51 protein-coding genes and 1 tRNA gene (2 of these 52 only partly in view) are annotated in these 57,671 nt (G+C 54.2%); 23 read left to right on the plus strand and 29 right to left on the minus strand.

Features of this window, described 5'->3' with window-relative positions:
- The 3 genes from ldtD to U869_RS0113905 form a co-directional block, all read left to right on the plus strand.
- Nucleotides 1–927: the 3' portion of a L,D-transpeptidase gene (gene ldtD / locus U869_RS0113895; protein WP_025119401.1), read on the plus strand. The gene continues 921 nt to the left of window position 1, outside the view; only the last 927 of its 1,848 coding nucleotides appear in the window; its start codon lies off the left edge, out of view; the stop codon is at nt 925–927.
- A 176-nt stretch (nt 928–1,103) separates the two neighbouring features.
- On the plus strand, nt 1,104–1,652 hold the full coding sequence (locus tag U869_RS0113900; protein WP_025119402.1) for a YcbK family protein: 549 nt from the start codon (nt 1,104–1,106) through the stop codon (nt 1,650–1,652).
- 68 nt (nt 1,653–1,720) lie between these two features.
- Nucleotides 1,721–2,368, plus strand: coding sequence for an MBL fold metallo-hydrolase (locus tag U869_RS0113905; RefSeq protein ID WP_025119403.1), 648 nt, complete (start codon nt 1,721–1,723; stop codon nt 2,366–2,368).
- A gap of 63 nt (nt 2,369–2,431) precedes the next feature.
- Here the strand turns inward: U869_RS0113905 and U869_RS0113910 are convergent, their stop codons facing one another.
- The 5 genes from U869_RS0113910 to U869_RS0113930 form a co-directional block, all read right to left on the minus strand.
- A complete protein-coding gene (locus U869_RS0113910) occupies nt 2,432–3,622 on the minus strand; it encodes an amino acid aminotransferase (RefSeq protein WP_025119404.1) in 1,191 nt (396 codons plus the stop codon).
- A 247-nt stretch (nt 3,623–3,869) separates the two neighbouring features.
- On the minus strand, nt 3,870–4,970 hold the full coding sequence (gene ompC, locus U869_RS0113915) for a porin OmpC (protein ID WP_025119405.1): 1,101 nt from the start codon (nt 4,968–4,970) through the stop codon (nt 3,870–3,872).
- Between the two features lie 302 nt (nt 4,971–5,272).
- A complete protein-coding gene (asnS, locus tag U869_RS0113920) occupies nt 5,273–6,673 on the minus strand; it encodes an asparagine--tRNA ligase (RefSeq protein WP_025119406.1) in 1,401 nt (466 codons plus the stop codon).
- Between the two features lie 320 nt (nt 6,674–6,993).
- Entirely contained in the window at nt 6,994–8,199 is a 1,206-nt protein-coding gene (gene pncB / locus U869_RS0113925; protein ID WP_025119407.1) for a nicotinate phosphoribosyltransferase, read from the minus strand.
- Nucleotides 8,200–8,452: 253 nt separating this feature from the next.
- Entirely contained in the window at nt 8,453–10,153 is a 1,701-nt protein-coding gene (locus U869_RS0113930) for a GGDEF domain-containing protein (RefSeq protein WP_025119408.1), read from the minus strand.
- 344 nt (nt 10,154–10,497) lie between these two features.
- On the opposite strand from U869_RS0113930, the gene pepN reads away from it, so the two are divergent.
- The gene (pepN, locus tag U869_RS0113935; RefSeq protein WP_025119409.1) at nt 10,498–13,113 is read left to right on the plus strand and encodes an aminopeptidase N; all 2,616 of its coding nucleotides are present in this window, start codon (nt 10,498–10,500) and stop codon (nt 13,111–13,113) included.
- A 34-nt stretch (nt 13,114–13,147) separates the two neighbouring features.
- Here the strand turns inward: pepN and ssuB are convergent, their stop codons facing one another.
- The 5 genes from ssuB to ssuE are packed head-to-tail and all read right to left on the minus strand — an operon-like array spanning nt 13,148 to nt 17,453.
- Entirely contained in the window at nt 13,148–13,921 is a 774-nt protein-coding gene (ssuB, locus tag U869_RS0113940; RefSeq protein ID WP_025119410.1) for an aliphatic sulfonates ABC transporter ATP-binding protein, read from the minus strand.
- Nucleotides 13,921–14,712, minus strand: a complete 792-nt coding sequence (ssuC, locus tag U869_RS0113945; RefSeq protein WP_025119411.1) for an aliphatic sulfonate ABC transporter permease SsuC — start codon at nt 14,710–14,712, stop codon at nt 13,921–13,923. The genes ssuB and ssuC overlap by 1 nt, the downstream gene beginning before the upstream one ends.
- An 11-nt stretch (nt 14,713–14,723) precedes the next feature.
- Nucleotides 14,724–15,872, minus strand: coding sequence for an FMNH2-dependent alkanesulfonate monooxygenase (gene ssuD, locus U869_RS0113950; protein ID WP_025119412.1), 1,149 nt, complete (start codon nt 15,870–15,872; stop codon nt 14,724–14,726).
- Between the two features lie 15 nt (nt 15,873–15,887).
- Nucleotides 15,888–16,853 (minus strand): sulfonate ABC transporter substrate-binding protein, encoded by a 966-nt coding sequence (locus U869_RS0113955; RefSeq protein WP_025119413.1) that lies wholly within the window; start codon nt 16,851–16,853, stop codon nt 15,888–15,890.
- Between the two features lie 21 nt (nt 16,854–16,874).
- Nucleotides 16,875–17,453, minus strand: a complete 579-nt coding sequence (ssuE, locus tag U869_RS0113960) for an NADPH-dependent FMN reductase (RefSeq protein ID WP_025119414.1) — start codon at nt 17,451–17,453, stop codon at nt 16,875–16,877.
- Between the two features lie 478 nt (nt 17,454–17,931).
- Here ssuE and pyrD point away from each other — a divergent pair, with 478 nt between their 5' ends.
- A complete protein-coding gene (gene pyrD / locus U869_RS0113965) occupies nt 17,932–18,942 on the plus strand; it encodes a quinone-dependent dihydroorotate dehydrogenase (RefSeq protein WP_025119415.1) in 1,011 nt (336 codons plus the stop codon).
- Nucleotides 18,943–19,099: 157 nt separating this feature from the next.
- Nucleotides 19,100–19,648: a cell division protein ZapC gene (locus U869_RS0113970; protein WP_025119416.1), complete on the plus strand. Its 549-nt coding sequence runs from the start codon at nt 19,100–19,102 to the stop codon at nt 19,646–19,648.
- Nucleotide 19,649: 1 nt separating this feature from the next.
- On the opposite strand, the gene U869_RS0113975 is transcribed toward U869_RS0113970, so the two are convergent.
- Nucleotides 19,650–20,753: a YcbX family protein gene (locus U869_RS0113975; protein WP_025119417.1), complete on the minus strand. Its 1,104-nt coding sequence runs from the start codon at nt 20,751–20,753 to the stop codon at nt 19,650–19,652.
- A gap of 103 nt (nt 20,754–20,856) precedes the next feature.
- On the opposite strand from U869_RS0113975, the gene rlmKL reads away from it, so the two are divergent.
- The 6 genes from rlmKL (at nt 20,857) to rmf (ending at nt 28,906) form a co-directional block, all read left to right on the plus strand.
- Nucleotides 20,857–22,977: a bifunctional 23S rRNA (guanine(2069)-N(7))-methyltransferase RlmK/23S rRNA (guanine(2445)-N(2))-methyltransferase RlmL gene (rlmKL, locus tag U869_RS0113980; RefSeq protein ID WP_025119418.1), complete on the plus strand. Its 2,121-nt coding sequence runs from the start codon at nt 20,857–20,859 to the stop codon at nt 22,975–22,977.
- A 5-nt stretch (nt 22,978–22,982) separates the two neighbouring features.
- Nucleotides 22,983–24,887, plus strand: a complete 1,905-nt coding sequence (locus U869_RS0113985) for an ABC transporter ATP-binding protein (protein ID WP_025119419.1) — start codon at nt 22,983–22,985, stop codon at nt 24,885–24,887.
- 119 nt (nt 24,888–25,006) lie between these two features.
- The gene (gene pqiA, locus U869_RS0113990; RefSeq protein ID WP_029987231.1) at nt 25,007–26,281 is read left to right on the plus strand and encodes a membrane integrity-associated transporter subunit PqiA; all 1,275 of its coding nucleotides are present in this window, start codon (nt 25,007–25,009) and stop codon (nt 26,279–26,281) included.
- Complete coding sequence (gene pqiB, locus U869_RS0113995; RefSeq protein ID WP_025119421.1) at nt 26,268–27,914, plus strand: intermembrane transport protein PqiB; 1,647 nt, start codon at nt 26,268–26,270, stop codon at nt 27,912–27,914. Before pqiA ends, pqiB begins: the two co-directional genes overlap by 14 nt.
- Nucleotides 27,911–28,468 carry a membrane integrity-associated transporter subunit PqiC gene (gene pqiC, locus U869_RS0114000; protein WP_025119422.1) on the plus strand — a complete coding sequence of 186 codons (558 nt, stop codon included), beginning with the start codon at nt 27,911–27,913 and terminating at the stop codon, nt 28,466–28,468. The genes pqiB and pqiC overlap by 4 nt, the downstream gene beginning before the upstream one ends.
- A gap of 270 nt (nt 28,469–28,738) precedes the next feature.
- Nucleotides 28,739–28,906, plus strand: a complete 168-nt coding sequence (rmf, locus tag U869_RS30670; protein ID WP_071784464.1) for a ribosome modulation factor — start codon at nt 28,739–28,741, stop codon at nt 28,904–28,906.
- Nucleotides 28,907–28,977: 71 nt separating this feature from the next.
- Here rmf and fabF read toward each other — a convergent pair whose 3' ends face one another.
- From fabF to U869_RS0114020, 4 genes are all read right to left on the minus strand, one after another.
- Nucleotides 28,978–30,252, minus strand: a complete 1,275-nt coding sequence (fabF, locus tag U869_RS0114005; RefSeq protein WP_025119423.1) for a beta-ketoacyl-ACP synthase II — start codon at nt 30,250–30,252, stop codon at nt 28,978–28,980.
- The gene (locus tag U869_RS0114010; protein WP_025119424.1) at nt 30,249–30,773 is read right to left on the minus strand and encodes a helix-turn-helix domain-containing protein; all 525 of its coding nucleotides are present in this window, start codon (nt 30,771–30,773) and stop codon (nt 30,249–30,251) included. The genes fabF and U869_RS0114010 overlap by 4 nt, the downstream gene beginning before the upstream one ends.
- A 112-nt stretch (nt 30,774–30,885) precedes the next feature.
- Nucleotides 30,886–31,404 (minus strand): bifunctional 3-hydroxydecanoyl-ACP dehydratase/trans-2-decenoyl-ACP isomerase, encoded by a 519-nt coding sequence (fabA, locus tag U869_RS0114015; RefSeq protein ID WP_025119425.1) that lies wholly within the window; start codon nt 31,402–31,404, stop codon nt 30,886–30,888.
- Nucleotides 31,405–31,472: 68 nt separating this feature from the next.
- A complete protein-coding gene (locus U869_RS0114020) occupies nt 31,473–33,221 on the minus strand; it encodes a Lon protease family protein (RefSeq protein WP_025119426.1) in 1,749 nt (582 codons plus the stop codon).
- Nucleotides 33,222–33,429: 208 nt separating this feature from the next.
- On the opposite strand from U869_RS0114020, the gene matP reads away from it, so the two are divergent.
- Nucleotides 33,430–33,888 carry a macrodomain Ter protein MatP gene (matP, locus tag U869_RS0114025; RefSeq protein ID WP_025119427.1) on the plus strand — a complete coding sequence of 153 codons (459 nt, stop codon included), beginning with the start codon at nt 33,430–33,432 and terminating at the stop codon, nt 33,886–33,888.
- 65 nt (nt 33,889–33,953) lie between these two features.
- Here the strand turns inward: matP and ompA are convergent, their stop codons facing one another.
- Complete coding sequence (gene ompA / locus U869_RS0114030) at nt 33,954–35,036, minus strand: porin OmpA (protein ID WP_025119428.1); 1,083 nt, start codon at nt 35,034–35,036, stop codon at nt 33,954–33,956.
- A gap of 359 nt (nt 35,037–35,395) precedes the next feature.
- Entirely contained in the window at nt 35,396–35,902 is a 507-nt protein-coding gene (sulA, locus tag U869_RS0114035) for an SOS-induced cell division inhibitor SulA (protein WP_025119429.1), read from the minus strand.
- Between the two features lie 231 nt (nt 35,903–36,133).
- Between sulA and U869_RS0114040 the strand changes: the two genes are divergently transcribed.
- The gene (locus U869_RS0114040) at nt 36,134–36,790 is read left to right on the plus strand and encodes a TfoX/Sxy family protein (RefSeq protein ID WP_025119430.1); all 657 of its coding nucleotides are present in this window, start codon (nt 36,134–36,136) and stop codon (nt 36,788–36,790) included.
- A gap of 4 nt (nt 36,791–36,794) precedes the next feature.
- Here U869_RS0114040 and yccS read toward each other — a convergent pair whose 3' ends face one another.
- Both yccS and U869_RS0114050 read right to left on the minus strand, forming a co-directional pair.
- Nucleotides 36,795–38,930: a YccS family putative transporter gene (gene yccS, locus U869_RS0114045; RefSeq protein WP_025119431.1), complete on the minus strand. Its 2,136-nt coding sequence runs from the start codon at nt 38,928–38,930 to the stop codon at nt 36,795–36,797.
- Nucleotides 38,931–38,962: 32 nt separating this feature from the next.
- Nucleotides 38,963–39,409: a YccF domain-containing protein gene (locus tag U869_RS0114050; RefSeq protein WP_025119432.1), complete on the minus strand. Its 447-nt coding sequence runs from the start codon at nt 39,407–39,409 to the stop codon at nt 38,963–38,965.
- A 157-nt stretch (nt 39,410–39,566) separates the two neighbouring features.
- On the opposite strand from U869_RS0114050, the gene helD reads away from it, so the two are divergent.
- Nucleotides 39,567–41,621: a DNA helicase IV gene (gene helD, locus U869_RS0114055; protein WP_025119433.1), complete on the plus strand. Its 2,055-nt coding sequence runs from the start codon at nt 39,567–39,569 to the stop codon at nt 41,619–41,621.
- A gap of 34 nt (nt 41,622–41,655) precedes the next feature.
- On the opposite strand, the gene U869_RS0114060 is transcribed toward helD, so the two are convergent.
- Both U869_RS0114060 and U869_RS0114065 read right to left on the minus strand, forming a co-directional pair.
- The gene (locus tag U869_RS0114060; protein WP_025119434.1) at nt 41,656–42,114 is read right to left on the minus strand and encodes a methylglyoxal synthase; all 459 of its coding nucleotides are present in this window, start codon (nt 42,112–42,114) and stop codon (nt 41,656–41,658) included.
- Between the two features lie 127 nt (nt 42,115–42,241).
- A complete protein-coding gene (locus U869_RS0114065) occupies nt 42,242–42,901 on the minus strand; it encodes a DUF2057 family protein (RefSeq protein WP_025119435.1) in 660 nt (219 codons plus the stop codon).
- 240 nt (nt 42,902–43,141) lie between these two features.
- On the opposite strand from U869_RS0114065, the gene U869_RS0114070 reads away from it, so the two are divergent.
- Nucleotides 43,142–43,555, plus strand: a complete 414-nt coding sequence (locus tag U869_RS0114070; protein ID WP_025119436.1) for a CoA-binding protein — start codon at nt 43,142–43,144, stop codon at nt 43,553–43,555.
- A 52-nt stretch (nt 43,556–43,607) separates the two neighbouring features.
- On the opposite strand, the gene hspQ is transcribed toward U869_RS0114070, so the two are convergent.
- Both hspQ and rlmI read right to left on the minus strand, forming a co-directional pair.
- A complete protein-coding gene (hspQ, locus tag U869_RS0114075) occupies nt 43,608–43,925 on the minus strand; it encodes a heat shock protein HspQ (protein ID WP_025119437.1) in 318 nt (105 codons plus the stop codon).
- Nucleotides 43,926–43,986: 61 nt separating this feature from the next.
- The gene (gene rlmI / locus U869_RS0114080) at nt 43,987–45,177 is read right to left on the minus strand and encodes a 23S rRNA (cytosine(1962)-C(5))-methyltransferase RlmI (protein WP_025119438.1); all 1,191 of its coding nucleotides are present in this window, start codon (nt 45,175–45,177) and stop codon (nt 43,987–43,989) included.
- 92 nt (nt 45,178–45,269) lie between these two features.
- On the opposite strand from rlmI, the gene yccX reads away from it, so the two are divergent.
- Nucleotides 45,270–45,548 (plus strand): acylphosphatase, encoded by a 279-nt coding sequence (yccX, locus tag U869_RS0114085; RefSeq protein ID WP_025119439.1) that lies wholly within the window; start codon nt 45,270–45,272, stop codon nt 45,546–45,548.
- A gap of 7 nt (nt 45,549–45,555) precedes the next feature.
- Here yccX and tusE read toward each other — a convergent pair whose 3' ends face one another.
- Both tusE and yccA read right to left on the minus strand, forming a co-directional pair.
- Complete coding sequence (gene tusE / locus U869_RS0114090; protein ID WP_024485653.1) at nt 45,556–45,885, minus strand: sulfurtransferase TusE; 330 nt, start codon at nt 45,883–45,885, stop codon at nt 45,556–45,558.
- 110 nt (nt 45,886–45,995) lie between these two features.
- Nucleotides 45,996–46,655, minus strand: coding sequence for an FtsH protease modulator YccA (yccA, locus tag U869_RS0114095; RefSeq protein ID WP_021181987.1), 660 nt, complete (start codon nt 46,653–46,655; stop codon nt 45,996–45,998).
- 228 nt (nt 46,656–46,883) lie between these two features.
- Between yccA and U869_RS0114100 the strand changes: the two genes are divergently transcribed.
- A tRNA-Ser gene (locus U869_RS0114100) sits at nt 46,884–46,971 on the plus strand.
- A 140-nt stretch (nt 46,972–47,111) separates the two neighbouring features.
- On the opposite strand, the gene U869_RS0114105 is transcribed toward U869_RS0114100, so the two are convergent.
- The gene (locus U869_RS0114105) at nt 47,112–48,278 is read right to left on the minus strand and encodes an AAA family ATPase (protein ID WP_025119440.1); all 1,167 of its coding nucleotides are present in this window, start codon (nt 48,276–48,278) and stop codon (nt 47,112–47,114) included.
- A gap of 287 nt (nt 48,279–48,565) precedes the next feature.
- On the opposite strand from U869_RS0114105, the gene U869_RS0114110 reads away from it, so the two are divergent.
- The 5 genes from U869_RS0114110 (at nt 48,566) to U869_RS0114130 (ending at nt 53,946) form a co-directional block, all read left to right on the plus strand.
- Nucleotides 48,566–49,144 (plus strand): ATP-dependent Clp protease proteolytic subunit, encoded by a 579-nt coding sequence (locus tag U869_RS0114110; RefSeq protein WP_025119441.1) that lies wholly within the window; start codon nt 48,566–48,568, stop codon nt 49,142–49,144.
- 307 nt (nt 49,145–49,451) lie between these two features.
- The gene (locus tag U869_RS0114115; RefSeq protein ID WP_025119442.1) at nt 49,452–50,414 is read left to right on the plus strand and encodes an ABC transporter substrate-binding protein; all 963 of its coding nucleotides are present in this window, start codon (nt 49,452–49,454) and stop codon (nt 50,412–50,414) included.
- 80 nt (nt 50,415–50,494) lie between these two features.
- Nucleotides 50,495–51,397 (plus strand): ABC transporter permease, encoded by a 903-nt coding sequence (locus tag U869_RS0114120; RefSeq protein WP_025119443.1) that lies wholly within the window; start codon nt 50,495–50,497, stop codon nt 51,395–51,397.
- The gene (locus tag U869_RS0114125) at nt 51,394–52,188 is read left to right on the plus strand and encodes an ABC transporter ATP-binding protein (protein WP_025119444.1); all 795 of its coding nucleotides are present in this window, start codon (nt 51,394–51,396) and stop codon (nt 52,186–52,188) included. Before U869_RS0114120 ends, U869_RS0114125 begins: the two co-directional genes overlap by 4 nt.
- A 159-nt stretch (nt 52,189–52,347) precedes the next feature.
- Entirely contained in the window at nt 52,348–53,946 is a 1,599-nt protein-coding gene (locus U869_RS0114130) for an ABC transporter substrate-binding protein (protein ID WP_025119445.1), read from the plus strand.
- Between the two features lie 77 nt (nt 53,947–54,023).
- Here U869_RS0114130 and U869_RS0114135 read toward each other — a convergent pair whose 3' ends face one another.
- From U869_RS0114135 to fdhF, 3 genes are all read right to left on the minus strand, one after another.
- The gene (locus U869_RS0114135) at nt 54,024–55,223 is read right to left on the minus strand and encodes an O-antigen ligase (RefSeq protein WP_051588638.1); all 1,200 of its coding nucleotides are present in this window, start codon (nt 55,221–55,223) and stop codon (nt 54,024–54,026) included.
- Nucleotides 55,224–55,242: 19 nt separating this feature from the next.
- Nucleotides 55,243–56,412 (minus strand): putative lipopolysaccharide heptosyltransferase III, encoded by a 1,170-nt coding sequence (rfaQ, locus tag U869_RS0114140; protein ID WP_029987233.1) that lies wholly within the window; start codon nt 56,410–56,412, stop codon nt 55,243–55,245.
- 404 nt (nt 56,413–56,816) lie between these two features.
- Nucleotides 56,817–57,671, minus strand: partial view of a formate dehydrogenase subunit alpha gene (gene fdhF, locus U869_RS0114145; protein ID WP_081795919.1) — the 3' portion only. 1,290 nt of this gene lie beyond the right edge of the window; only the last 855 of its 2,145 coding nucleotides appear in the window; its start codon lies beyond the right edge, outside the window; its stop codon occupies nt 56,817–56,819.

The following is a 57,671-nucleotide window of genomic DNA, read 5'->3' on the forward strand; positions in this document are numbered from 1 at the left end:
CCGGTTTCGGTAACGGATAATCGTTACACGGATGATCTGGTGGAAGGGGTGAAACGCTTCCAGACCTGGCAAGGGCTGACGCCTGATGGCGTCATCGGTACCCGGACGCGTGAATGGCTGAACGTTTCGCCACAAACGCGGGCTTCACTGCTGGCGTTGAACATCCAGCGCCTGCGCATTCTGCCAGGGCATGTGGATACCGGCATTATGGTCAACATCCCTAACTACTCGCTCACCTATTATCTCAATGGTAACGAAGTATTGTCTTCGCGAGTGATTGTTGGCCGCCCAAGCCGCAAAACACCGCTGATGAGCAGCGCGCTGAATAACGTGGTGGTCAACCCGCCATGGAATGTGCCGACCAAACTGATCCGTGAAGATATCGTGCCCAAGGCAATGCGTGATGCCAGCTATTTCCAGAAACACGGCTACCGGGTGTTCTCTGGCTGGAGCAATGATGCAGAAGCTATCGATCCGGCCATGATTGACTGGGCGGTGGTTTCACCGCGTAATTTCCCTTACCGTATCCAGCAGGCTCCAGGGGCCACCAACTCATTGGGGCGCTTCAAGTTTAACATGCCAAGCTCGGATGCCATCTACCTGCACGACACGCCGAACCATGGCCTGTTCCAGAAAGATATCCGCGCGTTAAGCTCTGGCTGCGTACGCGTCAACAAGGCCTCCGATCTGGCCAATATGCTGTTGCAGGATGCTGGTTGGAATAACACGCGTGTCTCTTCCACACTGAAAGGCGGTAACACGACGTACGTGAACATCCGTCAGCGTATTCCGGTTCAGCTGTATTACCTGACCGCCTGGATTTCGGAAGACGGCAAACCGCAGTTCCGCACAGATATTTACAATTATGATGCGACAGTGAGATCCGGTGCACAAATTTTGGCTCAGGCCGAAAAATTGATGCAATAAATGCAGTAATTCTAGATAAATAACGGTCTGAATGTCTGGCTAGTTACCAGCACTCTTTTTGTGAGTGCTGGTAAACCACGGCGTATCGCGGGTTGACTCCGCATACGCTGGCGGTTATGGTTCGGGCAGTGCGCAGTTTTGTGCATATATTTTGACATTCTTGCCGGGTTTAAGTCATGGACAAAATTGATCATCATCGCCGTAAATGGCTGGCGTTAGGTAGCGCCGCCGTGGGTATCGCGCTGCTCCCAGGGCAGGCGTTGGCCAGTATTTCTACCTCTCGTCCACGTATTCTATTGTTGAACAACCTCAATACCGGCGAATCCATCAAGGCCGAGTTCTTCAACGGAAAAGGTTACAATAAAGAAGAATTGGCGCGCTTGAACCATATCTTCCGTGACTATCGGGCCAACAAGGTCAAGAGCATCGACCCGGCTCTGTTTGACCATCTCTATCGCCTAAAGGTGATGCTGGGTACCAGTAAACCGGTACAACTGATTTCCGGCTACCGCTCTATGGCGACCAATACCGAAATGCGTGAGCACAGCCGTGGCGTGGCCAAACAGAGCTACCACACCAAAGGCCAGGCGATGGATTTCCATATCGAAGGGATCCAACTGAGCAATATCCGCAAGGCCGCGTTAAAAATGCGTGCTGGCGGGGTAGGCTATTATCCACGTAGTAACTTTGTGCACATCGATACCGGCCCGGTGCGGACCTGGTAATCATTGTGCATCATGATCGGTGAATGGCACCCGTCCTTTGGACGCGGTGCCGTTGTCGTTGGAGTTTTATGAAATACCATATTATCCCCGTAACGGCGTTCAGCCAGAACTGTACGCTTATCTGGTGTGACGTGACCAAACAGGCGGCACTGGTCGATCCTGGTGGTGACCCGGAAAAAATAAAGGCTGCCGTTGCCGAAAAGGGCGTGCAGGTCAGCCAGGTCCTGTTGACGCACGGCCATCTTGATCATGTAGGTGCAGCGGCAGAAATGGCCGAGTATTATCAGGTGCCCATCTATGGGCCGGATAAAGAAGACGCCTTCTGGCTTGAAGGCTTGCCAGCGCAGAGCCGTATGTTTGGCCTTGATGAGTGCGCCGCTCTCACACCGACCCAGTGGTTGGAAGAGGGGGATAAAGTGCAGGTGGGCGAGATGTTGCTGAACGTGCTGCATTGCCCTGGTCATACGCCTGGCCATATTGTTTTTATCAACGAACAGTCACGCCTGGCGTTAGTGGGCGATGTATTGTTTAACGGTGGCGTTGGTCGCAGTGATTTCCCACGTGGTGACCATCAGGCGCTGATCGCTTCGATCCGCAACAAATTGCTGCCTCAGGGCGACGACATGGCGTTTATTCCAGGACATGGCCCGATGTCTACCTTTGGCCAAGAACGTCAAACCAATCCCTTCCTGCGCGAAGAACCGGCTATCTGGTAACGGAGTTTGGCTGTCAAAATAACAAAGGGGCGCTAATGCGCCCCTTTTCAATGCTAAATCCGCTTACAGCACGGCAACGATGGCTTCGCACAGCGGCGCCATATTGTCCGGCGTCATCCCGGCGACGTTAACGCGGCCGGAGTTAACGGCATACACGCCAAATTCATCACGGAGGCGCAGCACCTGCTCTTTGGTCAGGCCGCTGAAGGAGAACATGCCGTTCTGGTTGATGATAAAGCTGAAGTCCTGTTCTGCCCCTTTCTCTTGCAGGGTATTGACGAACAGCTGACGCATGCGGTGAATACGCTGGCGCATATCGGTCAGCTCTTGTTCCCAAATGGCGCGCAGCGCTGGGTTACCCAGGATGGTGGCAACGACTGCCGCACCGTGTGAAGGTGGGTTCGAGTAGTTGGCACGGATTGCGGCTTTCACCTGGCTGAAGGCACGATCGGCGGTTTCTGCATCGGCAGCCACCACGGTGCAGGCACCCACACGTTCGTTATACAGGCCAAAGTTCTTCGAGTAGGAGCTGGCAACAATCAGTTCCTGATGTTTGGCCGCAAAGATGCGCAGACCCTGTGCATCTTCTTCCAGGCCCTTGGCAAAGCCCTGGTAGGCGAAGTCGAACAGCGGCAACCAGCCCTTGGCAACGGACAGTTCAGCCAGTTGAGCCCATTGGGCTTCGGTTGGATCGATGCCGGTCGGGTTATGGCAGCAGCCGTGGAACAGCACCACGTCGCCGGCCTGAGCCTGGCTTAGGCTGGTGAGCAGACCATCGAAGTCCAGTGCATGGTTGGCCGCGTCGTAATAGTTGTATTCCAACACTTCCAGGCCAACGGCACCAAACACGTTCTTATGGTTCGGCCAGCTTGGGTTGCTCACCCAGATACGCTTGGCGCTGGTCTGGTTGGCAATAAAATCGGCCGCGACACGCAGGGCACCGGTACCACCAGGGGTTTGCGCCGTGCGGGCACGTTTGTCAGTGATGATCGGGCTCTGTTTGCCGAACAGCAGTTCTTGCGTGCAGCTGGCAAATTCAGGAATACCTTCAATGCCCAGGTAGTTTTTGGTGGTCTCATTTTCCAGCAGATACTGTTCAGCTTTCTTAACGCTGGTCAGCACCGGGGTTTTGCCGGTTTCGTCTTTATAGACGCCAATGCCTAAGTTGATTTTATTCTCACGCTTGTCCGCGCGGAAAATGTCGGTCAGACCCAGAATTGGATCGGCTGGTGCAGCGGTGATTTTTTCAAACATGTCAGATGCTTCCATGGCCTAGAGTTAAGCAGACAGAAACATCAGGGTAACGCCAGTTATCGCCTTTGCCAACCGTTTGCGAGAAAAACACCTCGATCTTGTGATGGCGGCAGATTCAGCACAAAAAATGACGGGGAAGGGCGGATTGGCAGAATAAAAAATGGTGGGAAGCGCTAAAAACAAAAACAGGGCCGAAGCCCTGTTTTTTTAACTTAGCTGACGGCGAACCGTCATCAAGTGCAACAACTTAGAACTGGTAAACCAGACCGGTAGCTACGATGTTGTCAGTAGCGATGCCGTTAGCACGAGTGAAGTCGTTGTCGTCCAGCAGGTTGATTTTGTAGTCAACGTAGGTAGACATGTTTTTGTTGAAGTAGTAGGTTGCGCCAACATCAACATATTTAACCAGGTCGTTATCGGTGCCGTTAGGGCCAGCCAAATCCTTACCCTTAGACTGCAGGTAAGCGATAGATGGACGCAGACCGAAATCGAACTGGTACTGAGCTACCACTTCGAAGTTCTGAGTTTTGTTAGCGATACCGTTAGGTGCTTTAGATGCGCTACCGTATGGAGTCATGTTGCGGGTTTCTGCATACATGGTAGCCAGGTAGACGTTGTTCGCATCGTATTTAGCACCCACGGTCCATGCATCAGCTACGTTACCGCCAGCAGTGCTGTTGTCTTTCTGGTCAATAGTACGGTTAGATGAAGAATAAGCCGCACCTAAGCTGACGCCACTGTCCAGAATTGCATAGGTGGTAGAAACACCAACGCCGTCACCGTTTTGTTTCTTGATGTCACGGTCATCGTTTTCGTTCTTGCCTTGGTATTGCAGAGCGAAGTTCCAGCCATCAACCAGACCGAAGAAGTTGTTGTTACGGTAAGTAGCAACGCCGTTAGCACGGCCAGTCATGAAGTTGTCGGTAGTGGTGTAAGTATCGCCACCGAATTCTGGCAGCATGTCTGTCCAGCCTTCAACGTCATACACAACGCCGTAGTTACGGCCGTAGTCGAATGAACCGTAGTCAGCAAATTTCAGACCTGCGAAGCCCAGACGAGTTTTAGTACCTTCGGTACCTTGTGACTCGGCGTGGTTAGCTTGCACGTTGTATTCCCACTGGCCGTAACCGGTCAGTTGGTCAGTAATCTGGGTTTCACCTTTGAAGCCAAAACGCACGTATGACTGGTCGCCATCGTTGCCTTTGTCGTTAGAGAAGTAGTGCAGGCCGTCAACTTTACCGTACAGATCCAGTTTGTTACCGTCTTTGTTGTAGATCTCAGCTGCGTTGGCTGCACCAGCTGCTAACAGAGCTGGGATCACTACTGCAAGAATGTTGCGCTTCATCATCATTATTACCCTCATTGGTTTTATTCGGACACCTTGCCACTGCCGCCAATAATTCTTTTGGAACTATTGTTGATAGATTGGTGTCGTCCTGTGTCTGCACGCAGTGTTCCATTCACGGGCAGGTTTATCTAGAACGAAAATGCTACCAATGTCGCAATCTGGTTTCAGAAAGCAACGATGTGTAACATTTTGTGTATTTTAGGGAACTTTGTGATGCAGGTCAATATTCAAAAATGCGAAAGGCCAGCTAAGCTGGCCTTGATTATGTAAAAAACAGGTTTAAATTATGTTTACTTTGATGCTTAGAAACTGGCGTTACGTGGTGTTCTTGGGAATGGGATCACGTCACGGACGTTTTGTACTCCGGTCACATAGGCGATTAAACGCTCAAAACCTAAGCCAAAACCAGAATGTGGCACGGTGCCATAGCGGCGCAGATCGCGATACCACCAATAATCTTCCTTATTGAGGCCCATCTCTGCCAGACGTTGATCCAACACATCGAGACGCTCTTCACGCTGTGAACCACCGATGATTTCACCGATGCCCGGCGCTAACACATCCATCGCCGCGACGGTTTTGCCATCTTCGTTCATGCGCATATAGAAGGCTTTGATGTCTTTCGGGTAGTTTTTCACGACTACCGGAGCCTTGAAGTGTTGCTCGGCCAGAAAGCGCTCGTGTTCAGACGACAGATCGATACCCCAGGAAACCGGGTTCTCGAAGGTCTGACCGGAAGCGATCAGGATCTCAACGGCTTCGGTGTAATCCACCTGGGCGAAATCAGAAGAGACAAAGCGCTTCAGACGGTCGATGGCGTCTTTATCTACCCGCTCGGCGAAGAATTGCAGATCGTCGGCACGTTCATCCAGAACCGCCTGGAAGACATACTTCAGCATGCTCTCGGCCAGCCCGGCAACGTCGTCCAGGGTGGCAAAGGCCACTTCCGGTTCGATCATCCAGAATTCCGCCAGGTGACGGCTGGTGTTCGAGTTTTCGGCACGGAAGGTTGGGCCAAAGGTATACACTTTTGACAGCGCACAGGCGTAGGTTTCGCCGTTCAACTGGCCGGAAACCGTCAGGAAGGCTTCTTTACCGAAGAAATCCTGGCTGAAATCGACGGCACCTTTATCGGTGCGTGGCAGGTTTTCCATATCCAGCGTAGAAACGCGGAACATTTCACCGGCACCTTCGGTATCTGATGCGGTGATCAGCGGGGTGGAAACCCAGAAATAACCGTTCTCATGGAAGTAGCGGTGGATCGCCTGTGCCAAAGTGTGACGCACGCGGGCAACCGCGCCAATCAGGTTGGTGCGCGGGCGCAGGTGAGCGACTTCACGCAGGTATTCGATGCTGTGGCGTTTGGCCGCCATTGGATAGGTATCCGGATCGTCAACCCAACCCACGACTTTGATTGCCGTGGCTTGCAGTTCGAAACTCTGGCCTTCACCCGGTGATGGCACCACGGTCCCGGTGACTTCAATCGAACAACCGGTCGTCAGGCGTAACACTTCGTCCTGATAATTCGACAGAGAATCATTAACAACGGCCTGTAACGGATTAAAGCAGGAGCCGTCATAAACGGCGAGGAAGGAGATACCAGCTTTAGAATCTCTCCGGGTACGTACCCAACCGCGCACGGTGACTTCACTGTCAACCGCAGCACGACCTTGCAGTACGTCGACTACAGGCACTACGCTCATAGATTTCTCTCTTATAAGTTTTGATTCAGAAATAGGCTAACAACCCAAGAATTTGGGGATATTGCTATGTTACTTGCCGCGTTGCAGAGCACAAGCAGAAATCATCAGAATGGGACAACATTTATTGCGGTGAGGTAAAAAGAGTCGCTATATAAAGGAAGAGATGAGCGTTAGGGGACCGATCTAGCTACAATTTGGCTCCCGCATCTGGCTTTAACACGGGCGCAGCATGAAGCGCCACTACGTAGCGTCACATTAGCAGCCAACGACGCTGAACGGGCTCCCTCTCCCAGTGGGAGAGGGTTGGGGTGAGGGGGACCTTAACTGGCTTTCTTGACCAGTGGCAGATCGAAGGCTTTGCGCAACGCCTTAACAAACGCGGGATCCTGGCAGATGGTTTTGCCTGGGCTATCGGACAGTTTGGCAACCGGCTTGCCTTTGCATTCGACCAGCTTGATCACAATATTCAACGGCTTGACGCCGGGGATATTGCAGGTCAGGCGTGTGCCGATGCCAAAGACCAGGTTGATGCGCCGATCAAAGTGGCGATACAGCGCCAGCGCCTTGTCCAGATCCAGATTGTCTGAAAACACCAGCGTCTTGCTCATGGGATCGATACCCAATTGCTGGTAATGGGCAATAGCTTTTTCACCCCATTCGATCGGATCGCCAGAATCGTGGCGCAGGCCTTGATAACGTTGGGCAAACTGCTGGCCGAAATCACGCAGGAACGCATCCATGGTGATGCAGTCGGTCAGCGCAATGCCGAGCTGATCGGGGTATTCATCCAGCCAGGCTTGCAAGGCGGCGCGCTGGCTGTTGGCCAGCACCGGGCTAATCTGTTGATGAGCCTGGAACCATTCATGAGCCTGGGTACCTACCGGGGTCAGATCCAGCCGATGTGCCAGATCGTAGTTACTGGTGCCGACCAGATACGGGAATTCGTCTTGCAACGTGCTGACGATGGCCTGTTGCACATCGCGCGAGAAGCGGCGGCGGCTGCCGAAGTCCATCAGCTTGAAGCGTGAGATATCAATATCCCCGCTCAGTTGCTTGAACTGCGCCAGGTTCTGGCGCAACTGGCGAATGGCCATCTCTGGTGTAGCCTGCGGCGAACGATGGCGATGCACCACTTCACTGATCACCGCCAACAACGGCACTTCCCACATAATCACTTCGCGCCAAGGGCCAGCGATGCGGATATGCAGTTTGCCACTGTCATTGACAATGGTGACCTGCTGCGGATCGTAACGGAACTCGCGCAGCCAGCTCAGGTAATCCTGATGGAAGAAAGGCAGGCTGGAGAGATAGCGGTATTCGGCTTCGGTCAGCGCCAACTCGCTCATCATGGCAACCTGCGCGCGGATCTCGTCGGCGTATTCGCCCAGCAGTTCGTCGCCACGGCAACGGAACTCCGCCGCAACGGTAATTGCGGGGTAGCGATGGAACACTGCTTGCTGCATATGAAGCTTGTAGGCATCAGTATCGAGCAGTGAAGTCAAAATCGGGGAAGCGTATAGAGTCATATCGCGTTACAGCATCCTCGTCAGGCGCGTGTCCAAATCCGGATAATCATAAAAGTGAGGGGAGTATACCCGGATTATCCTGTTATTGAAGCCACATCACACCACAAATGGCCGGAAGGGGTCGAGGATTAAACGTGCCTTTATGGTGTCAGAGGCGCGATGTCAGGCGGGAAATGCCAGATAATCCAATAAACTGAACAACTTAGTCTATTTACTCATAAAAATTATGAGGTTAATTATTTTAAACACAGTTTCAGATAAAGCCGGTTGGCGTATAGATGCTGACCCGGTTACGGCCGCTCTTTTTACAAAAATACAGTGCTTCGTCGGCCTGCTTGATGGCAGGGTGCAGCTCTGCCTGACTGCTCACGGCGGCAATGCCACAGCTGATGGTAAAGCGCACCCGTTTCCCGTTGAGCAACTCCAGGCACATCTGTTGGGTTTGCTCACGCAGTGCTTCCATCATGCTGCGGGCATTATCCAGTGAACAGTGGCCGAGCAGCAGGGCAAATTCCTCGCCGCCGTAGCGGCAAAAGATATCGCTGGAACGGAAGGTGTCAGTGAGCGACTGGGCGAACATCACCAGCACCCGATCGCCGATATCGTGGCCATAGGTATCGTTGAGACGCTTGAAGTTATCGATATCGATCAGGCAGAACGCCTGCGGGTAGCTACTCTGCGCAAGCATCTCGCACTCGAGGAAAAATTTACGGCGGTTATAAATGTTGGTCAGCGGGTCGAAGAACGACGAGACCTCCAGCTCTTTGATCAACTGCTGCTTTTCATTTTCCAGTGCAATCTTGACCTGATTGTAGTGTTTGAGTTGGGTGATGGCATCGCTGATGGCGATCAGCTCTTTACTATAAAACGGTTCATTTTCATCAATATCCATATCGCCTTTTGACAGGCGGAGAATATTTTTATGCGTTTTGGTCAGCCAGCGGGTGATGTTGGAACAGAAGATCATGGAAGGTAACAGGATAAACAGGGCAATCAGCCCACTCAGAGAGATCATGCCGTAGATGGCCGTCTGGCTGTCATACATTTTGGCCTGGGAGGCGGCCATCTCCAGCTCAAAGCTGCGCTCGTAAAGCCGTTGGGACAGCCGATCCATCTCTTCAATGTAGCCCGCGATCAAATTGATGTTATAGACGCTATTGTGGTTAATGGCCTGATATAACCCGTCTGAAATGCCGCTGATCCGCTCACTGGAGATGCTACGTAACATTTCTTCGACCAGCTCGGAGATCTGCGGGTCGTTATAGGCCAGTTTCAAAAAGGCCAAGCGGGTGCCGAGCGGGTTGAGCACCCCTGTCAACTGGATGGCTTTCAGGTAAGAATCCTTGCGTTCCTCACTGTTGAGGTTGACGTCGATAATCTGATCGATCAGCTCGGTCAGCGACATATTCAGCCGGTTATTGAGGCGAATAGCCTCCAAAAACAGGAAGGAGTCGGCATTGATCAACCGGGTATCGTAGGTGTAGCGGTAGAAGGCTTTGGTGGTCTGAACGATATAATAGGCGCTGTTGATATTGAACAGGTTGCTGCTGGTGCCATTCACTTGGGAAACCTGGAGCGAATCGTTATCCAGCAGCCTCTCCATCCAGTCGATCATGGACAGGATCGCAATCTTTTGCCGAATACCCAACTGCTGGGCGAGACCATTGTTGATATGGGATTTTACCTGCGCAATTTTATCCCGCGCCTGTTGGTCGGCGCTTTGCCATTCGGCCTCGGTGACGGATTTATCAACCAGCCCCAATCTTTTTAGCCGGTGAGCCAGCAGCGTGGCCTGAAAGGCTTCGGCGATCTCCTTGGTCCGACCGACCTTATACAGATTTTCCAGACTTTGCGCATAGCTGGCCTGCGCCTTGAACAGCCCATTGGCAATAAAAACGGCAAAGGAAAGCATGATGGCAAAGGTGAAGAAATAGATCAGGTATTTTACTTTCATGCTAATCCGTTTCTCCTACTGGCTCTAGCGCAATTATATCATCGGCTCTGTGGGTTTTCCTCAGGAATCATGCTGTCGAGCAGGCTGGGTCCGCGCTCAATTAAGCATAAAATGCTGAGTCTGACGTTCAGCAAAGCGCCATGCTGGCAACGGCAGCGTTAACCGCAGCGCATGTCTGCGCCTGATGTGTGATTTTATGGTGTGACTTGCTGCCATCTCTGGGTTTTTTTTATAGCTGTGATACAGTTTATTCACAATCGGGCCCTTGAGGTGCCGCGCCTTCCTTTACTGCGGTATGCTCCGAGCCCGGAACCTGTAACTCACTGAGACGTCAAAGGGTTTTTATGACACAACTGCCACAGGCGAAGTATCGCCACGATTATCGCGCCCCGGATTATACCATCACCGATATCGACCTGAATTTCGAACTGGATGCAGACACCACGCGCGTGACTGCCGTCAGCCAGATCAAACGGCAGGGTGCTGCCGATGCTTCGCTAACGCTGAATGGCGAAGACCTGACGCTGGTGAGTATTCAGGTGGATGGTCAGCCGTGGAGCGCTTATCACCAGCAGGAAAACCAACTGGTGATTGAACAGCTACCGGCTCAGTTTACCCTGACGATCGTTAACGACATCCATCCGGCCAAAAATAGCGCGCTGGAAGGGCTGTACCTGTCTGGCGAAGCGCTGTGCACCCAATGTGAAGCCGAAGGCTTCCGCCATATTACTTTCTATCTGGATCGCCCAGACGTACTGGCTCGCTTCACTACCCGCATCGTCGCTGACAAAGCGCGCTATCCGTTCCTGCTGTCGAACGGTAACCGGGTGGCTGAAGGGGATCTGGAGGATGGGCGTCACTGGGTACAATGGCAGGATCCGTTCCCGAAACCGAGCTATCTGTTTGCGCTGGTAGCGGGGGATTTCGACGTCCTGCGTGATAGCTTTACCACCCGTTCTGGCCGCAAAGTGGCGTTAGAGCTGTTTGTCGATCGTGGCAATCTGGATCGCGCCGATTGGGCCATGACCTCGTTGAAAAACTCAATGAAGTGGGACGAGACCCGCTTTGGCCTGGAATACGATCTGGATATCTACATGATCGTCGCCGTGGATTTCTTCAACATGGGGGCGATGGAGAACAAAGGGTTAAATATCTTTAACTCCAAGTACGTGTTGGCCAAAGCGGAAACTGCCACGGACAAGGATTACCTGAATATTGAAGCGGTGATCGGCCACGAATATTTCCATAACTGGACCGGTAACCGTGTCACCTGCCGCGACTGGTTCCAGCTCAGCCTGAAAGAAGGGCTGACGGTGTTCCGCGATCAGGAGTTCAGCTCAGACCTGGGTTCCCGTTCGGTCAACCGTATTGATAATGTGCGGGTGATGCGTGGTGCGCAGTTTGCCGAAGACGCCAGCCCGATGGCACACGCCATCCGGCCGGACAAAGTGATCGAGATGAACAACTTCTATACCTTGACGGTGTATGAGAAGGGTTCCGAAGTGATCCGCATGTTGCACACGCTGCTGGGGGAACAACAGTTCCAGGCGGGGATGCAGCTCTATTTCGAACGTCACGACGGCAGTGCGGCCACCTGCGATGATTTTGTGCAGGCGATGGAAGATGCTTCCAACGTCGATCTGTCGCTGTTCCGTCGTTGGTACAGCCAGTCTGGTACGCCGTTGCTGACGGTGCGTGATGACTATAGCGCCGAGCATCAGCAGTATCGTTTGCACGTTAGCCAGAAAACCGCACCGACGGCCGATCAGCCAGAAAAGCTGCCGTTGCATATTCCGCTGGATATAGAGCTTTACGACAGCGAAGGCAACGTAATTCCTTTGCAGAAAGATGGCTCACCGGTCAATAACGTATTGAACGTCACTGCCGCCGAGCAGACCTTTGTTTTTGATGGTGTCGCCCATAAGCCAGTTCCTTCACTGCTGCGTGAGTTCTCTGCGCCGGTCAAGCTGGATTACCCGTACAGCGATCAGCAACTGACCTTCCTGATGCAGCATGCACGCAATGAGTTTGCTCGCTGGGATGCCGCGCAGAGTCTGCTGGCCATTTACATCAAACTGAACGTCGCCAAGTATCAGCAGAAGCAGCCACTATCGCTGCCGCTGCATGTGGCAGATGCCTTCCGTGCGGTGCTGCTGGATGAGCAGTTGGATCCTGCTTTAGCGGCGCAGATCCTCACGCTGCCGTCGGAAAATGAAATTGCCGAGTTGTTCACCACCATCGATCCGGAAGCGATCTCTGCGGTACACGAAGCGATCACCCGTTGTCTGGCCAAAGAGTTGGCCGATGAGTGGCTGGCGGTGTATCACGCCAATAAAACGGAAGGTTACCGGGTTGAACACGGTGATATCGCCAAGCGTGCGCTGCGTAATACCTGCCTGCATTATCTGGCTTTCGGCGATGCAGAGCTGGCCGACAAGCTGGTGGTGCAACAGTTCCAGCAGGCCGACAACATGACCGATTCGCTGGCTGCATTGGCTGCGGCGATGGGGGCACAACTGCCTTGTCGCGATGCCTTGATGGCCGAGTTCGATGAACGCTGGCATCAGGATGGTCTGGTGATGGACAAATGGTTCATTCTCCAGGCCACCAGCCCGGCGGCAGACGTGCTCAGCAAGGTGCGTTCGTTGCTGCAACACCGCTCATTCAGCCTGAGTAATCCAAACCGTACCCGCTCGCTGATTGGTGGCTTCGCCTCGGCCAACCCGGCGGCGTTCCATGCGGCTGACGGCAGCGGCTATCAGTTCCTGGTGGAGATCCTCAGCGATCTGAACAAGCGTAACCCACAGGTTGCTGCGCGTTTGATTGAACCGCTGATCCGCCTGAAGCGTTACGATGCTTCTCGTCAGGCGTTGATGCGTAAGGCGCTGGAGCAGTTGAAAGGGTTGGAGAACCTGTCTGGCGATCTGTTTGAGAAGATCACCAAGGCATTAGACGCGTAAACTATTTAGCGGGACGGCATTTGCCGTCCCCTGATTAATTCGCCACCCGCCGGGATGTCTCAGCGGCCTGCGGTGGCGACAACACTCTTGTCAGCACTTCTGCTTCCAGCTCAGCCAGTTTTGCCGAACCTTTGCGGCGTGGCCGTGGCAAATCAATGGTCAGATCCAGTCCGATACGTCCCTCTTCGATTAACAGCACCCGATCGGCCAGCGCGATCGCCTCGCTGACGTCGTGAGTCACCAGCAGTACGGTGAAACCATGCTGTTGCCAAAGCGTTTCGATCAGTCCCTGCATTTCGATACGGGTTAACGCATCCAGTGCCCCCAATGGTTCATCCAACAGCAATAGTCTTGGGCGGTGGATCAATGCGCGAGCCAGTGCAACCCGCTGTTTCTGCCCGCCAGACAGGGCGGCTGGCCATTCATTGGCGCGATCGGCCAGCCCGACGGTGGCTAGCGCTTGCAATGCATCCTCACGCCAGTTACCGCGCAGCCCAAGCCCCACGTTGTCGATCACTTTTTTCCAGGGCAACAAGCGGGCATCCTGAAACATCAGCCGCGTATCGTCTTTGGCTTGGCTGAGTAGCGCATTACCGCTGAGCAGTGTTCCGCTGTTGGCCGTTTCCAACCCGGCAAGCAAACGTAGCAGGGTGCTTTTGCCACAACCGCTGCGGCCAACCACGGCTACAAACTGGCCTGCGGTGATGCGTAGATGCAGATTGTCCAACACGGTGCGGCTGCCATAACCTTTGCTGATGGCTTCCAGTGTGATGGGGGTGCCTTGTGGAATGCGAGTTGGCGTCGTCATTATGCTTCTCCTGATTTCAGTTGATAGGCCGGATGCCAACGTAGCCAGACGCGTTCGAGCAACTGTGCGCTGGCATCGGCCAGTTTGCCGAGCAGGGCATACAAAATAATGGCGACAACCACCACGTCGGTTTGCAGGAATTCACGGGCGTTCATCGCCAGATAACCGATACCCGAGTTGGCGGAGATGGTTTCGGCGACGATCAGCGTCAGCCACATAAAACCGAGGGCAAAACGCACGCCGACCATGATCGAAGGTAATGCACCGGGCAACACCACCTGCGTAAACAGACGAAAGCCGCCCAGGCCGTAGCTGCGCGCCATTTCCAGCAGGCCACGATCGATATTCTTGATGCCGTGATAGGTATTCAGGTAGATCGGGAACAGCGTACCCAGCGCCACCAGGAAGATTTTGGCGGACTCGTCGATGCCGAACCACAGGATCACCAGCGGGATCAGCGCCAGATGTGGCACGTTACGGATCATCTGCACCGAGCTGTCGAGCAGACGCTCCCCCCAACGGGACAGGCCGGTAATAAACCCCAGCACCAGGCCAATGCTGCCGCCAATACTGAAGCCAATCAGCGCCCGCCAACTGCTGATGGTCAGGTGTTGCCATAGTTCGCCGCTCTTGGTCAACGCCCAAAAGGCGGCCACCACGGCGCTCGGCGCTGGCAAGATACGGTTAGATAACCAGCCAGCCTCAACGGCGGTCTGCCAGCCAATCACCAGCGCTACCGGCAAAGCCCAGGGGGCCAGGCGGTGCAGAATTTGTTGTGCCCCGATCGCCATCCTCGTGCTCCTCAGCTTTGTGATACTTTTTGTGGAACATAGATATTGGCGACCACCTCGCCCTGAGGCTTGATCGCACGCAGTTGGGCCGGGAGTTCGCTGGTAGCCAGATCGAGATGCGGAAACAGCAGTTCACCGACGCGATAAGCCTCTTCCAGATGTGGGTAGCCGGAAAGGATAAAGGTATCGATGCCCAGATCGGCGTATTCCTGGATGCGTTGCGCAACGGTTGGGCCATCGCCCACCAAGGCCGTACCTGCGCCGCCACGCACTAGCCCGACGCCAGCCCACAGGTTAGGGCTGATTTCCAGATGGTCTTTCTTGCCACCGTGCAGGGCTGCCATACGCTGCTGGCCTACAGAGTCGAAGCGGGCGAAGGCTTTTTGGGCATCGGCAATGGTTTGCTCATCCAGATTGGCGATCAAACGGTCGGCTGCCCGCCAGGCTTCTTCGGTGGTTTCACGCACGATGACATGCAGGCGGATACCGAAGCGGACTTTACGGCCCAGGGCTGCCGCTTTGGCTCGCACCTCTTCTATTTTCTCTTTCACCTGAGCAGGGGGTTCTCCCCAGGTCAGATACAATTCGACCTGCTCGGCCGCCAAATCCTGAGCCGCCTCGGAGGAGCCGCCAAAATACAGCGGTGGGCGGGGTTGTTGCACTGGCGGGAACAACAGTTTGGCGCCTTTCACCTGAATATGCTTACCGGCGAAATCGACGGTTTCCCCTTCCAACACTTTGCGCCACACGTGAGTAAACTCGGCAGAGGCTTCATAACGCTCGGTATGATTAAGATGTAATCCTTCCGCTGCCAGTTCTTCCGGATCGCCACCGGTCACCAGATTGAACAGGGCGCGGCCATTGGAAAGTCGATCCAGCGTGGCGGCCTGTCTGGCTGCCAGCGTCGGGGAGATGATGCCAGGGCGCAGAGCCACCAGGAATTTCAACCGCTGGGTGACCGGAATTAATGACGCGGCAACCAGCCAAGAGTCCTCGCAAGAGCGCCCCGTTGGGATCAGCACGCCGCCGAAGCCAAGCCGGTCAGCGGCCTGGGCGATCTGCTGAAGGTAACCGTAATCGACTGCGCGTGCCCCCTCTGAGCTTCCCAGATAGTGGCCATCTCCGTGAGTAGGTAAAAACCAGAATACGTTAATGCTCATAGCGTGCTCTCCTGACTATTGTGCGGCTGGGTGCCAGATGCGTTGAGAAATATCGACCTGTACCGGAACCAACCGGTTGGCGAAAAAGAGATCGGCGGTTTTCTGCTGGGCGGCAATGGTGGTTTCGCCCAATGGCTTGATGGCCGTTGGTGGGCGATGATCCAGATAGCTGGCAATGACCGCTTCCGGTAAGCCCATCGCTTTGGCCAGCAGGGTGATGCTTTGTGCGCGATCGCTATGCGTCAGCGCATCGGCCTGGGTCAGCACCGCTAGCACCTGCTGGATGAACGGGCCGTTGGATTCGGTATAAGGGCGAGCGGCCAGATAGAAGGAGCCGGTCTGGTTCAATTGACTACCGTCGGTTAATACCCGCACTCCGCCTTGCAGCAACGCCGCAGAATAGTAGGGATCCCAAATGACCCAGGCATCGACGTTACCCTGTTGGAAGGCCGCTCTGGCATCGGCAGGCGTCAGATAAACCGGCTGAATATCGGTGAACTTCAGGCCATCTCTTTGCAGTGCGCGCAGCAGCAAGTTATGTGAGCTGGAGCCTTTCTGAAAAGCCACCTTACGGCCTTTCAGTTCGGAGACGCTGTGGATCGGACTGTTTTCCGGCACCAGGATCACTTCTGCCTTCGGTTTTGGTGGCTCGACACCGACGTACAACAGATCGGCGCCAGCGGCTTGGGCAAAGATCGGTGGGATATCGCCGGTGCTACCCAGATCGATGCTGCCGACGTTGAGGGCTTCGAGCATCTGCGGGCCTGCCGGGAATTCGATCCAGCTGATCTTGGTGGCGGGGAAGCGCTGTTCCAGAAGTTGATGGGTTTTGGCCAACACCAGGCTCACCGAGCCTTTTTGGTAGCCGATACGAAACTGAGCGGGCGCGTTATCTTGTGCGACGGCGGTATTGGTCAGTGCTAGCGCCATGATGGCGGCCAGCGCTCCGGTATTAAGCCAACGGCGAAAAGATAGTGGCATGGTGATTTCCTTATGGCATTTTCAGGCGGTTTGCCGGATTAACAGGGAGGCGGCGGTGGTGAGTACCGGCGGTTTACGGCGGCTGAGCGCCAGATAAAAACTGTCCAGTGCTTCGGTCAGGCGTTCAGCCACTCCACCAGATAACTGAGCCTGTTCACCGTTGAGCACTATCTGGCTGTCATCGGCAAACACGCCGTGCAGCACTTCCTGGGCCTTCAGCGCTGCCAGTACCGGTTTCAGCGCATAGTCCACTGCCAGCATGTGGCCGATGGAACCGCCGGTGGCTAGTGGTAACACCACTTTGTGTTCCAGCGCCCGTTCGGGAAGCAGATCGAGCAAGGTTTTCAACGCGCCGGAAAACGACGCCTTGTAAACCGGCGTGGCGATCAATAGGCCATCAGCGGCGGCCAGTTGCGCGGCGAACGCCTTGATGTCTGGGCTATTGAAATTGGCGCGCAGCAGATCGTCTGCCTGGAAATCGTGCAGGGTATAAGGGATCACCTCCACCTGCTGTTGTTGTAGCCAGCGTTGGCTCAGTTGTAACAGCGCCGCCGAGCGTGAGGGGGTTCTTGGACTGCCAGCCAGAGAGATAACGCGCATCGCCACTCCTTATATCAAAAAGTTATCAATGTTAATGTAATGTTCGTAAAGTGTTTTAAAGCTACCAGTAAAAAGGGGTGTTGGTTAAATCTCATTTTTTGATTTTGATATGCGTAAATGGGCAAAGGAGGGGAAATAACGGCATAGGAGGGAAACGATTGCGTTAAACGCGCTTTTTTTGCCTTTAATCAATTCCAATTGCTGAGGGGATACCGGATAATACGCCCCCGGTCGACAGGCCTATCCAAATTCATTGAAGTTGCTGCTGGTAATGCTGCTACAGGTGGGCATTATGCAGAACACCGACACGCCGTAAACCCGTCCCTGGGGGCTCGCAATCGCGCATCCATGCGCTCAACGGTCGGTTAACCTGCATAATGCCCACCCGCCTTAGGCTTCAGAGGTGCGGTATGAAAGGGCAATTAGCATCGTAGCGGCTTCATGTCAGCAGGATATCACCGGGAAATCAGGAGAGTACATGTACTACCCCATCGTCAGGAAAGCCTTGTTCCAGCTCGATCCCGAGCGCGCACACGAATTGACCTTCAGTCAACTGCGCCGAATTACCGGCACCCCATTAGAGTTTCTTATCCGTCAGTCGGTGCCGAGCAAGCCGGTGAGCTGCATGGGCCTCTCTTTTAACAACCCGTTAGGTTTGGCTGCCGGTCTGGATAAAGACGGCGAGTGTATCGATGCCTTTGGCGCGATGGGTTTTGGCTTTGTTGAGGTAGGAACCGTTACACCACGTCCGCAAGCGGGCAATGACAAACCGCGCCTGTTCCGTCTGGTCCCGGCCGAAGGGCTGATCAACCGCATGGGGTTCAATAACCATGGCGTAGACAATCTGGTTGAAAACGTTAAGAAATCCCATTTTGGCGGCGTGTTGGGGATCAATATCGGCAAGAATAAAGACACGCCGGTCGAGCAGGGTAAAGACGATTATCTGATCTGTATGGATAAAGTTTATCCGTATGCTGGCTATATCGCGATTAATATCTCCTCGCCCAATACCCCGGGATTACGATCCCTACAGTATGGTGAAGCGCTGGACGATCTGCTGGCGGCGATTAAAAATAAGCAGGCCGAACTGCACGCCCGCCATCATAAATATGTGCCGGTGGCGGTAAAGATCGCGCCGGATCTTTCAGAAGAAGAACTGATCCAAATAGCGGACAGTTTAGTGCGCCATAATATAGATGGCGTCATCGCCACGAATACCACGCTCGATCGTAAACTGGTTCAGGGGTTGAATTACTGCGATCAGGCGGGGGGATTAAGTGGCCGTCCGGTACAGTTACGCAGCACCGAAGTGATCCGTCGTCTGTCGCAAGAGCTGCAAGGACGCTTGCCGATTATCGGCGTGGGCGGAATTGACTCTCTGACGGCGGCACGGGAGAAAATGGAGGCTGGGGCATCTCTGGTGCAAATTTATTCCGGTTTTATCTTCCACGGACCACGTTTGATTAAAGATATCGTTACCCATATCTAATATTTTGCCTTTCATTTTCGACCGGGGGTTTATTTCTGCCCCCGGCTCGTCTATATTTTGTTCGGTAGCGGAATTATCCGATGTTTAAGCAACTTTTCTGGTGATAAAATCGCCTTTTGCGTAATAGCGTGTTGGCATGTGGTGAGAAGGATAAGCAATGAAGATAAAACCTGACGACAATTGGCGTTGGTATTTTGACGCTGAGCACGATCGACTGATGCTCGATTTAGCCAATGGTATGATCTTTCGTTCACGCTTTCCGGCAAAAATGCTCACCCCGGATGCCTTCGATGAATGCGCGTTCTGCGTCGATGATGCGGCGCTGTATTTTGATTATGAAGAGCAGTGCAAACAGATAAAGCTCAGCCATGAACAACGTGCCGAGCTGGTATTAAATGCGCTGGTCGCCTTTCGCTTTCTTAAACCCCTGATGCCCAAGAGCTGGCATTTTGCTCAGCAGCACTACCCGCTGCGCCCTAAAAATGGCGAGTTGGCGGCGGTGAAGGTGATGGATAGCGGTGTCGAGGCGCGTTTGCTGGTGGTTGAAGCCGGGGATAATGCCAGCCTGTGCCTGCTGGCACAAAATCAGCTGGCGGTGGCTGGGCGCACCATGGTGCTGGGGGATGCAATCAAAGTGATGCACGATCGCCTGAAGCCTTGCGCTACGGATGAACAGTCTGCCCCGGCCTACGACAGGGCAGTCTAGGCTACGCCAGCTTCAAATTACTTTTCGGGATGCAGCTGCAAGCAAGGATGGCGCCGTTGGCGGCCACCGCACTTTTCTTCAGCGGCGCGACCTCGCCCTCGACCAGGGTCATCTTGCAACTGCCGCACAGGCCAGCCCGGCAGGAGTAAGGAATGCGAATGCCTTGCTGCTCCAACTGTTCCAACAAGATCTGCTGGTTATTGCCGGCAAACACCTTCCCGTCATACTCGATGGTTACGCTGGTCGTGCTGTCCTGCGGTGCCTGCACGCTTTCGACCACTTTGCCAGCCCCATAAGGCCGTGGCGGTTTGGTTGACAACACTTCAACGCTGTCGCCGACGCGGATAATACCGCTGTTGCGGGCAATCATGTTTTGACCAAAGTCGACGTCGCCATTATCGGCAGTGCGGAACTGTTGCAGCGTGCTTAATGGCTCACCGTTCGGGTGTTTGCGGCCACGTTCGATGCTGACCGTGGTTAATACGCAACGGCTGCAAGGTTTGACTAAATCGAACATCACGTTGCCTACACGGATAACCTGCCAGCTATCTTCTGCCCAGGCCGGGCTGCCGGTCACCACCAGGTTCGGGCGGAACTGCTCCAGCCTGATGCTGCTTGGGCAACGCTGTTGCAGATCCTGGAATGAGGCTTCATTAATCAGCAGATAAGGGTAACCGTCGGCAAAGGAGAGGGGAATTTCCGGGTGTTTTTTTACCCTGCGGGTTAATTCTGGCCCCAGCCAGCGCAGCTGTACCTCGCGTTGGAAATATCCGCTCAGCCAACTATTGATTTCCGCTGGCGCGATCAGCGCGGTGAAATGGTTGCCCCACACTTCGGTCGGCTGTGCCTGCGGCGCAAAATCAATGAAACGGACCGCCGCGCTGTCACCGTCCGGCGCGGTCAGGAACAGGCCATCGGCTAACAACGCCGGGGTAAACAGCACCATCTGCGGATATTGGCGGGCGGTGATGAAGGTACCATCCGGCTCGGTGATCATAAAACTGCGGTCAAAAGCCAGGCCATGGCTGGCAACCTGGGCGTGAGAAAGCTGCAAACCCCGTAGTGATTTGACCGGATGAACGTAAAGTCGGGAAAGCGTGATCACCCTGCCTCCGTGCGATTAGAAAAATAGAAGGGAGCAACTTTATGACAAGCGGTCCGGATTAGCTATAATGCGCAACAATTTTCTTTTTGGTGATAAGCACGATATGAACACTCTGTTTGCCAGCACGGCGCGTGGATTGGAAGAACTGTTAAAAAGCGAACTGGAGCGGCTTGGCGCTCACTCCTGCAAAGTGGTGCAGGGTGGGGTACATTTTCAGGGTGACGATCGTCTTCTGTACCAAAGCCTGCTCTGGAGCCGTTTGGCTTCGCGTATTCTGCTGCCGCTGAATGAATTCCGCGTGCACAGCGATCTGGATCTGTACCTTGGTGTGCAGTCCATTGATTGGCCATCGATCTTTGGCCTGGATAAAACCTTTGCCGTGCACTTCAGCGGCCTCAATGAAGAGATCCGCAATAGCCAATATGGCGCATTGAAGGTTAAAGACGCCATTGTGGACAGCTTTACCCGCAAGCTTAACGATCGGCCAACGGTAGAGAAACAGCAGCCAGACATCCGCGTGAACGTCTTCCTGCAGCGTGATATGGCCAGCGTAGCGCTCGATCTGAGCGGCGAAGGTTTGCACCAGCGCGGCTACCGCGATCTTACCGGCCAGGCTCCGCTGAAGGAAAACCTGGCGGCGGCGATCGTCCAACGTTCTGGTTGGCAGCCAGGCACGCCGATGCTGGACCCAATGTGTGGTTCCGGCACGCTGTTGATCGAAGCGGCGATGATCGCTTCCGATCGTGCGCCTGGCCTGCATCGCCAGCATTGGGGCTTCACCGCCTGGAACGGCCATAATGCCGACCTGTGGCGTGAAGTGATCGCCGAAGCGCAAGTGCGAGCAAGCCGTGGTCTGCAAGAAACACCGTCACGTTTCTTCGGCTCGGATATCGATCGTCGCGTTATCGAAATGGCGAAGGGTAACGCCCGCCGCGCTGGCGTGGCCGAATTGATCACCTTCAACGTGAGTGACGTCAGCAAGCTGACCAACCCGCTGCCGGAAGGTCCGGTAGGCACAGTAGTCAGTAACCCGCCATACGGTGAACGTCTTGAGAGCGAACCGGCACTGATTGCGCTGCACAATATGTTAGGGCGCATCATGAAGAGCAACTTTGGCGGTTGGCAGCTTTCATTGTTCAGCGCCTCCCCGGAATTGCTCAGTTGCCTGCAACTGCGTGCCGAGCGTCAGTTCAAGGCGAAAAACGGCCCGCTGGACTGTGTGCAGAAAAACTACCAGTTGGCAGAAAACCCGCAGGGTGCTGGCGGCGTGCAGGTGGCGGAAGATTTTGCCAACCGCCTGCGCAAGAATCTGAAGAAGCTGGACAAGTGGGCGAAACAGCAGGGGATCGAATGCTACCGCCTGTATGATGCCGATCTGCCAGACTATAACGTGGCAGTCGACCGCTACGGCAGTAAAGTCGTGGTACAGGAATATGCGCCGCCGAAAACCATCGACGCACAGAAAGCCCGCCAGCGCCTGTTTGACGTGATTAACGCCACGTTGGCGGTGTTGGAGCTGCCTTCGAATCAGCTGATACTGAAAACCCGCGAACGTCAAAAGGGGAAGAATCAGTATGAGAAACTGGCGCAGAAGGGTGAGTTCCTGCTGGTGGAAGAGTTCAATGCCAAACTGTGGGTCAACCTGACGGATTATCTGGATACCGGCTTGTTCCTCGATCACCGCATCGCGCGTCGTATGCTGGGTGAGATGAGCAAAGGTAAAGACTTCCTTAACCTGTTTGCCTATACCGGCACCGCCAGCGTACACGCCGGGTTGGGGGGCGCACGTAGCACCACCACGGTGGATATGTCGCGTACCTATCTGGAATGGGCAGAGAAGAACCTGCGGGTTAATGGCCTGACCGGCAGACAGCATCGCCTGATCCAGGCAGATTGCCTGTCCTGGTTGCATAATGCCGACGAACAGTTTGACGTGATCTTTATCGATCCGCCGACGTTCTCCAACTCCAAGCGGATGGAGAACACCTTTGACGTACAGCGCGATCATCTGGCGCTGATGAAAGATTTACAACGGATACTGCGCCGTAATGGGACCATCATGTTCTCCAACAACAAACGCGGTTTCCAGATGGATCTGGCTGGTCTGAGTGAACTGGGTCTGGAGGCGAAAGAAATTACCGCCAAGACGCAGTCAGAAGACTTTGCCCGTAACCGTCAGATACACAACTGCTGGCTGGTCACCCACGCCGGCGAAGGAAAATAATTACTATGTCGTTAATCAGCATGTCCGGTGCCTGGCTCTCTTTCAGCGATGCACCTTTGTTAGACAACACCGAAATTCATATTGAAGATAATGAACGCGTCTGCCTGGTTGGGCGCAATGGGGCCGGTAAATCGACCCTGCTGAAGATCCTCGGCAAAGAGATCCCGTTGGACGATGGGCGCATCATTTACGAGCAGGATCTGATTGTGGCGCGTTTGCAGCAGGATCCTCCGCGCAATATCGGCGGCACGGTGTTCGACTTTGTGGCCGAAGGCGTGGCCGAGCAGGCGGAACACCTGAAGGCGTATCACGCCATCTCGCACCTGGTAGAGCTGGATCCGAGTGAAAAAAACCTGACGCGCATGGCGCAGGTTATGGAGATCCTCGATCACCAGGGTCTGTGGCAGTTGGATAGCCGCATCAGTGAAGTCTTGTTGCAGCTTGGTCTGGACGGTGATGCGGAACTTTCCTCACTCTCAGGCGGTTGGCTGCGTAAAGCGGCGCTGGGCCGGGCGTTGGTCAGTTCACCGCGCGTCTTGCTGCTGGATGAACCGACCAACCACCTGGATATCACCACCATCGACTGGTTGGAAGGGTTCCTGAAAGAGTTCCAGGGCAGCATCGTGTTCATCTCGCACGACCGTTCGTTTATCCGCAATATGGCCACGCGCATTGTCGATCTCGATCGTGGCAAGCTGGTGTCATGGCCGGGTAATTACGAGCTGTACCTGGAAAGCAAAGAAGAAGCGCTGCGGGTTGAAGAGCTGCAAAACGCCGAATTTGACCGCAAACTGGCGCAGGAAGAGGTTTGGATCCGCCAGGGCATCAAGGCTCGTCGTACACGTAACGAAGGCCGCGTGCGTGCCTTGAAGGCGTTGCGTAACGAACGTTCAGAACGCCGCGAAGTGATGGGCACCGCCAAGATGCAGGTAGAAGAGGCGGTCCGTTCGGGCAAGATCGTGTTCGAAATGGAAGACGTCAATTACCAGGTTGCCGACAAAGTGCTGGTCCGGGGCTTCAGCGCCCAGGTACAACGCGGTGACAAAATCGCGTTGGTGGGGCCAAACGGGTGTGGTAAAACCACCTTGCTGAAATTGATGCTCGGTCAACTGAAAGCCGACAGCGGGCGAGTGCACTGTGGCACCAAGCTGGAAGTGGCCTACTTTGACCAGCACCGCGCCGAGTTGGATCCGGAACGTACGGTGATGGACAACCTGGCAGAGGGCAAGCAGGAAGTGATGGTCAATGGCCGTTCGCGTCATGTGCTGGGCTATCTGCAGGACTTCCTGTTCCACCCTAAACGTGCGATGACGCCGGTCAAAGCGCTGTCGGGTGGGGAGCGTAACCGCTTGCTGCTGGCGAAATTATTCCTCAAGCCAAGCAATTTGCTGATCCTCGATGAACCGACCAACGATCTGGACGTCGAAACGCTGGAACTGCTGGAAGAGATGATCGATAGCTACCAGGGCACCGTACTGCTGGTGAGCCACGATCGTCAGTTTGTTGATAACTCAGTGACCGAATGCTGGATTTTCGAAGGCAATGGTGTGATCGACACTTACGTTGGGGGTTATTACGATGCCCATCATCAACGAGCCACCGCCAAGCCGATCCGCACGGTAGCCACCAGCCAGACCAAAACGGCAGTGGAGAAAAAAACCGAGCAGCCGAAGAAATCAGCGGCCAAACTGAGTTATAACCTGTTGCGTGAATTGGAGCAGTTGCCACAGCGCCTGGAACAGCTGGAAGTGGACATTGAAGCCTTGCAGGCCCAGGTAAGCGATGCAGGCTTCTTCTCCCGCCCGCATAGCGAAACCCAGCAGGTGCTGGCCGATCTTGCCACTGCGGAACAGGCGTTGGAACAAGCCTTTGCCCGTTGGGAAGAGCTGGAAGCAATGAAAAACGGCTGATAGGTAACACATTGCCCGCACGCTGCTGCTGCGGGCAATCCAGGCAGTTCCGATCGGCCATGCGGTTAAGGAGGAAAATGGTGTGTTCCCACGAAAGTCATAAGCAGCAGAGTCATGCGATGCATGGCGAACGTCAGCAGGATAACCGGATACTGTGCCCACAATGTGACATGCTGGTGGCGCTGCCGCCATTGCTATCGGGCTCCAAGGCCGTTTGTCCCCGTTGTAAAACCACGCTCAGCGCCCGCTGGGCAGAACCGCGTAAACAACCTATTGGCTTTGCCCTCAGCGCGCTGTTCATGCTGGTACTGGCCAATATCTTCCCGTTTATCAATATGCGCGTTGCCGGTCTTGGCAATGAAATCAATCTGATCCAGATCCCTCAGGTGATGGTGGCGGAAGACTATGCCAGCATGGCCACGCTGTTTATGGTGTTTGTGCAACTGATCCCGGCGTTTTGCATGGTGGCGATCATTTTGTTGTGCGCCAGGGTGCGGTTGCCGCGAGAATGGAAGGTCTGGATGGCCAAGGTGCTGTTCCAGTTAAAGACCTGGTGCATGGTCGAGATCTTCTTGGCTGGTGTGTTGGTTAGCTTCGTCAAGCTGATGGCTTATGGCGATATCGGCATTGGTGCCAGCTTTATTCCTTACTGCCTGTTTTGCCTGTTGCAGGTGCGAGCCTTCCAGTGTATCGATCGTCGCTGGCTGTGGCAGGATATCGAACCGGCTCCACCGATTGACCGCCCATTGCAGGTTGGCCGTACCGGCCTGCGCCAAGGCGTACGCTCTTGCTCCTGCTGCACGGCCATTTTGCCGGCAGAGCAGGCCAAATGCCCGCGTTGTCATACGGTGGGCTATGTCCGCCGTCGCCACAGCCTGCAATGGACCATGGCGTTATTGGTCACCTCGATCATATTGTATATTCCGGCGATGCTGATGCCGATTATGATCACCGAGGCGTTGGGCAACAAGATGCCTTCCACGGTCATGGCCGGGGTCGTGCTGCTTTGGGGCGAGGGGTCTTACCCGGTGGCGATGGTGATTTTCATTGCCAGTATTATGGTGCCCTCGCTCAAGATGTTGGCGATCGGCTGGCTCTGCCTGGATGCCAATGGCAAAGGCAAGGCCAATGCCGACAGTGAACGCATGCACCTGATTTATGAAGTGGTAGAGTTTGTTGGCCGTTGGTCAATGATCGACGTGTTTGTGATCGCCGTGCTTTCGGCGTTGGTACGTATGGGACAGCTGATGAGTATTTATCCAGACATTGGTGCGCTACTGTTCGCCATGGTGGTCATTCTCACCATGTTTGCTGCTATGACGTTTGATCCCCGTCTAACCTGGGATCGCGCAAATGAAACAATGAAGAAGGAGCCGCAAGGTGACGGAAAGTAATCATGGCGTCGCGGAAATTGAGAAGATCAAGCGCTGGTCACCAGTGTGGATCATTCCTATTGTCACCGCGTTGATCGGTGCGTGGATCCTGTTTTATCACTTCAGCCATCAGGGGCCGCAGGTGACGTTGGTCACGACTTCCGCCGAAGGGCTGGAAGCAGGAAAAACCAAAATCAAAAGCCGCAGTGTGGATGTCGGGACGGTGGAAACCGTCACTTTGAGCGACGATTTAAGTAAAGTGCTGGTGCAGGCTCGCCTGAATTCCGGCATGGAGAAACTGCTGCGTGATGATTCTGCCTTCTGGGTGGTGAAGCCACAGATTGGCCGTGAAGGCGTCTCCGGGTTGGGAACCTTGTTCTCCGGTGCCTATATAGAATTACAGCCGGGCAGCAAGGGCAAGACTGGCAAAGAGAATTATCAGCTGCTTGATGCCCCTCCACTGGCCTCACCTGACGCTAAAGGGCTACGTCTCGTCCTGGACAGTGACAAGTCTGGTCAGCTGAATGCTGGCGATCCCGTCCTGTTCCGTGGCTACCGCGTCGGTTCGGTGGAAACCAGCTATTTCGATCCCAAACTACGCTCCATGCGCTATCAGCTGTTTATTTCCGCACCTTACGATCAGTTGATCACCACCAACGTCCGTTTCTGGAAAGACAGCGGCGTGGCCTTTGATATGTCGGCGCAGGGTATGCGAGTGGAAATGGGCTCCTTGGCAACGCTGTTTGGCGGTGGCGTGAGCTTTGATGTGCCGGAAGGTTGGGAGCGTGGCGAACGGGTGAAAGAAAAAGCCGAGTTTGCCCTGTTCGATAGCCAGCGCAATATTCAGGACTCGCTGTACACCGAGCATATCGATTATCTGGTGTTCTTCTCCGAGTCGATCCGTGGCTTACAAGCGGGAGCCCCGGTTGAATTCCGTGGTATTCGCCTTGGGACCGTGGGCCAGGCGCCGTTCTATAAAGAAGGGATGCTGCAGCAGTTGGATAATGACTTCCGTATTCCTGTGCTGATCCGGATCGAACCTGAACGCTTTAGCAAAGAGATCGGTAATGGTTTCGATGTCGTGCAGCATTTGAAAGACGCACAGTCACGGGGAATCAGAGCCTCGTTGAAGTCCGCCAACTTGCTGACGGGTGCGTTGTATGTCGACCTGGACTTCTATCCTAATGAGAAGCCGTGGAAAGGGCCGCGCGAGTTGTTCGGTTATCCGCTGTTGCCAACCACCAACGGTGGCCTGGCGCAGATCCAGCAGAAACTGATGCAGACGCTGGACAAGATCAATTCGATACCGATCAATCCGATGATCAACGAAGCGACCAAAACGCTGGCCGAAAGCCAGAAAACCATGCGTGATACGCAGAAAACCATGCAGTCGCTCAATGACATCATCGGCAGTAAAGAGATGAAGGCATTGCCTGATGATATGCAGAAAACCCTGCAAGAACTCAATCGCAGTATGAAAGGGTTCCAACCAGGCTCGCCAGCCTACAACAAGATGGTGGGCGATATGCAACGTCTCGATCAGGTGCTGCGTGAGCTGCAACCGGTACTGCGTACCCTGAACGATAAGAGTAACGCCCTGGTATTTGAAGCCGCGGGCAGTAACGATCCCCAGCCCAAGAAGGCCAAAAAATGAATAAATGGATCCCGCTAGTCCTGGCGCTGTTGTTGAGTGCCTGTAGCAGTACGCCAAGCAAGACCTACTATCAGTTGCCGGCGTTGGGTACGCCGGCTCAGGTGAGCGGCAGCTCGGCATCGCGTCAACTGTGGCTGGAGCATGTCAACGTGGCGGATTTCCTGGCGCAGACTGGGGTGGTGTATCAGACCAACGATGTGCAGTTCGTCATTGGGCAAAACAACCTGTGGGCCAGCCCGTTGGATCAGCAACTGCAACAGACGCTGGTAACTAACCTGGGCAGCGCCTTGCCGGGTTGGGTGGTGTCATCACAACCGATGAGCAGCGATCAGGACGTGCTTAACGTCACCATCAGCGGTTTCCATGGCCGCTACGATGGCAAAGCGATCATTCGTGGCGAATGGGTACTGAACCATCAGGGGAAACTGATCAAGCGGCCATTCAACCTGGAATTGAAACAGGGCGAAGATGGCTATGATGCGTTAGTGCGTATCTTGGCCCAGGGCTGGTTGCAGGAAGCGCAAGAGATTGCGGCACAGGCGACTCGTCTTTAGTCATAACCTGTAATAAAACAATCTAACCCGATCCCGGCAAGGCAAATCATCAGCCTTGCCGGGATTTTTTTTCGTTTATTATCATAAAATTATAACCAATCCAGTCATATCAGCCAGTTAGCTTTTTTGCCGTGCATAGCTCACAAATATGACAACGGTATGAAATTTGAACATTGATCTTCCCGCCATTTAGGGCTATCTCTTAAAGGTGGCTGTATTCCATGCGGCCATTGTTTTCTTTCCACAGAGTCACAACGAGGGAAACGAGGCATGAAGAGACAGAAAAGAGATCGTCTGGAGCGGGCTGAATCACGTGGTTACCAAGCGGGTATTGCAGGGCGTTCAAGGGAACTTTGTCCCTACCAATCTTTAGACGCCCGGGCTAACTGGCTGGGAGGTTGGCGACAAGCCATGGAAGACAGGGCTGTGACCGCTTAAGCGGCTCTCTGTCATTGAATTAAGGAACGACCTCCGCCAAACAAGCGGAGGTTTTCGTTTTAAGCGTTAAATTATCCTTCCCAGCGTTTTAGCAAAATACTCGCGTTGACTCCCCCAAAACCAAATCCGTTCGACAGGGCATAGGTGATTGCCATCGGTTCCGCTTTGTTGGCCACCAGATGCAAACCGGCGGCGGCAGGATCTGGATTTTCCAGATTCAGGGTGGCCGGAGCGATTTGGTCGCGCAGCGCCAGAGCGGTAAAAATGGTTTCCAGGCCGCCTGCGGCACCCAACAGATGGCCGGTGGCCGATTTGGTGGAGGTGATGGCGATGTTGCCATCGGTGCCAAACAGGTGTTTGATGGCGTTGATTTCACCCAGATCGCCAACCGGGGTTGAAGTAGCGTGCGCGTTCAGATGCTGAACCTGATCGGGGGTGACTCCGGCCTGTTTCAGCGCAATCTTCATCGCACGATAGGCACCGTCGCCATCTTCGGCCCCCGACGTCATATGGTAGGCATCCGCACTGGTGCCGTAACCGACAATCTCCGCTAGTGGCTTGGCACCGCGCGCCAACGCATGCTCCAACGTCTCGATCACCAGCATCCCGGCACCTTCACCCATCACAAAACCGTCGCGGGCACTGTCGAATGGACGTGATGCTTTGGTTGCGCTATCCGCGGGGGCGGTAGACATGGCCCGGGCAGCGGCAAAGCCCCCCAGACTCACGGTATCGATCGCCGCTTCCGTTCCGCCGCACAAGGCAATATCGGCCTCATCGTTGCGGATCATGCGCACCGCATCGCCGATGGCCTGCACGCCTGCCGCACAGGCGGTGACCGGCGCACCGATCGGCCCTTTAAACTGATGCTTGATGGAGACATGACCGGCGGCCAGGTTAACCAAAAAGGAGGGAATGGTGAAAGGAGAGAGGCGTTTCGGGCCGCGGCTATCCGTGGTGCGCACTGCATGAGCGATAGCAGGGAAACCACCAATGCCGGATGCAATAACGGTGGCCGTCCGCTCCTGTTTCTCTTCGCTATCGGCGCTCCAGCCAGCCTGCTTGATGGCTTCGTCGGCTGCGGCCATCGCCAACAGGATAAAGCGATCCATTTTTTTCTGGTCTTTCGGGGCAACGCTAAGGTCTGGATTAAAACCGGCAACGGCATCCTGTTCCAGCGTGGGTACCTGGCCACCGATTTTGACCTGTAACTCTGCCACCATTGGCTCTGGCAGCGGGCTGATACCTGACTGGCCAGCCAGCAAACGTTGCCAGATCGGCTCTACGCCGCAACCCAAAGGAGAGACGGCCCCCATACCGGTGATAACTATACGACGACTGCTCATAGTGACTCCTTGGATGATTCATTATGTAAGGCGTAGCGATGCTGCATCAGAGAAGCTCGTTGTGACATGGCCTCTCCGGCCGTAGGACCTGCCGCTAAAGTGATGTGCTGTAGAGCGATAGGCTGCTGGGTTAATGCATCGATGAGTTGCGGCTGTATCGGTTGACCGCTGCGTCGATCGACCAGTTCCGCAGCGTTGTCCCCCTCAACCAGATGAGTATTTCCCCACTGGAACAGGGTGACCAGTACCGGGAAAAAATCCTTGCCGCGCTCGGTTAACAGATATTGATAGCGTACTGGGCGGGTTTGATAGCGTTGCTTATACAAAATGCCACTTTCCACCAGAAATTTCAGCCTGCGCGTCAGCAGCGTGGGGGACAGCCCCAGGCTTTGCTGAAACTCATCAAATTTGCTCAGGCCATGAAAGGCATCGCGCAGGATCAAGATGCTCCACCATTCCCCAACCTGGCCCAAGGAGCGGGCGATCGGGCAGGGAGTGGTTGCGAAACTGGTCTTTTTCATCACGACTCCTTTGTTGGTACATTTATTGTAGTTACTGGTTGGTAAGAGAGCGTTCGACTCAGTCATGATACAAAGGAAATTAACGGCGACCGGGGAAGGCCGCCATAGGGAGTTAGAACGCTGCGGCGTCCTTGAACAAGCCCACTTTCAGATCGCTGGCGGTATAGATCACTTTGCCATCGCAAAGTACTTCGCCGTCAGCCACGCCCATAATCAGCTTGCGGATGATCACGCGTTTGAAGTTGATGCGGTAGGTGACCTTCTTGGCGGTTGGCAGCACCTGGCCGGTGAACTTCACTTCGCCCACACCCAGCGCACGGCCTTTGCCTTCGCCACCCATCCAACCGAGGTAGAAACCGACTAACTGCCACATGGCATCCAGACCCAGGCAGCCAGGCATGACCGGATCGCCAATAAAGTGGCAATCGAAGAACCACAGATCCGGATTGATATCGAGCTCTGCTTCTACGTAGCCTTTATTGTGGCTACCACCGTCTTCGGTCATCTTGACCACGCGGTCCATCATTAACATGTTACCTGATGGCAACGGTGGGCCACCGGCACCAAACAGTTCGCCACGGCCAGATGCTTCGAGGTCTTCTTTCGTATAGGATTCGCGTTTATCTACCATGTTCTCAGTAAACCTTATTTTGATGAAGGACGCAGCTTAACTTACACGTGTACGCTGAACAAGTCCGATCAGCCACGGCCGAACCAATTAAGCCAGCGCAATGGCCATGGCAACGGACGCCGTTCTGGCAACATGGCCTGTGTAATCCGCTCCTGGATGGCGGCCAGCAGGCTTGGCTGTTGCTCATCGGCATACGGATAGCCGGTCAATAATGGCAAGGCCTCCGCAACGCTATCTACCGCCCACAGATGGAATTGTCCTTCGCGTACCGCTTCGACGACGTCTGGGCGCAGACAAAGGTGTCGCACGTTGCTGGCAGGCAGGATCACGCCCTGTTTGCCCGTCAGACCACGGCGTAAACAGACCTCGAAGAAACCCTCGATCTTTTCGTTTGCGCCGCCGATCGGTTGCACGTTACCAAATTGGTCAACGGAGCCGGTCACAGCGATCTGCTGGGTGATTGGCTGCTGTGACAATGCGCTGATCAGAGCACAGAGTTCGGCCAACGAGGCGCTGTCACCGTCAACTTCGCCATAGGATTGTTCGAAAACGATCGAGGCGGAGAAGGGCAGTTGCTGATCGAGATCCAGTTCGGAGATCAGGAACGCCTGCATGATCATCATACCCTTGGCATGGAGATTCCCGCCTAGCTCAGCCTTGCGCTCCACATCGGTGAATTCGCCATCGCCCAGGTGAACCACACAGCTGATGCGTGAAGGTTCCCCAAAGCTGCGTGGATGCCCTGGATAATCCAGTACCGACAGACCGTTAATCTGACCGATAACCTCACCTTCGGTTTCGATCATGATCTGGCCTAGCTCAATCTCGTCTTGCATACGTTCGGCAAGGTAGCTTTCACGCCATTCACGGGCATTGAGCGCTGCTTCTAACGCTTTGGCGGTGATCTGCTCATCTTCGGCATACAGAGCGGCCTCAGAAAGCTGCTGGCTGACCCACAGTGGCGATAATGGTAGGTTACCCTGGTCACCGGTATGGCGTACCGCCTGAACCATCAGAGGCTCCCAGACATCGGCTGCCAACGGGGGCAATTGCTGCTCGGCGACCACGCTGTTGATATAGCCACACCACTGTGCCATGTCATCAGGCTCGGTGAGTTGCAAATCGTCTTCATATTCACCGTAGACGGCCTGCGCACAGACTTCTGGTTCCATATCGTGGAAATCAGCCAGGCCATGGCGATCGCCTACCACTATCAGGCGTAACTCCAGCGGCATTGGGGGGATGGAAATTGGCAGCGGCCGGGTTTCATCTGGCGTCAGCCACTGGAATTGGCGCTGGGTAATCATCTGCTTGAGGCGCAGCCACAATAGCGGCTGTGCCAATAGGGCCCGCGCCGACAGGATCAGCACGCCGCCGTTCGCCTGATGGACCAGACCCGGTTGTAAGGTGATGGCACCGTTGTGCATTCTGACGCAGCCAAATAACTGTTCTGGCTCAACCCATTCCTGGTAAACGCAAGCACCGGCGGCGGCGAAAGGTTCATCGCCGCGCACAGCATTGTTAACGCTGACGGTGTTGCCATCAATCACATAGTGACTGCCTTTAACGGTATTCTGCGGTTGCAACTCTTCTGCCGCTCGGGCGATCAACGCCAGATACTCACGTGTTTCCTGTGCTTTCAACAGCATAAAACGTGGCAGCGACAGCGGATGCAAAAACAGCGTCAGCGCATTCTCCAAACGGGGCTGGATTGCAGAAAAGGCCACGGGTGCCAATTGCGCAGCGGAATCGAAAATCGCCTGATAAGGCGTAGCAGCAGGCAACAGAGATTGCCATTCAAGTCGGTTATTGGTCAAAGTGTTAGATGCAATCGTCAAAAAGGGAAAGCGCGATTATACAAGAATAACGCCAGCTTGATACCTCCAGAGTCATTGTTGATCATCGGAGTTTGACATTGCACGATAACTGTGCAAAAAACGGTCAAAAACAGCGGGTAATTGCCGAGGAAAAACTGGCTAAAGCTGTTATGCTTATTGAAGTTACACGGTCACAGCAGAGTTCAAGATGAAATATCAGCAACTGGAAAATCTGGAGAGCGGTTGGAAATGGAAGTACCTGGTGAAAAAGCATCGGGAAGGTGAAGCGATCACCCGCTACATTGAAAACAGCCTGGCTCAGGAGGTCGTTGACCAACTACTGAAGCTGGAAAATGAACCGGTAAAAGTGCTGGCGTGGATCGATGAGCATATGAACCCGACGCTGGATAACCGGATGAAGCAAACCATCCGTGCCCGGCGTAAGCGTCACTTTAACTCAGAACATCAGCATACGCGCAAGAAATCGATCGATCTGGAGTTTCTGGTCTGGCAACGTTTGGCGGCGCTGGCACATCGCCGTGGCGTTACCCTGTCGGAAACCGTCGTACAACTGATTGAAGATGCCGAACGCAAAGAGAAGTATGCCTCCCAGATGTCATCGCTGAAACAGGATCTGCAGGCGATCCTGGGTAAAGATGATAAATAATATTCCTGTCGTTCAGATCAAAAAAAACCCCGCATTGCGGGGTTTTTTACTAAGAAGGGGATGACTTAGCCCTGAGGCTGAGCAACAACTTCTTTGATACCTTTAACTTCGATCTCTACGCGACGATCTGGAGCCAGACATGCGATCTGAGCTGCAGTTGCGCGGCCTGAACGGTAGCCACAGGTATCGCCAGTGATTGGGTTAGCTTTGCCCATACCACGTGCAGAAATCTTGTCTGAAGGGATACCTTTAGACACGAGGTAATCTACAACGCTTTGTGCACGTTGCTCAGACAGGCGCAGGTTGTATTCTGCTGAACCTACTGCATCAGTGAAGCCCAGAACTACAACAGAACCGTCTTTCGGATCCAGTGAGCTCAGTTGGGTATACAGCTGATCCAGAGCCTGTTGGCCTTCTGGCTTCAGAGTTGCTTTGTTGAAAGCAAACAGAACGTCAGAAGTCAGAGTGAACTTCTTGGTTTCAACAACTGGAGCTGGAGCCGGAGCTGGAGCGATTACTGGAGCCGCTTCTTCCTGGCCAAAGCGGTAGGAAACACCTACGCTCAGCATGCCGTTGTCTGGACGAGCACCAACGGTACCTGCGTCACCGATGTTGTTAACCCACTGGTAGTCCAGGCGGGTAGCCCAGTCACGAGTCAGTGCGTATTCAACACCCACTGCTGCCAATGGAGAAACGCCAGTGTCGTGGTTGCTCAGACGCTGATCGGTTGCACCGTAATGAGCGCTAGAGTCTGCACGCCAAACCATACCACCCAGACGGGTGTAGATGTCCAGATCGTCCATAATTGGGTAGCTCAGTTTAGCTGCCAATTGAACGCCCTGCGCTTTGAAAGCACCGTTGTTTACGCTGCCTTTGTAAGGCATACGACCAAGCCAGTCGTAACCCATTTCAAAGCCCAGGTATTGGTTAGCTTGGTAACCCAGGAACGCACCAGCACCGAGCTGGCTGTCATGAGTAGGACCATTGCCGATACCGTGTTCGTAACCATTACCGTAGAAACCGGTGTCATGATACTGGGACCAACCCAGTTTAGCACCAGTGTACCAAGTGTCGTCTTTTGGTGCGGCTTGCGCTACTGTAGCGAAACCAACCAGTGCCACTGCTAATGCGATAGCTGTCTTTTTCATTTTGCGCCTCGTTATCATCCAAATAGGCAATGAGCTTTAAAGCTGCTTTAAGCCCTTGGTTTAAATTCCTTCGCCAAGGTTTGAGCCCTCGTTTGTTACTCTGCCAGTTTTTCTGGCGTTATAGAGCAACCTTGGCGATGTAAAGTCTACAACGTGGCGCGAAAGTTACAAGTGTGATGTGATAAAGCTCTAAAAAAAAACATGGAATTAGACATATCCTCTAACATATCGCAGCAGTAAATGGCGTATTTTTTAACCTGAGATATGGCGGCGAGCCGCGTCAAACCTAGCTTTCTGCCTGATCCCTCTGGTGTTGTTGACCCAGAGAAGAAAATTGATGGGAAAACTCCTAAATTTACTTAATGATACAAAGAAGAGTGAATTTTTAGGGTGGAACAGTGTCTGCCGGCTGCCACGATGTCACGTTGCGGTCGCATAATGAACCCGTAGGCATTGCCCAATTCGGCCGCTCGGCTTAGCCGTAAACGATCCTCTTGCGTCAATTCTGGTAACCAGCCTAGCACTACACTGTAATTTCCAGTCAATAACGCCTTCTCCATGGCGTCTACGGTAGCCAACGGGCTGATCTGATTAAGCTGCACGACCTTATCGACCGGTAAGCTGGCCTGTTGCAGCCAGGCTTTGCTCAATTTTTGCTGTGGGGTCAACCACAATAACCAGCGTGACTGCCTGCCCAACTGCTGCAGTAGCGGCACCAATAGCTGGACTACGGCGGGTTGCCGCTCATTGTATACCAGCTCACTGATCAGGCCGTTTTCGTTGCCCTCTGGCGCAGAGATCGCCGTTTGGTCCGTTGGCAATGAGGATTGGCTAAACTGAGGTTGATAAAGTGATTGAGTACGCATGTCGTCTCCCGCCCGTAGTGTTACTGTATGTATATACAGTATAGCCATCGAAACAGAAGATCAACCCAAATTTTCGTAACGCTTCGCATAATTGAGATTAATTTTTGTACGTCTTGAATTTATCATTGGCAGGGCTGGGGATAATGCGTATTTTTCATAATTAGTTGTTCCGGTTACGTTTATTCCAACTACAAACTGCCCGCTGGCGGTGGCTTATATAAGGAGATGTCAATGAATGGAGGATCGATAAGGCGGATCGAGCAAGCAAAGGCCTGTTTTGCTGCTCTGGGAAATATTGCCATACGTTCGCAGTTTGGGGGTTACGGTTTGCTGGCAGACGGCACCATGTTCGCCGTCGTTGCCGAAGGTGAACTGTATTTACGCGCAACAGAAAGTCTGGAACCCACATTCCGCGAGCGTGGCATGGTGAATATGACCTATTTAAAACGGGGGGTTCCCATGGTCATGCGCTATTACTGGGTGAATGATGGGTTGTGGCGGCGGCGTCGCGAGCTGTTTGCACTTGCCTGGCAGGCGCTATCTGAAACGCGCAAAGAGCTGATGGTGAAAAAACGCTGCAATGGCAGATTGAAAGATTTACCGAACATCGACGCCACGTTAGAGCGGCAACTGTGGCGAGCGGGTATCTGTAATAGTTATGATTTTCGCCTGCTGGGAGCCAGAGATAGCTATCTTCAACTGCTGCAACAGCAAAAAAATCTGGGCCTGAAAGTGTTGATGTCTCTGGCTGGTGCCATGGCGGGTTACCACCATGCTGCGTTGCCCAACTTACAGAGGGAGGCGTTGATCGAATGGTTCGAAAAAATCGCGCTCCCTCCCTGCTTTGAGGTGCGGCCAGAAGGCCGCGCCTGTAGCCCACATCCTTGAACCATCAGCCTGCTTTGGCAATTTGCGTATTCAGTGCCGTCAGCTCTGGCAGCAATTCGAGCACCAGACCAATTTGCTGCAACACCAGCTGTTCTTTACTTTCCGGCTCCGGAACCAGCGCAGTGATTCGCTCGGAGAGGGCTCCCAGTGCTTGCGTGATACGCTGATGATCGTCAGCTTCGTGATGTAATGCGCCGTCAACATAGCAAACTGCATCGTTGAGCAAGTCCAGCACGGCGGCATTTTCCAGACGCTCACGGTGGGCACCAAGGGCGGAAATGTAGCTCAGCAAAGTATGGTTGAGACACAGCAGGCGGAAGGCCGCTTCCTGAATGATTTTGTCGGCCTTGGGGTCGGCAGACATGTTGGAGATCACCGACGCCAGCTCAGCATCGCTATTATGGGCATCGCGGCGGGCAATACGGTACGGCAGGCCGTTATCCTTGCCCTGATGGTACTGCACCAGAATGGCATCCAGGTAGCGGCAGTCGGCATTCAGCGTCTTACGCACCATGGCCGGTAACTGGCGGAACTTCCAGTCTGGCCAGATAAAGCTCACCGCAGCCCAGGCGATGGCACAACCCAGCAGGGTATCGTAGACGCGCGGTGCAGCCACTTCGAACCCTTCACCCAGCAGGTTAAAGCAGAGCAGGACCAGCAGAGTGATAAACATCGTCGCGTGAGCATATTGCACGGTACGGAAGGCGAAGAACAATACGCCAGAGATCACGATCAGGATGAGCTGCCCTTCCATCGAGGGGACAAAGTACAGGATCGGCAGGCCGACCAGAATGCCCGCCAGAGTGCCGATAATACGTAACGCCAGCCGTCTGCGGGTGGCGTTGTAATTGGGCTGGCAGACAAACAGGCTGGTCAGCAGGATCCAGTAACCGTGTTGCATCCCGGTCAGTTGGATAAACGCATAGCCCACGCACAACACCACTGACATACGGATGGCGTGGCGGAATAGGGCGGATTGCGGCGTCAGGTGGCGGCTGATGCGCAGCCGTATATCGCTCCAGCCGGTGAGCCGGTCATCTGCCAGGCTATTTTCCTCGGTCTGGCCACTTGCCAAGGACTGCTCGGACTCGATATTGGCCAATTGGGCATCAATAGCCCGTAAATTTTTCAGCAGATGGGTGAGCGCTCTGGTCAGTTCGCGATTTTCCGGAGTCACGGCAACATGGGTCAGCGCCTCCTCCAGCCGCGAAAATGCGGGCTCAAAACGTGGGCTATGCAGGTATTTCTGCCGCAGTAGTATCGACTGTGCCAGTTGCTGGCAGGCGCGAGCCTGCTTGGCCAGCAACCGCTGGAAGCGGAACAGAATATCGCTGTGGCGAAACTGTTGGCTTAACGCCTGATACTGGACGTGAGAAGAACTGGCGCGTTCATGGATATCCTGCGCAACAAAATAGTAATGTAGCGTCCTGCGGGTGCCGCGCTGGCCCCGATCGCCTTTCAGGCGGGTCAGCAGTGAAGCCTTGGTCAGGTTAAGCGTGCTGACCAGCGTACTGTTGGCCATCGCCACGTCCACCCAGGGCAGATCGGCGTCCGTTTCAGCATCTGGATCGAACAGGTTGGCCTTGGCATCCAGGTAATTGGCCAACTGTTCATAACAACGGGCCAGGTTCTCCTGCAGGGGTTTGATAGGGAACACTAGGTGGCCGATCAGCGTCAGCAGGTTATACCAGACGGCACCGATAATCAGCAGTGTAGGCTGCTGGTACCAGGCGTCGTACATGGATGTGCCAAGCATAGTGTAAACGGCGATCAGCAAGGCACCGAAAGCGATGGTGGCGTAACGCTGGCCTAAGGCCCCCAGCAGGATAAAGCCGCAGGTTGAGGTGGTCAGCCCAAGAGCAAACAGCCAGGGGTAAGGAAACAGCAGTTCAATAGATGCCGAGGCAACAAAGAAACACACCAGCGTAATGACCAGGTTACGCAATCTTCCCGCTAGCCGGTCATCCAGATCCGTCAGCGCGGCAGCAACAACACCCAGCGTTAATGGAATGGTCAGTTTAGGGACACCCAACCACCACGGCACCGCGGTGGCTCCGGCCAAAGCGATAAAAATACGCTGGTTATAAAGCAGGTTACTGTTATAGGTATAACGCCGAATTTTGGGTGCAAAAGAGAGCACAACAAGCTCCTGAACGGGAGAAAAAATAAATACTAGCGAGAACGGCGCCTGGCGTTCTCGATCCGCGCCTGCTGTGCCACTTCAACGGAAACGACGCGGCGGCCAACCGGCCACAGGGCGATCGCGGCGATCTTGAAATTGGCGATGCCGACTGGAATGCCAATAATGGTGATGCACTGCGCGATACCCGCAAAGATATGTGACAGACACAGCCACCAGCCGAACAGCACCAGCCAGACGATATTCAGCAAAGAGCCGCCGGTAGCCAGCAGGACATTGCTTTTTTCTGGGTATAGTTCATCGACAGAGATCGCTTCGTTGCCAAATGGCAACAAGGAAAGCTTGGTAATTTCCCAGCAGGACCGGGTCAGTGGCAGGGTGAAGATCAGCACGACGCTGAAGAAGGTGGCAATCAGCCAGCCGAGAGTGGTGAAAAAACCACCCAACACAAAATTAAGAACGTTCAATACAGTACGCATAGTCGTCATTCTGCTCTAATGATGGCCAAACGGCACAGGGAAGGTATTCATCAGCATAACGCAAAAACTATTCTACCCTTTTGTTAACGCTAGAGTGCCATTGCTTAACGCGGGTAAACTGGTGACATCGTTTTCATTATGATTATGGCGTGGGCATATGGAACTTAAAGCGACATCGCTGGGCAAACACCTGGCACAGCATCCCTACAACCGCGTACGGTTGTTGCATGCCGGCGTTGAGGTGAGCGGCGAGAAGCATGAATACCTTATTCCTTTCAACCAGTTGATCCAGGTACGTTGTAAACGAGGGATCGTCTGGGGGGAACTCGAGTTCGAATTGCCGGATGAGAAGGTCGTCCGCCTGCACGGCACCGAATGGCAAGAGACGCAGCGCTTCTACCACTATTTGCAACAGTCCTGGCAGCAGTGGAGCAGCGAGATGAGTGAAGTGAGCGCGGAGGTGTTGCAACAGCAGGTCGATCATATCCAGCAAATCGAGCAGCAGGACAAGTGGTTCAAGCGTGGCGAATTGAGCAACTTGCAACAGCAGATCCGCCAGTCGTTTGGCGCGTTGCCAATGCCGGTGGCTCGGCTTGAGGAGTTTGAAAACTGCCGTGAAAGCTATCACTTATGCCTGCAATGGCTCAAATCTGGCCAGCGCAGCGTGGCGCAACGCAATCAACGCTGGTGCGACCGCATGTTGGAAATGCATCAGGACTTCTTCCAGACGGTCGAAACCTCACCGCTGAATGAATCGCAAAGCCGGGCGGTGGTTAATGGTGAAGATGCTGTGCTGGTGCTCGCGGGGGCGGGCAGTGGCAAAACCTCGGTGCTGGTGGCGCGGGCGGGCTGGTTACTGTTGCGCCAAGAGGCGGAACCGGAGCAGATCCTGTTACTGGCATTTGGGCGCAAAGCCGCCGAAGAGATGAATGAACGCATTCAGGAGCGTTTGGGCAGCGTGGCGATCCAGGCAAAAACGTTCCATGCGCTGGCGTTGCAGATTATCCAGCAGGGTAGTCGCAAAGCGCCGACCATCAGCAAGCTGGAAAGCGACAGCAAAGCGCGCCGGGCGTTGCTGATCACTCACTGGCAACAGCAGTGTAGCGAGAAGAAAGCGCAGGCCAAAGGTTGGCGGCAATGGCTGACGGAAGAGCTGGAATGGGAACTGCCCGAGGGCGACTTCTGGCATGACAAACGACTAGCAGAGCGCCTGAGCGGGCGTCTGGAACGCTGGCTCGGCCTGATGCGCACCCACGGCGGCAGCCAGGCAGAAATGATTGAGCAGGCCGATGAAGAGATCCGCGACCTGTTCAGCAAACGCATTCGGCTGATGGCTCCGTTGCTGAAAGCGTGGAAAACTGCGCTGAAGGATGAAGGGGCGGTCGATTTTGCCGGGTTGATCCATCAAGCCGTCAATCTGCTGGAAAAAGGGCGTTTTATCAGCCCGTGGAAGCATATTCTGGTGGATGAATTCCAGGATATCTCACCACAGCGGGCGCAACTGTTGGCGGCACTGCGTAAGCAAAACAAGCAGACCAGCCTGTTTGCCGTCGGTGATGATTGGCAGGCGATTTACCGTTTCAGCGGGGCGGAACTGTCGCTGACCACCGCTTTTGCCGAGAATTTTGGCGCAGGCGATCAGTGTGCCTTGGATACTACCTACCGCTTTAACGATCGAATCGGTGAAGTGGCTAACGGGTTTATACAGCAGAACCCACACCAGTTGAAAAAGCCGCTCAACAGCCTGACCAAGGGCAACAAGAAATCGGTGGTGATCCTGCCGCAGGAGCAGTTGGAAGCATTACTGGACAAGCTGAGTGGTTATGCAAAGCCGCAAGAACGTATCCTGGTGTTGGCGCGTTACCATCACCTCAAGCCGGAGGTGCTGCAGAAGGCGGCGACGCGTTGGCCGAAGCTGAATATCGAGTTTATGACGATCCATGCCAGCAAAGGTCAACAGGCAGACTACGTGATTATTGCCGGGCTATATGAGGGCAAGGATGGATTCCCGGCGGTAGTGCGTGAATCCGTATTGGAAGAGGTGCTGTTGCCTCAGCCGGAAGATTTCCCTGATGCGGAAGAGCGGCGCTTGCTCTACGTTGCCCTCACGCGGGCCAGGCATCAGGTTTGGTTATTGCAGGATCGCGAACGCCCATCGATATTTATCGAGCAGTTGCAGGATATTGGCGTGCCGTCGCAGAGAAAGCCGTAAACCACAGGCCTGGCACTACGCCAGGCCTTGGGCATTACTTCAGACGTTCGGCGAGATACTTTTCGTAATCAGGGATGGTGATCACCACTTCACTCTTGAACAGCGAGGAGTCGATCAGGAAATCGGCGGTGGAGCGGTTGGTCGCCACCGGGATGTTCCAGACCGTTGCCAGGCGCAGCAAGGCTTTGACATCGGGATCGTGGGGTACGGCGTTGAGCGGATCCCAGAAGAAAATCAGCATATCAATCTTGCCTTCGGATATCAGTGCACCCACTTGCTGATCGCCGCCCATCGGGCCACTCAGCATGCTTTGTACCGGAATACCGCTGGCGCGTTGGATCAAATTGCCGGTGGTACCGGTGGCATAGAGCTGATGTTGGGCAAGGACTTGTTTATTGTCTTCAACCCATTTCAGCAACGCTTGCTTGCGGTGGTCGTGGGCAACGAGCGCAATATGTTTGCGCGCTGCGATTGTACGTGTGGTTTGTTCCATGTCGCTATCCTTGGAAAATCGAATGATTCGCCACAGATTACTGAAACTGAATTTCACTGCCTAGTGCTAACGCAGGGAAATGCGAACAAAACACGCCTTTACGGGATAAAGGCGTGATTGGCAGCATTTATGGGTGGTGCTGAAGGTTGGCCCAGGCGACAAAACGTTTTTGCGTATCTGCATCGGCACGCAGGAACCAGTATTGCAGCATCTCCTCGGCAACGTTGTCACCGATCAGGGGAGTAACCGCAGGGTTGCCCGGTGTCGCGGCGATCACACTGGCGCGCAGATGGGCTAACGCTGGAACGGAAGCCTGGCGATTTTGCGCATTATAGTCGGCGACGATCTTTTCCAGGTCATTATCATTGGCCGCGGTTTTTAGCGGTAAAACATCATGCCTGGTCGCCAACGGCTTGCCGTGGTTACCCAGAATGCGATAGCTCGGCGTTTTATCAAAGCGCTGGGCATCTTGTTCACTCTCAATACGCGGTAACTCAATAGTGACGGCGCTGACGTTTTGGCTGTTGAACACCACAATCTGTGCGGGTGAAGTGTAGAGCACCTGAGAGCGTGGTTCTTTACGTACGGACTTGGTGACTTTGAACAACAACTGATGCTGCCCGTCATTCAATTCCAGGCTATCGGCCCCTTTTAACAACGAGCCCGTCATTTGCTTACCGTCGACCACCATCAGCTCGATGTCCGGGGAAAGCTTCAGGGTCGTAGCTGCGGCCGAAACGCTCAGCGATATTCCAAGCAGCCCCGCAACCACCAGACCAAATTTCATGTTACTTCCTTTTCGTGGAACAGGATGACTAGTGTTGGATACGCCACTAGTTATGTCAAATCTTTTCAGAATGCCGTTTAATTTACATTTATACACATTTAGACGGCATTTGAAATGTCAGTGTGGCTAAAACCCACTGGCGAAAAGTATAGCCGCTGGCTGACAACAAATTTTAACCGATATTGGCGTTTCAGTTACACTGGTGAAAGGGCATTTCCGGCAAAATATCAGGAGCGAAGAATGCAAGACCAAGCAATGGCAGAAGTATTGAAACAGGTCAAAACCATCGCGCTGGTGGGCGCCAGTGAAAAAGCGAACCGGCCAAGCTATGGCGTGATGGCTTATCTATTGGCGCAGGGCTATCAGGTGACTCCGGTCAGCCCGAAGCTGGCTGGGCAGACACTGCTTGGGCAGGTGGTTTATGCCAAACTGGCGGATATTCCTCATGCTGTCGATATGGTGGATGTATTCCGTAACGCCGAGGCGGCTTACGAGGTGGCGCAGGAGGCCATTGCGATAGGTGCCAAGGTGCTATGGCTACAAATCGGGGTGATCAACGAACCGGCGGAGGCATTAGCCAAACAGGCAGGGTTAACGGTAGTGATGGATCGCTGTCCGAAGATTGAGATCCCGCGCCTGGGGTTGGAACGCTGAAAAAGAAAACGCCGAGGATCATCCCCGGCGTTGGTTTCTCAGTCTTTGGCGTTTAGTTACGCAAGCGGGGGGCCTGTAACTGGCGGCGAATAGATTCCGCCAGCTCATCCAGCGAAGGTTGCTCAGGATGTGCATCCTGTGCTTCACCTGCTAATTGGGCCTCGGCCAGATAGGTGTGAACCGGCTGGCCTTCATCGTCTTCCATCACCACGTGATACCAAGGGGCGAGACGCAACTCGTCGTTGGCGGCGATTTCATCTGCCTTTGGATGTTCCAGAGAGTATTCAGGATCGATATCAATCACCACTCCCAAATACCCCAGCAGCCGGTGACGAACCTGCTGACCGATACCGAATTTGCTGGCTATCATATGACCTCCTGAGAAACAGTGCATTGAACTCTATATGAGGACAAAAACAGCGCATTTCAAGTTACATCACCCGACACGCAAACCCTTTCAGATACAAGCCTTCAGGATAAGTCGCAATCACCGGGTGATCCGCAGCCTGGCGGAACTGCTCTACAAATTGTACATCACGCCCGGCATCTACAGCGGCATCGGCCAAAATTTTCTGGAACAAATCGGTTGGCATCAGGCCCGAGCAGGAGAAGCTGAGCAGAATGCCGCCTGGATTCAGCAACTGGAAGGCTAACATGTTGATGTCTTTATATCCGCGACAGGCGCTGGCCAACTGATTTTTGTTTTCGACAAACTTCGGTGGGTCCATGATGATCAGGTCGAATTTCTCACCCTGCGTGCGATAGGCGCGCAGCAGCTGGAACACGTCATCACGCACAAACTCGGCCTTGCTCAAATCCAACTGGTTGAGTTCGACGTTTTGCTTGGCGATGTCCAGCGCGGCCTGAGAAGTATCTACGCTAATCACTTGTTCACAGCCGCCCATCAACGCAGACACGGCAAAAGCGCCGGTGTACGAGAAGCAGTTGAGCACACGACGGCCTGCGGAATAGTTGCGCGCCGCCAGGCGGCTGTCACGCTGGTCGAGATAAAAACCGGTCTTGTGGCCTTGTTGAATGTCCACCAGCAGTTTCATACCATGCTCGGTGATCGGCAGCAGTGCCGGGGGCAGATCGCCCAGTACCGGGCCTTGGGTGAGCGGCAAGCCTTCTTTCTTACGTACCGCAACGTCTGAACGATCGTAGATCGCGCAGTCTGGGTAGCAGTGCTGGAGAGCAGAAAGCAGCGGGGCGCGCTGATATTCGGCACCGGCGGACAATAACTGCAAAACCAGGAAGTTCTGGAAACGATCGATGGTGATCCCCGGCATACCGTCGGATTCACCGGCTATCAGACGATACCCGTCCAATCCGTCACGCTTGGCGACCCAATCGCGCCAGCTTTGTGCCTGCTGCAAACGACTGACAAAGAACGCGATATCGATCTCTTCGTCTTGCTTGAAGGTCCAGACGCGTGCGCGGATTTGTGATTCTGGTGAGTAGGCCCCGCGTGCCAGCCATTTACCTTGGCTGTCATGGATATCGATGGTTTCGCCCGACTGGGCTTTACCTTCAACGCGGAGAACAGCGCCAGAGAAAATCCACGGATGGCGACGGAGTAAGGACTTTTCACGTCCTTTGGCAAGGATCAAGCGTGCGGTCATAATTAAGTATGCTGCCAGATAGAGAAAAAGAGTGACACACTCTGGGCATCAGCGCAGAGAATGCCTGTAATGAAATCGATTAGGAGCCGATTATGACACAAGTTTGTATTGCCGCGTATGTCTATGGTGTGGTGCAGGGCGTGGGATTTCGCTATAGCACCCAACATCAGGCCACCGCTTTGGGGCTGACCGGTTTTGCACGTAATCTGGATGACGGCAGCGTGGAAGTGCTGGCCTGCGGGGATCAACAGGCGGTTGATCAACTAATGGCGTGGCTGAAAAACGGCGGCCCACGCAGCGCCCGCGTTGATCGCGTGCTGGTGGAACCGCGTGGCGTCGCCGAGTATAAGGGCTTCAGTATTCGCTACTAAACCGCAGCTAGATACACTTCACCGGCTTTGGCAACCCGGCGATCTTGGTTGCCTGTTTGGCCGGGCCTTTAGGGAACAGACGATACAGGTAACGGCTGCTGCCTTTCTCTTCGCCATACTTTTGCGCCATTGCCTTTACCAGCATGCGAATGGCTGGCGAGGTATTAAATTCCTGATAGAAGCTACGCACAAAGCGAACAACTTCCCAGTGCGCTTCGCTCAGTTCAATCTCTTCCTGTGCCGCTAACAGGGGGGCAAGCCCTTCGTGCCAGTCGGCGCTGTTTTTCAGGTAGCCCTGGGCGTCAGTTTCAATCGTCTGACCTTCAAACTCCAACATACAGCCTCGGTGATCGGTGATTCATTGCGGGCCACAGTCTAGCAAACTTTTGCGCTGGCAAAAATAAAGCCCCGCATTGCGGGGCTCAGGTCAATACCAAACGCGATGTATCAGTTGCTGCGGGCGAAGCCCAGAATGCTCAGCAGGCTGATAAACATGTTGTACAGCGAGACATACAGGCTGACGGTAGCACGGATATAGTTGGTCTCACCGCCATGAATGATGTTGCTGGTTTCCCACAGCATGGCACCGGCAGAGAACAGAATAAACAGTGCGCTAATGGCCAGGTGCAGCGCAGGGATCTGCAGGAACAGGTTAGCGATAACCGCCACCAGCAGCACCACGAAGCCCGCCATCATCATGCCAGACAGGAACGACATGTCTTTACGGGTAGTCAGCACATAAGCCGAACAGCAGAAGAACACCACTGCGGTACCGCCCAACGCCAGCATGATCAGGTCACCCGCGCCAGCATTCAGGAACGAGCTCAGGATCGGGCCAAGGGCATAACCCATAAAACCGGTGAAGGCGAAGGCCGCCAGAATACCGGCAGGGCTATTAGCCAACTTATGGGTCAGGAACATCAAGCCATAAAAACCGACCAGCATTAACAGCAGCCCAGGCGCCGGTAAGCCCAGCATGGTGCTGGCGGTTGCGGTCAGCGCTGAAAAGGCCAGCGTTAACGACAGCAGGAAATAGGTGTTACGCAAGACTTTATGCGTGCTTAGCAACGAGTCGCGCGAGGAGGATGAGACGACAATGCGGTCCATATGATCTCTCTTATCAGGTCATCACAAAATTGATCACGATCATAATCTAATGCAAGCCATTGATTAAAGATTGTTTACCATTCTTTACCCTACGTGATTATTGGGATATTGGTGAAGCTGGATTGCCGATTTCTTCAGCGGTCAGCGCGCAGATGCCGTTTTTTCGTTCGGTTGAACGGTTTCAGGCTTTACAACCGGATCGGCTGTGTTTATAGTTCGCTGCATTACGGAGGGGTGGCCGAGTGGCTGAAGGCAACGGTCTTGAAAACCGTCGACGGGAAACCGTTCCAGAGTTCGAATCTCTGCTCCTCCGCCATATTAAGAATGACCCCAAGCTCACAAGGCTTGGGGTTTTTCGTTTTGTGGCTGCCTGAAACGGTTTGCACGACACTCCACGGTACCGTTACTCCACCAACTGATGATTGCAGACACATCGTTTTCCCTCCCTACGACCCCTTATCCTTCGCTTGGCCAGTGCCATGCGGGGCTATCCAATAGACCTTGTCCCTTAATCCTGGTTTGTCCCAACTCTTTTTGCAGCTCTAGGGATTGACACTCTGGATGATCTACAAGCGCGTTAACCAGCCGGTTAGCATGCGAGATAACCCAAATTTGCGAATGTTGTGATGCCTGTAAAATTAACCTTGCCAAGGCAGGCAACAGATCGGGATGCAGGCTGGTTTCTGGCTCATTGAGTACCATGAGTTCGGGAGGACGTGGTGTCAGTAGCGCGGCGACCCAGAGAATGAACCGTAGCGTACCGTCGGACAACTCAGCACCGGATAAGGGGCGGAGCAAACCTTTCTGGTGAAACGCCAGCGAAAAGCGGCCGTCGTTATGGGCGATGACTTCCAACTGGCAGCCGGGAAAGGCGTCGTCAATGGCGGCAGCGAGCGCGTGAGGATCGCCTATTTCGATAATGGTTTGTATCGCGGCGGCAAGATCCCGCCCGTCATGGTGAAGTATGGGCGATCGTGTACCCAGTTGGATTTGGCGGGCAGGGGCTTCCCTATCGGTGCGGAAATGATCGTAGAAACGCCAGTTGCGGATCATTTCGCGAACATGGAACACCTCCGGGGCCGAGATGGGGTCGGCCAACTGGTCAAACATACTGCCATAAACGGGGACATGCTGAGAGGCAACCTGCCATTGCCTACCTGACCGTACTTTAATGGCATTGCCTTTACGTTCAACGAGAGAGGAGGCAGGGCGATAATAGGCACCATTAAAAATGGCTTCGCATTTGATCTCGGGGTCACGAGAAAATGCAGAATGGGAAGGCGTAGGTAGCCCCAAGGTAATGGCGTAGCCAAAACTTTCGCTGGCGAACCCCAGCTTGAGCCGTAAGGTGTGATTGCGTTGTTGCCCTTCTATGGGTGTATCGCCGCGGCGCATGCCCGAAGTGATGCTTTCCGGGCCCGCCCAGTACGTTGACCCCAGTCCACCTTCCTCTGCCAATGAGTTGATGACACCGCCTTTTGCCGTTTCTGCCAACAAACGCAAGGCTTTGTATAGATTCGATTTCCCGCTGCCATTTTCACCCGTGATAACATTCAGACGGCCCAATGGAATGGTGAGGTCACGAATAGAGCGATAGTTGGCAATCGAAAGGGAAGTCAGCATGGTGTTTTTTCTCCGGCGGGTAAAACGCAAGTTCCTGGGTTACAGGGCCTGCATCGGGTGTGCTGCACGATCGGTATGATAGCCCGGCAGACAGACGGGATATTACCAGTTGTCCAATCCAACCTAAAAACGGTTTTCTGACCTATAGTTTGAGCGAGCACTGGCAAGCAGTATTGAACCTGTTGGTCAGGCGTTGCTCTGTTAGGGAATGGAATAATCAGCAACTTGAGTTAACCACGGCCCGAGCCTACTGGCGGGGAAGATTGATACAATAGTCGAGGTTTAAGATGGAAGAAAAAACGGAAATAACGACTCCTCAGCGTGATGGCTTCCTGGATGAGAGAACCTTCAAATCGCGCACTATCCTGCTGTTTGGGCAAATCAACGATACGTTGGCCTACAACGTCGTCAAACAACTTGTCGCGCTGTCCGACGAGTCTTCCGCGCCGATCAATTTCCTGATTTGTTCACCGGGCGGCCATGTGGAGTCGGGCGACGTGATCCACGATGTCATCCGCTTTATTAGCGCCCCGGTCAATATGATTGGTAGCGGCTGGGTAGGCAGTGCTGCGGTTAATGTGTTCTTATCCGTGCCAAAGGAACGTCGCTTCTGCCTGACCAATACGCGTTTTCTGATCCATCAACCGAGTGGCGGCATTGGCGGCCAGGCCACCGATGTGGCGTTGCAGGCAAAAGAAATTATTCGTATCCGGGAGAGGATTGCTAAGTTGATCGCCAAGGAAACCGGGCAGAAGCTGGAAAAAGTCCTGAACGATATCGATCGCGATTTTTGGATGCCGGTGGCTGAGGCGATCGACTATGGTCTGGTATCAAAAGTCATTGTCAGCGAGAAAGAAATAGCCTAATCACCGTGTAATCACCCGCCAAACCGCCCGCAGGCTGTTTTACCGCACATTTTCATACATCGACCTCCAACCCCGTTGCTTCGCAGCGGGGGTATGGCTCAAGGCTGCGCATCGAACAATGAGAGGTAAAAGGTGACGGTTTGTGACCCGAATCACTGGCCAGTGTAAGCGCTGACAGCGTTTTCTTTCGATTCTGCATGTTAATCATATGATAACAGAACGTTAATGCATAGATGGCGGTAAAACACTGTGCTAGGATGACTGACCAGTATCTCTGGCACCGCCTCCAACCTGAAAGGATATAGCTATGTATTTGAATAATAAAAATATTGTTGTAGCCCTTGCCGCCGCCTTATTTGCAGTTAGCAGTTACGCAGCAACGCCGAAATCGGTGGCGATCCTCTCTATTGTTGACCACCCGGCACTGGATGCCACCCGTGATGGGGTGATTGATGAGCTAAAGGCTGCGGGTTATGACCAGGATAAGGTCAAGATCCAATTCCAAAGCGCCCAGGGAAATACGGCCACCGCCGGGCAGATTGCGCGTAAATTTATCGGTGATAAACCTGATGCGATAGTGGCGATTTCAACGCCTGCTGCCCAGTCAGTGGTGGCGGCAACCAAGACCATCCCGGTGGTGTTTACTACCGTTACCGATCCGGTGGCGGCCAAACTGGTTAGCAGTTGGCAGCCGAGTGGGACCAACGTTACCGGCGTCTCAGACAGCGTTGCCATCGGCCCGCAGGTTGATCTGATCTTGCAGGTTAAGCCCGATGCCAAACGCGTGGGCATGGTCTTCAGCCCAGGGGAAATCAACTCGACGGTGGTGGTCAAGGAACTGAAAGAGGAATTGACCAAACGCGGGATGACACTGGTTGAAGCTCCTGCTGCACGTACCATCGACGTGGCCCCGGCCGCCAAAAGTCTGGTGGGTAAAGTCGATGTGATCTACACCAATACCGATAACAACGTGATCTCTACCTACGAGTCACTGGTCGGCATTGCCAATCAGGCTAAAATCCCGTTGATCGCTGGTGACAACAGCGTTGCCAAACGCGGTGCGGCAGCGGCATTGGGGATGAGCTATTACGATCTGGGCCGCCAGACCGGGAAGATTGTCGTCCGTCTGTTGGATGGTGAAAAGCCTGGTACTATCGCACCTGAAGTCGGCAGCAAGCTCAGCCTGAGCGTGAACCCTGCCGCTGCCCAGAAACAGGGCGTGACTCTGCCAGCGGAACTGGTGCAATCGGCACAGGAAGTCATTAAGTAACGATCTGCGTCGAATGATGGTTTACACCGGGTGTGAATGGCCTGCCGTATGTGGCAGGCCAGAATGTTTATGAGGTCCGCATGTCGTTAATTTCCCTGATGGGAGCTTTGGAGATTGGCCTGATCTTTGCGCTGGTAGCGCTGGGCGTGTTGATCTCTTTTCGCTTGCTCAATTTCCCCGATCTGACGGCCGATGGCAGTTTCCCTTTAGGGGGCGCGGTTGCTGCCGTCATGATTGTCAGCGGTTATAACCCCTGGCTCGCCTGTTTGCTGGCGGCTATCGCCGGTGCTGGTGCGGGCTGTTTAACGGCCTGGCTGCACGTGCGGCTCGGTATTTTGCAGCTGTTAGCCAGTATCTTGGTGATGATAGCCCTGTATTCCATCAACTTGCGGATTATGGGCGCACCCAACCTGGCTCTGATTGGCTTACCCAGCGTTTTCACACCTTTCATCAGTCAGGTTGAGGACAATGCCTGGCTGATCCAACCGCTATTACTGCTGGTGGTGGTCGTTGTCGTCAAACTGGCGCTCGACGCATTTCTGACGTCCGAAGTGGGACTTGCGCTGCGGGCAACCGGAGCGAATCCGCGCATGGCACGTGCTCAAGGGATTGCGACCAGTCGGCTGACGGTGATCGGCATGGCCGTGTCCAACGCGCTGATTGCATTGGCGGGGGCGCTGTATGTGCAGACGCAGGGGGGGGCGGATATCTCGATGGGGATCGGCACCATCGTCGTTGGGCTGGCGGCGGTAATCATCGGTGAAACGCTGTTGCCTGCCCGTAGTCTGTACCTGATCACCTTGGCGACCCTGCTAGGGGCATTACTGTATCGCCTGATGATTGCTCTGGCCCTGAACGCCGACTTCATTGGCCTGCAAGCGCAGGACCTGAATCTGATCACCGCGCTGCTGGTCACGCTGGCGCTGATCCTGCCGAAGTTGAAACAAAAACTGAAAAACAGGCGAAGGAGGCAGCCATCATGATGCGCGCCGAGCAACTGTTTAAAACCTTCAACCCCGGTACTCCGCTGGAGAATCCGGTATTACGTGGCTTATCGCTCGATATCGAGGCCGGGCAGTTTGTGACGGTTATCGGCAGCAATGGGGCAGGGAAGTCTACGCTGCTCAATGCGGTCAGCGGTGATATTACGCCCGATCGCGGCCGGCTGTTTATCGGCGATCAGGACGTAACCCTGATGCCCGCCTGGCGCCGTGCCGGTATGGTCGCACGAGTTTTTCAGGATCCGCTGGCAGGCACCTGTGAGGGGCTAAGCATTGAAGAGAATCTGGCCTTGGCGCTCCAGCGTGGTCAATCCCGGGGATTTCAGCGCGCCGTCAAGAGCAAACAGCGGCAGCTGTTCCGCGACAAGTTGGCTACGTTGGAACTGGGGCTGGAGAATCGCTTAGGGGATCACATGGGGCTGCTTTCTGGCGGGCAGCGTCAGGCGGTCAGCCTGCTGATGGCCTCGCTGCAACCTTCTCGTTTGTTGTTACTGGATGAACATACCGCCGCGCTCGATCCTAAAACGGCGGCCTTTGTCTTGGCGCTGACCGACCGTATTGTCGCCGAGCAGCAATTGACCGTGCTGATGGTCACGCACTCTATGCGTCAAGCTCTGGATCACGGTCATCGAACCGTGATGCTGCACCAGGGCCGGGTGGTGCTGGATGTGGTGGGTGAGCAGCGGGCGAATATGCAGGTCACCGATCTGCTGGCGATGTTTGAAAAAACACGCGGCGAAAAGCTGGATGATGATGGGTTGCTGCTGAGCTGAGACGCACAACATGGGGGCTCCGTCATTGCCCCCACCATTGCTGAATAAAACCGCAAAAACAACGGTTTTGGCATAACCTGAGAGCAATTGGTTATTTGCCTGGCTTCTCCGTCCGTGCTGAGATCGCTGCCTGATAAAAAGTCAAACAAGGCTACTTTCATGTCTACAGGGAAAACGCTGCTCGCGCTGGTGCTGAGCACATTATTACCGGCAGGCGCTGCTATGGCGGCGGCCAACGACACACTGATTTACTGCTCCGAGGCGTCACCGGAGTCGTTCAACCCACAGATTGCAAGCTCTGGCCCAACGTTCGTGGCCAGTTCGCAGGTGCTGTACAACCGGTTAATCAACTTCGATCCGGTAAAAAACACGCCAACGCCTTCACTGGCAACCGAATGGAAAATCTCCCCGGACGGTAAAACCTACACCTTTACCCTGCGCCAAGGCGTGAAATTCAACAGCAATAAAAACTTCAAGCCGACCCGCGATTTTAATGCGGATGATGTGGTGTTCTCGGTGTTACGCCAGAAAGACGCCAATCATCCCTATCACAAGGTTTCGCAGGGTAATTACGAATATTTTCACGACGTAGGTCTGGATACGCTGATCAAGGAAGTGAAAAAGCTGGATGATTACCACGTTCAGTTTGTGCTGAGCGAACCGAACGCCGCGTTTCTGGCCGACTGGGGGATGGACTTTGCATCGATTCTCTCTGCCGAATATGCCGATGCAATGCTGAAAAAAGGCACGCCAGAATACGTAGACACCTGGCCAATCGGCACCGGCCCTTACGTTTTACAGCAATATAAGGTTGATTCACTGATCCGCTATGTGGCCAACCCCAATTACTGGGATGGCGAGGTGCCAACCAAACATCTGATCTTCTCCATTACGCCGAACGTGCAGACGCGTCTGGCGAAGCTGCAGACCAACGAGTGCCAGATTATCCCGGCTCCGGCGCCGGTACAGTTTGATGAAATCAACAAAAATAAAGATCTGACCTTGCATAAGGTCGATGCATTGAACGTCGGCTATCTGGCGTTTAACACCGAGAAAAAACCGCTGGATAACGTGCTGGTTCGCCAGGCGCTAAACTATGCCACCGACAAAAAGGCCATTGTGAACGCGGTATTTTTAGGTTCTGCCACGATAGCCAAATCGCCGTTGCCGCCAAATATGCTGGGTTTTGATAAAGATTTGCAGGATTACGGCTACGATCCGCAAAAGGCCAAGGCGCTGTTGAAACAGGCCGGGTTGGAAAAAGGTTTTGAGATAACGCTGTGGTCGATGCCGGTTCAGCGCCCGTATAACCCGAACTCCAAGCGTATTGCAGAAATGCTGCAAAGCGACTGGGAAAAGGTTGGCGTGAAGGCGAAAATCGTCTCTTACGAGTGGGGTGAATATCTCGCCGGGATGCGTAAGGGCGAGCATGACACCGCGCTGTTTGGCTGGATGTCCGATAATGGCGATCCGGATAACTTTGCCGAAGTGCTGCTGGGTTGTAACAGCATCAAAACCGGCTCGAATGCCGCACGCTGGTGCGATAAAACCTATGATGGGCTGGTGCAACAGGCCAGACTGACCAGCGTTCCTGCAGAACGAGCAAAACTCTACGGCCAGGCGCAGGAGATCTTCTACCAGCAGGCACCGTGGATTGCGCTAGCGAACGGCAAAACCTTCTATGCCACGCGCAGCAACGTCAGTGGTTATAGCGTCAGCCTGATGGGCAGTGATTTTTCCAAAGCCAAACTGAATTAACTTAAGAGCAATATACCTGACGACAAGTGCAGGGGCGCTGCATGCAGCGCCCCTGCAACTCAACGAAACGGCGTAAGTTATATTGGCCGCTGGGTAACGCGGTAACCTGCCAGTAGGGCCGCCAGCACGATAAACAGATGCCCCTCGGCGGAGTCCAGCAAGAACGAGTTGAACAGGTGGCAAGCCATGTAGCTGCCGATCACGGCAAGCAGCAGATTGCGGCAAGCCACTGGCTGACGCCAGGCCACTCGGCAGCAGCACCACATCCATCCCAGAAAAAGCGCCAGCCCCAGTAAACCGTTTTGTACCGTTTCCAGCAGATACTCATTATGCGGGTTATGCACACCGTAACCGGTCTGGGCATTACCGTACCAGAAGCTTCCGGCTCCATTGCCCAACAGCGGAGCCTGTTTTATCAAGCGTAGTGACTCGCGGGCAAAGGCAGTGCGCTGTCCCATCGAGTTATCGCAAGCCTGATAAGCCGAATCTGCTGGGGCCAACACGCAGTGGCGAACCTCGGCAAGGCCCAGAGTCAGGCGTTCGGTCGCTCTATTCGGTATAAAGACCAACATAATGGCCAGCAGCAAGCCACCGGCAAGCACGCTAACCTGCTGCCAGCGCGGCAACGTCAACAACAACCAAAGCCCCACGCCGACCAATAGCGCCACATAACCGGTACGCCCCTGTACCATCAACAGTACGTTCGCCGTTGCCAGTAGAGCCAACGCTACATAGCACCAACGCCGCCTGCCTGATTGCACATAAGCACGGGCTAGCCATAGCAGCGCAGCAAATGCCATAAACACGTTCTGGGTTATTTGTAGCTTGAAAACCGTTGGATTCAGCGGATTAAGACCACCCAACGTCACATTCCCGATACCCGACGTCACGCTGATTGCCAATATCAGCGCGTTGGCAAGCAGAAAACCGCTGATAAAGCGGGTAATAAGTCGAGAGTCCGCGAGAAAGAACAGAGCCAGGGGTAATACATACAACAGTTTTTGATATTTACCGACCATCTTCGGGCCGTATTCGTGGTGCTCAGTCAGCAACGAGATAGCTAGCAGTACAAACATCAACGCAGGCAACCACACCAACGGTTGCTTGAGCAAAGGCGCCACCTGACGAAAGTCACGTTGCCACAGCAGACATATCGCCGCCAACACCAGCGAGGCATTCATCAGTGCATTTGACGTCGGAAGGGACGCGCCCAGCAAAAACGCCGTGAAGCCAAACAGCCGCAAGCGGGCAGAGGTAGACAGGTTGGTTGATGACATGGGATGGCTCATAGCAGGGTTAATTACATACGGTGTCAGCCACCGCGTGAGAGGCCGAGATTTGCAGGCGATTAAGCTGACGGTTGATTGCCCGGATAACATCACCGCTGGGAATGGCGTCCAGATAACGTTCCGGGGTGGCGGTATCCACCGCGTCGGTTTTTGGTAATGGGCGGTAGTCGCCCGCCCATAACAGGGTGTGCGGAGCTTGCCAGGGTGACCACTGTTGCAGATTACTGGGCCCAAACAGTACGACGGAAGGCGTTTGCAAGGCGGCTGCCATATGCATTGGCACTGAATCCACGCCGATAAACAACTTTGTCCGATCGATCAGTACGGCCAGTTCCGGCAGTTCCAACCGCCCGGCCAAATTGACCACCCGTTGCGGCAGGGAGCAGCGGGCCATGATGTCGGCTATCATGGCGGCTTCGTCGGCAGAGCGCCCGCCGGTGAGCACCACGGTTTCTCCGTTGGCGGTAAGGTAGTCGATAACCTGAGTGAACCCCGCCGTCGACCAGGTCTTGAACGCCCAGCGCGCAGTCGGTTGGATCAGTACGAAGTCTGTCAGGTGATGGCGCAGGCTGAGGCGATCAATCTCATCGATATCACACTGGCGATAAGCCTGAGTCACTTTGGTGATCAAGGTCGGTAAGGCCAACGGGGCCAAAATATCGAGATTATTGAGTACGGTGTGCTGCTGGTCATGTCCATCCACCGGCACCAGCAACGAATGGCAGGTCCGCCATAGCCGGTTATTACGTTTGGGGTAAGCAAATCCCAGGCTAAAAGTTGGTTTGAGGAAGCGGCAATACAGCGCCGCCCGCCACTGATCGGACAGATTGATGACCAGATCGTAGTGGCCGGTGCTCAGGCTGTTCCACAGAGCTTGTTCACCGCGATACTGTGCCTTGTAGCCCTGGCGTTTTAGGCTGCGATCGACGGTATAGGCCAGATAGACATCCCGATTACCCGCTAGCATAGCCTCGGTGCCGTTATACACCAGTACATCAATCAGGGCGGTGGGGTAATTGGCGTGCAGCGTACTGAGCAGCGGGGTGGTTAACAGCACATCACCAAAGTGGCGCAACTTGATAACCAGAATGCGCTGCACCCGCTCGCGGTGCAGTAGTTTGTTAGGCAAACGGCGGTCGGGTAGCCCGACCTTGCCAGCATTCGTCGCGAACGTCATATTTTAATGATGCATCCCAGCGGTCGATAATCTGCCGTGCGGCGGTTTTCATCTGTCATCTTCACCTTTCCTACCCTTTGAAAACGCGTGATCTCGGCGCTGGTGGCCGATGTGCTAGAACACGGGTTCAGAACGCAGAAATTTCCACGACACCCAAGGCGATCTTATAGGTGCAGGCAGGACAAAGATAATTGGTTGTGCAGATCAATAAGATCAGACCGATCGTTGAAAACGATCAATCCGTTACAAAGTAAAGGGACATTAAGTGGGCTTGTTCGCCACGGGGAAAATCATTTTTAAGAATTTTAGTATAGGCGTTGTTGCTGGAAGTGGGGGGATAGAAAGCGGGTGGTGAAGGGGGCTGAGAAAAGCCGAACCTCATCCTTGAGGTTCGGCCTTACTGATTAACCCGCAGCGGCCTCGCGCAGGCGCTGTTTGATCTTGCTGTACTCCTGCTGGACATAATGCTCTGCCTGCTGTTGATCCTTAATCGGTTCAAGTTGCACGGCACAGTATTTATATTCCGGCGTTTTGGTAATCGGGCTGAGGTTTTCCGCCACCAGCTCGTTACAGGCGCCGATCCACCATTGGTAGGTCATGTAGATCGCACCCCGGTTAGGGCGTTCGCTGACGTTGGCGCGGGTAATTACCTTGCCCTGACGGGAGCGTACCCAGACCAATGCCTGATCTTCAATCCCCAACCGTGCGGCATCTGCCGAGTTGACCTGCACATAACCCGGTTCATCGGCCAGCGCGACCAACGCCTTACAGTTGCCGGTCATTGAACGGCAGGAGTAATGGCCTACTTCACGCACCGTCGATAGTACAAACGGGTACTCATCGCTGAGCTGATCGATCGGTGGTGCCCATTCACAGGTAAAGAACTCCGCTTTACCTCCGGGCCGAGAGAACTCACCTCCCTCATACAGATAGGAGGTCCCCGGGTGATCCAACGTTGGGCATGGCCATTGAATGTAGGCCAGATCTGCCATCTTCTCGTAGGTTGCGCCGTAGTAGATCGGGCACAGTTCGCGCAGTTCGTCCCAGATTTCCTGCGTATTGTTGTAGTGCATTGGGTAGCCCATGGCCGTCGACATCAGGCTGATAATCTGCCAGTCCGTCTTCACATCGCCCACCGGTTCCACCGCTTTATAGAAGCGTTGGAAGCCACGGTCTGCTGCGGTATACACCCCTTCGTGCTCGCCCCATGAGGTGGCCGGGAAAATCACGTCGGCAATCGCGGCGGTTTTGGTCATGAA

Source organism: Serratia sp. H1w, from assembly GCF_000633355.1.
In the GTDB taxonomy this organism is placed as follows: Bacteria; Pseudomonadota; Gammaproteobacteria; order Enterobacterales; family Enterobacteriaceae; genus Chania.

What these genes read in the sequence shown, in the direction of transcription:
- U869_RS0114060 (WP_025119434.1), bottom strand. Translation starts at nt 42,114, where the DNA reads ATGGAACAAACCACACGTACAATCGCAGCGCGCAAACATATTGCGCTC.
- yccX (WP_025119439.1), top strand. Translation starts at nt 45,270, where the DNA reads ATGACACAAGTTTGTATTGCCGCGTATGTCTATGGTGTGGTGCAGGGC.
- ompC (WP_025119405.1), bottom strand. Translation starts at nt 4,970, where the DNA reads ATGATGAAGCGCAACATTCTTGCAGTAGTGATCCCAGCTCTGTTAGCA.
- U869_RS0113930 (WP_025119408.1), bottom strand. Translation starts at nt 10,153, where the DNA reads ATGAAAGTAAAATACCTGATCTATTTCTTCACCTTTGCCATCATGCTT.
- U869_RS0114115 (WP_025119442.1), top strand. Translation starts at nt 49,452, where the DNA reads ATGTATTTGAATAATAAAAATATTGTTGTAGCCCTTGCCGCCGCCTTA.
- U869_RS0114130 (WP_025119445.1), top strand. Translation starts at nt 52,348, where the DNA reads ATGTCTACAGGGAAAACGCTGCTCGCGCTGGTGCTGAGCACATTATTA.
- rlmKL (WP_025119418.1), top strand. Translation starts at nt 20,857, where the DNA reads ATGAACACTCTGTTTGCCAGCACGGCGCGTGGATTGGAAGAACTGTTA.
- U869_RS0114070 (WP_025119436.1), top strand. Translation starts at nt 43,142, where the DNA reads ATGCAAGACCAAGCAATGGCAGAAGTATTGAAACAGGTCAAAACCATC.
- pepN (WP_025119409.1), top strand. Translation starts at nt 10,498, where the DNA reads ATGACACAACTGCCACAGGCGAAGTATCGCCACGATTATCGCGCCCCG.
- U869_RS0114010 (WP_025119424.1), bottom strand. Translation starts at nt 30,773, where the DNA reads ATGAAAAAGACCAGTTTCGCAACCACTCCCTGCCCGATCGCCCGCTCC.
- U869_RS0114120 (WP_025119443.1), top strand. Translation starts at nt 50,495, where the DNA reads ATGTCGTTAATTTCCCTGATGGGAGCTTTGGAGATTGGCCTGATCTTT.
- asnS (WP_025119406.1), bottom strand. Translation starts at nt 6,673, where the DNA reads ATGAGCGTAGTGCCTGTAGTCGACGTACTGCAAGGTCGTGCTGCGGTT.
- pqiC (WP_025119422.1), top strand. Translation starts at nt 27,911, where the DNA reads ATGAATAAATGGATCCCGCTAGTCCTGGCGCTGTTGTTGAGTGCCTGT.
- yccA (WP_021181987.1), bottom strand. Translation starts at nt 46,655, where the DNA reads ATGGACCGCATTGTCGTCTCATCCTCCTCGCGCGACTCGTTGCTAAGC.
- pncB (WP_025119407.1), bottom strand. Translation starts at nt 8,199, where the DNA reads ATGACTCTATACGCTTCCCCGATTTTGACTTCACTGCTCGATACTGAT.
- rlmI (WP_025119438.1), bottom strand. Translation starts at nt 45,177, where the DNA reads ATGACCGCACGCTTGATCCTTGCCAAAGGACGTGAAAAGTCCTTACTC.
- fabF (WP_025119423.1), bottom strand. Translation starts at nt 30,252, where the DNA reads ATGAGCAGTCGTCGTATAGTTATCACCGGTATGGGGGCCGTCTCTCCT.
- sulA (WP_025119429.1), bottom strand. Translation starts at nt 35,902, where the DNA reads ATGCGTACTCAATCACTTTATCAACCTCAGTTTAGCCAATCCTCATTG.
- pyrD (WP_025119415.1), top strand. Translation starts at nt 17,932, where the DNA reads ATGTACTACCCCATCGTCAGGAAAGCCTTGTTCCAGCTCGATCCCGAG.
- U869_RS0113985 (WP_025119419.1), top strand. Translation starts at nt 22,983, where the DNA reads ATGTCGTTAATCAGCATGTCCGGTGCCTGGCTCTCTTTCAGCGATGCA.
- pqiA (WP_029987231.1), top strand. Translation starts at nt 25,007, where the DNA reads ATGCATGGCGAACGTCAGCAGGATAACCGGATACTGTGCCCACAATGT.
- U869_RS0114040 (WP_025119430.1), top strand. Translation starts at nt 36,134, where the DNA reads ATGAATGGAGGATCGATAAGGCGGATCGAGCAAGCAAAGGCCTGTTTT.
- ssuB (WP_025119410.1), bottom strand. Translation starts at nt 13,921, where the DNA reads ATGACGACGCCAACTCGCATTCCACAAGGCACCCCCATCACACTGGAA.
- rfaQ (WP_029987233.1), bottom strand. Translation starts at nt 56,412, where the DNA reads ATGACGTTCGCGACGAATGCTGGCAAGGTCGGGCTACCCGACCGCCGT.
- ssuD (WP_025119412.1), bottom strand. Translation starts at nt 15,872, where the DNA reads ATGAGCATTAACGTATTCTGGTTTTTACCTACTCACGGAGATGGCCAC.
- U869_RS0113905 (WP_025119403.1), top strand. Translation starts at nt 1,721, where the DNA reads ATGAAATACCATATTATCCCCGTAACGGCGTTCAGCCAGAACTGTACG.
- U869_RS0114050 (WP_025119432.1), bottom strand. Translation starts at nt 39,409, where the DNA reads ATGCGTACTGTATTGAACGTTCTTAATTTTGTGTTGGGTGGTTTTTTC.
- U869_RS0113955 (WP_025119413.1), bottom strand. Translation starts at nt 16,853, where the DNA reads ATGCCACTATCTTTTCGCCGTTGGCTTAATACCGGAGCGCTGGCCGCC.
- U869_RS0113910 (WP_025119404.1), bottom strand. Translation starts at nt 3,622, where the DNA reads ATGTTTGAAAAAATCACCGCTGCACCAGCCGATCCAATTCTGGGTCTG.
- helD (WP_025119433.1), top strand. Translation starts at nt 39,567, where the DNA reads ATGGAACTTAAAGCGACATCGCTGGGCAAACACCTGGCACAGCATCCC.
- fabA (WP_025119425.1), bottom strand. Translation starts at nt 31,404, where the DNA reads ATGGTAGATAAACGCGAATCCTATACGAAAGAAGACCTCGAAGCATCT.
- U869_RS0114065 (WP_025119435.1), bottom strand. Translation starts at nt 42,901, where the DNA reads ATGAAATTTGGTCTGGTGGTTGCGGGGCTGCTTGGAATATCGCTGAGC.
- U869_RS0113970 (WP_025119416.1), top strand. Translation starts at nt 19,100, where the DNA reads ATGAAGATAAAACCTGACGACAATTGGCGTTGGTATTTTGACGCTGAG.
- ssuE (WP_025119414.1), bottom strand. Translation starts at nt 17,453, where the DNA reads ATGCGCGTTATCTCTCTGGCTGGCAGTCCAAGAACCCCCTCACGCTCG.
- ssuC (WP_025119411.1), bottom strand. Translation starts at nt 14,712, where the DNA reads ATGGCGATCGGGGCACAACAAATTCTGCACCGCCTGGCCCCCTGGGCT.
- U869_RS0114105 (WP_025119440.1), bottom strand. Translation starts at nt 48,278, where the DNA reads ATGCTGACTTCCCTTTCGATTGCCAACTATCGCTCTATTCGTGACCTC.
- tusE (WP_024485653.1), bottom strand. Translation starts at nt 45,885, where the DNA reads ATGTTGGAGTTTGAAGGTCAGACGATTGAAACTGACGCCCAGGGCTAC.
- rmf (WP_071784464.1), top strand. Translation starts at nt 28,739, where the DNA reads ATGAAGAGACAGAAAAGAGATCGTCTGGAGCGGGCTGAATCACGTGGT.
- U869_RS0114110 (WP_025119441.1), top strand. Translation starts at nt 48,566, where the DNA reads ATGGAAGAAAAAACGGAAATAACGACTCCTCAGCGTGATGGCTTCCTG.
- ompA (WP_025119428.1), bottom strand. Translation starts at nt 35,036, where the DNA reads ATGAAAAAGACAGCTATCGCATTAGCAGTGGCACTGGTTGGTTTCGCT.
- U869_RS0113900 (WP_025119402.1), top strand. Translation starts at nt 1,104, where the DNA reads ATGGACAAAATTGATCATCATCGCCGTAAATGGCTGGCGTTAGGTAGC.
- hspQ (WP_025119437.1), bottom strand. Translation starts at nt 43,925, where the DNA reads ATGATAGCCAGCAAATTCGGTATCGGTCAGCAGGTTCGTCACCGGCTG.
- matP (WP_025119427.1), top strand. Translation starts at nt 33,430, where the DNA reads ATGAAATATCAGCAACTGGAAAATCTGGAGAGCGGTTGGAAATGGAAG.
- U869_RS0114125 (WP_025119444.1), top strand. Translation starts at nt 51,394, where the DNA reads ATGATGCGCGCCGAGCAACTGTTTAAAACCTTCAACCCCGGTACTCCG.
- U869_RS0114135 (WP_051588638.1), bottom strand. Translation starts at nt 55,223, where the DNA reads ATGTCATCAACCAACCTGTCTACCTCTGCCCGCTTGCGGCTGTTTGGC.